The organism is Pantoea folii (assembly GCF_056678875.1).
The window spans coordinates 685,884-729,834 of sequence record NZ_JBWXON010000001.1 but is presented as its reverse complement, the minus strand read 5'-3'; the positions used below and the strand labels follow the sequence as shown (position 1 = coordinate 729,834).

Here is a 43,951-nt window from a genome sequence, read left to right as displayed (position 1 = left end):
GCAGGCAGCGTGGGTATGCCTGTTTCGGTAACAGATAAAACATGTCCGGGGCTGATAAAAGCATCGTTGCAAATACCGGATATCAGCGTCTGCCGGGCAAGAAAACGTTCATGATCGAGACGGGCATAAAAGTTTGCGGTCTCGGTCTCCGGAGCAAACTTATCGCCGCTGTAAGGATGGCGGGGACGATAGTGATAAACCTCCCCGTAAGAGATATTCTCACCATCACCCCGTGTCATATCGGCCTTCACCGACCGCAGCACGCGCTGTGCCTCACGGTGGTTGTAATCCTTTGCTGTCACACCCGCTTCAACCACATTATGGGTCAGATTCAGGTTCCAGACGGATTCATGAGCATTGTCTTCAAGACCCGAGGGACTGTTCAGCGGCAGCGACTTCTGATCGGAATAAGCGCTCTGCGCGTCACCAAAACGGATGACCTCAGTCTGAGTGTCTGGCTGAAGTGCGAAGTAATAGAAAATGCCGATTTCGGACAACAGACGCTGTACAAACTTCAGGTCACTTTCCTGATACTGGTTAATCTGCTCCCTTTTGGGGTAGCCATGCTTCAGGCTGAATTCATATTCCCACCCCTGAAAACCATGCTCATCCAGGATCTGACTGACAACTTCCGGCACCGATTTATTCACAAAGAAGCGATGTGAGCGGTATTGCTTATCCAGAAGCGCAAAGCGGGGTTCAATAATAATGAGATAACTAACCTGGTCTGCGGAACCCGTCAGACGGCGGAAGTCAGTGATATAACCGTGAACAATTTTCTGCGAATCGGGTTCCAGCAGAGAGCCGGTTCTCATGGTCAGCGTTACCGCTTTGCGCAGCATCTTCTCTGGCGAGATGTCTTTATCGGGGCTGGTGAAAAGCACGTCATATTGGTAATTCGCGCTCAGCGTTTCCGTACCGTTCAGACTCTCAACATCAATAACAGCATTGCAGGCGGGAATGTGAAGAGAGTAGCGATTCTGGGTAGACGATAAAACCGATGCTGCGCTAAGTAACATTTCACTTGAGGTCATTGTCATTCGCTCCGTGATGACGGATGGTTCAATCCCTTTCAGGAATGCGGGTTAGATAAGAATTCAGTGTATTGAGTTGAAACGGTCAGGCATTTAATAAAATTAAACGCTAATATCCGCAGCCTATGTAATAGGTGATTTCGTTTCGCTGAAGGGGAACGCTGATAACGCCCGTGTTGTAAACTTTAAAAGCCACGGAAAAGTTCCTGATCGGTTTACGCTTGGTCTGAGTTGTCAGACCAAACTGAGCAACATAAACAATTTCTGAACTGTTGATAATGTCCTCCGTCAGGCAGAGAAGCAGACTGTTATCGGTTCTATATTCTGCTATTCCTGGCTGCTTAACAGAGTTCCGATTTTCTCTTTCAAAGAGGTAAAAATATGAAAATGAATAATTATCAGGTTTTAATACAGTGAAGCATATGCGGCCATCAACTTTGCTGACCAACGTTTTCTGAGAAGGTGTAAATTTATCGCCAATACAACCTGACAATACAAACACCATGAGTAAAGAGCACTTTTTTAATATCAAGGTCGCACCTGAAAAAATCACTTTTTTATTTATGCGTTAAATTTATTTGACAGGAAGAAGTATTTAAAATCAATCAAATTCTTCGACCAAGATAATGCACAACCTCATCCTGTTGCAATGGAATATTCACAAAATCTCCATCTTTAAATTCCATCGCAGTGGAGAAAAGCCTTAGATTCTGTCGATTTCCACTCTGATTCAAAACAAACCTGACAATATACTTCCCCTTAGTTAAATCCATGGAAGTAAAATCGTTTAAGCATACATACTCATTATTGACCACCTCCACAGCATCCCTCCCCACAAACTCTCTATTTTCGCTTTGCCCCCGTTTAAAAATGGTTACATTTCCCACTGTAACATCATCGACGCGCCTGACTTTAAAACACACTTTATTTCCTTTACTTTCAACCTTAGCCACTTCAGAAAACGTGACCTTTTCTCCAATACAACCAGTTATGATAAATGCAACAATCATAGGCAACCAATTTACTCTTGGGATAAAATCATCCTTCAATATGGAAAACCTCAGAGAACACATCTATACCTTTCATCGAGAACAGGCTGGGTACGTTCGTTTGCTAACGATATTTAAAAGTCCGTTTTTCCGTCAACATAATCTCACTCAGAGATGAAGCTTGGTAAATAATCTTCTCTTTTTAATGGAAAATTATAGACCCGACTATTCTTCAACCTTATGGCTGCTACTTTTCTAAAGGATGGAAGTGTTTCCAGCCTGGACAATAGACCATAATGAATAATATATTCTTTTTTTTCTGATGCAGGCAACCAGGATAATGGCATGCAACGTTTATCACTTACTGCTATTAACTCGCTGCCATCGATTTTTTTCCTAAGCCCTGAGCCATCTTTATTTTTTATTGAAATCACACTGAAATAATACGCTTTGTTCTGGGGTATATTTATACATAGCATATCATCAATAACGCTCATATCGGCATCGCGTTCAAACTCGACAGGATCTTCTCACAGAGTACACCCGACTATAGCGAAGCATGTGAATATGACAATGAAATATAATTTCATAGATTTCACCATGGAAAACCTCTTAATGCTTTCATATAAGCTAAACAGGCTTCAGGCTCACTCAACGCTCTAACAGATTTGACATGGTCATACAACCTTAACTCATTCCATCGGCCAAATACCCACTCAGTAAGAATATAGTTATCAGCAATTATTTGAGCCTGTTGCTCCATTGAGTATTCACTCAATAGTCGGCCGTCAAGATCATAAGCATAAGTAGCCATAAAACTGAGCATACCGCGATAGATAACGCTCATAGGCTGATTACACATAAGACGAAGAAACGTCCTCTGTATGAAATTAGTGCGGGTCAGTCCGTTGATAAACGGAACCGCTAATATCCCCGCCCCATGTAATAACTGATTTCGTTTTGCAGCAGCGGAACACTGATAAATCCCGTTTTTTCAGCTTTAAAAGCCACAGAAAACTTCCGAATCGGTTTACGTTTGGTCTGTGTCGTCAGACCAAACTGCGCAACATAAACAATTTCTGAATCGCTTACTGTGTCCTCAGCCAAGCAAAGAAGCAGGCTGTTATCGGTTTTGTATTCTGCTATTTCTGGGTGCTTAACAGAGTTCCGATTTCCTCTTTCAAAGAGGTCAAAATATGAAAGTGAATAATCATCAGGTTTTAATACAGTGAAGCAGATGCGGTCAGCATCTATGCTGAGAGGAGCATTATCTGAAAGCGTGAACCTGTCTCCTGGACATCCTGACAGGAGAAATACGATTACTGACAAAGCCAACCTGCAACTTATTATCCTCTGAGATACATTCACCAAGGGAATCCTCTCAACGCATGTTTATATTTCTGCGAAATAATAGACTCATCCAGGTTGCCGTCCAGCGTGACATAACTACGACGCCGGTACTCCATAAATGTATTATACCCCTCACTCGCCAGTAGAAAATTATCTGCAATAATTTGTGCCTGTTGCTCCATCGGATACTCACTCAGTAGCCGTCCATCCAGTTCATAGCGATAGCTCGCCAGCCAGCTTATGAGCCCCCTGCATATCACGCACATTCCCTTTTGGCGCTGCCATACATGGCTGAGCTCGTGTATAAAAGTATGTCTGTCGGCAAGGTCACTCTGAGCCAGGTCAGCAAAATCGCTCCGGTAAAGTGGCGGACGGTAAAATATTTCTCCCTTAGGCGTCATAGCAACAGCTTCATTTTGCAAACCAAACGGGAGATAGCTGTCTTTATGGATCCATACCTTGTGATAATCAATTTTGTCCCGGAAAACCGTACTGGCAAGCACGATTTCTCCTTTACTCATCAGCCGCAGGCTACCTTCTTTGGCTGCCGCATCTCTTTCAGTTTTGTTCATGAATGAGATTCTCAAATGTCATCAGCACACCGTCCTCTTCGTTCCAGTCCAGGCTGAGAGTGCCAGGCAACTGCCCGCCGGCCTGATATTGCAAAAGCTGCTGACTAAGCACCGGTAGAATCTGCTGGTTGAGCAGGCTATCGACGTTGCGCGCGCCAGTGTCTGGCAGCAGGCAGGCGGCGGTCAGGGCGTCGTACAGCGCCGCTGAAATTTCTGTTGCCAGGCCGTAGTGACGCTGTAGTCGTTGGCTGACCTGGCCAAGCTTCATTTCGACGATGGTGCGCATCGCCTCAGCAGCCAGTGGGCGGTAAATCACCGTCTGGAAGCGCGCCAGGAGTGCGGGCTGGAAATGATCGCGGATAACCGGGCGCAGCAGTTCCTGCAGGTCAGCGTCACTGGCGTCCGGCTGTTCGTCCAGTTTCTGCATCAACGCGTCGCTGCCGAGGTTAGAGGTCATCAGGATAACGGTGTTGCGGAAGTCAATCTCCCGCCCCTCGCCGTCGCGCATAAAGCCCCGATCGAACACCTGATAGAACAGGTTAATCACGTCGCGGTGCGCCTTCTCCACCTCGTCAAGCAGTACCACGCTGTACGGGCGTTTACGCACAGCTTCGGTCAGCACACCACCCTGCCCGTAGCCCACGTAACCCGGCGGCGAGCCTTTCAGCTGGCTTACGGTGTGCGCCTCCTGATACTCGGAGAGGTTGATAGTAATCAGCGATTTCTCGCCGCCGTACAGAGTGTCGGCCAGCGCCAGCGCGGTTTCCGTTTTACCCGTACCGCTGGTGCCCACCAGCAGGAACACACCTTGTGGCCCGTTCTCGGCAGTCAGGCCGGTTTTCGACGCGCGCAGGCGCTGTGCAATGGCGTTCAACGCCATCGGCTGGCCGACCACGCGCGCTTCCAGCGCCTTTTCCAGCTTCAGCAGCTCCGTCTGCTCGTCCTTCATTAAGGAAGAGAGCGGCACGCCGGTCCAGTCGGCAATCACCCCCGCCACCGTGCGTGCGTCCACGTCCAGCGTCATCAGCGGCTCCTCCTGCTGCAGCGCATGAAGAGCGGACTGAAGTTCAAAGCGGCGCACCTGCTGAGAAGCATCCTGCCGGCTGAGAAGCAGCGTCTCCGTCAGCTCACGCTCGGCCACCCAGCTCAGCTCCAGCTGTTCGAGACGTTCATCCGCGGTGGCCAGTTCTATCAGAATGTCATGCATGCGCGCCTCCTGAACGCTGCCGCCCAGTGCTTGATCATCCAGGATAGCGCGCTTCTCAATATTCAGGGCATCCGTGCGGGCACGCAGTTGCGTGATAGCTTCCGGCACCGTGTCCTGGCTCATGCGAACGCGCGCGCTCGCGGTGTCGAGCAGGTCCACCGCCTTGTCCGGCAGCTGGCGTCCGGTCAGGTAGCGACGGGACAGCGTGACGGCGGCGCGCACGGCTTCGTCGGTGATGTGCACACCGTGGTGCTGCGCGTAACGAGACTTCAGGCCACGCAGCATCAGGCAGGCGGTCTCGTCGTCCGGCTCATCAACTTTTACCATCTGGAAACGGCGCTCAAGTGCGGCATCCTTCTCGAAGTACTGCTTGTACTCGCTCCAGGTCGTGGCGGCGATGGTGCGCAGTTCACCGCGCGCCAGTGCGGGCTTCAGCAGGTTAGCTGCATCCGCGCCGCCTGCCTGATTGCCCGCGCCGATGATGGTGTGCGCCTCGTCGATGAACAGCAGCACCGGCTGCTCAGCCTGCTGCACCTCACTAATGATGTTCTTCAGGCGCTGCTCAAACTCACCCTTCACGCCCGCGCCCGCCTGCAACATGCCAAGATCCAGGGTGCGCACGCTGACCGTGCTCAGGCTGGCCGGCACGTTACCTTCCGCAATGCGCAGCGCCAGCCCCTCGACCAGCGCAGTTTTGCCCACGCCTGGTTCGCCCACCAGAATCGGGTTGTTCTTGCGGCGACGCGAGAGGATGTCCACCATCTGGCGGATTTCATTATCGCGCCCATACACCGGGTCAATCTTCCCGTCCCGCGCGTCAGCGGTAACGTCGCGGGTGAAGCGGGACAGCGCTTCTGAGCCGGCAGTAGGCGCAGCGACCGACAACACAGGTGACACACCCTCCTCTGCGTTTAGGCTCCGCAGAGGTTCGTTCGGCTGCAGCGCGTCGGGTCGTTCGTCCGACTGCGCGTCCAGCAGCGGGCGCAGCGCCGTCATCTGGCGCGGGCTCAGCGTGAGGATTGGCCAGAGTGCGTCACAGCGAGTCAGCGAGTGGTTGCCAATGATGGCTGTCAGCAGGTGTACACTTCGGATGCGCTCCTCACCGTCCACCGAGGCCGCCAGCCAGGCCTCCTTCAGCAGGTGGTGCAGGCGAGCCGAAAGATCCGGGCGGCTGCGCACCAGGCGAGGCTGACCGTCGAGAAAGTCCAGCAGCCCCTGCCAGACGCCGTCCATGTCCCACTCATAGCGCCTGGCCATCACCGTGATGTCGCCCTCACCCTGCTCCAGCAGCTTCAGCAGCCAGTGCTCGGGGAATATTTCCGCGTGCGCGCGGGTCTGGCACAGTGAGGCGGCGGCCTCCAGCGCGCGGGCGCAGAAGGGGTTAAGGCGGCGCAGCAACGCTGCAGACTGGTGTTCCATAGGTGTTCTCTCCGTTTCAGGCACGCTACCGCCCCTGGCCGTTAACCGAGGCCCATAAGGTCTGAGGTATCTGTACATCAGTGTGTTTTTCAGGGCTGCACCCGCGCGCAGGCGCACGCCTGAAAAAGCGGACGGCGAACCGTCCGCACGGGCTTACGCGGTGGCGCGTTCGTTCCAGGAATCGGAATGAATGATGTTGCCGTCCTTGTAGGTCCAGGTGATTTTTTCGTAGCGCAGCTCAATCATCTCCAGATGGTTGTGCTTCTCTTTGGAAGGATCTTTAATGTCGTGCATGACAGGATTCACCTTCACCACCTTCACGTTCTCAAGCCTGGTGTTGAAGTACTCGACTTCCTGTCCTGCGTCGCTGATGCGATACCACTTGAACTCCGCCGACTTCAGGGTCTGACCGGTAGTTACGGCCTTGTAGAGGTACGGGCTCGACGAGTCGATTTCCTTGGTGAACAGGAACGGCGTGTGAATGCGGGTGCCGGTCAGCTTGCCGGTGTTGTTGTCGGTCGGGATGTACAGGTTATGCTCCTGTGCCACCACCTCAATGCTGCCCTCGCGGTCCTGCACGTCTACTGAACCCTTGATGTCCGCGCCGCCGTCGTCCTTCAGCCACAGATAAACTGGAATTGCCATGTTGTTACTCCTTTTCAGACTGAGAATGGCCATCATCCTGTGATGACCGGGTGTGTGCGTCCGGCACGCGGCAGGCGTCCGCCTGTGGCACCAGACTGATTTCGACCCGGCGGTTGAGCGCACGCCCCTCCGCCGACTCGTTTGTTGCAACCGGACGATCCTGACCGTAGCCCTGTACCGCGAAGCAGCTCTCCGGCACATCGCCGGTGTCACGCATCCAGTCGCGCACCGCTCCGGCGCGCTGTAGTGAAAGCGCCTGGTTGAGCCGGGGATTGCCGGTGCTGTCGGTATGGCCAGCGACGACAATCAGCCAGCCGGGTCGTGCCTTGATGCCCACCAGTGCATTGATGAGTACTTTGTCGGACCCCGCCCTCAGCGCCGCTTTGCCCGATTCAAACAGCGACAGGCTGTCAAGCCGCACCGTCTGCGGTCCCTCCACTACCTGCTGAATCACGGGTGCTGGCGCGGGGGGCGGTGCCCAGCGATGGATGGCTGCGTTTGCCGGCGCAATGAGCCGCAGGCCCTGATAAAGTCCCACGCCATATCGCAGTGGTTCACCGCTGCGCTGCCAGGCATCCAGCTGCGTGCGGTCATGGATAAGCACATCGCGCGCAAGTGTTTTCGCTGCAACAGCCCCCTCCGGCAGGCTGTGCCACAGCGCAAGGTGATCGGCCACGCTGCGCACGAGGCGCTGGTTATGAATAAAGGAAGCAAGCATGGCCAGCGCCAGAAACAGGCCGAGCATCATTCCGACCCTGCGCGCCGTTCGCAGCGAGCGGCTGATACCCTGCCGCTGTCGCATACCGGACAGCAGCACATCCGGCAGCGGCAGTGAAGGCGGAGACGCATAGTTTTCAGGCGACAGTGTGGTCAGCCCGACGGTATGCTGCTGCCACAGGTTGCCCGACAGCGACTGTACTGGTGTCAGGCAAACGCCGATCTGGCACGAGCTTGCGGTGTGCGAAGCCGCGAACTGCCCCGCATACCATTGCATCAGGCTTTGCAGTCTGAGTGCGTGATGAAAATGCAGGGGATCCCGGGTGATCCACTCCGCCAGCGAAAGGCGGGCGTCATTTTCAGGATGAAACTGTAATTGTTCTGGCGTATAGCTGAACCAGTGCGTGCGCTCATCCACTGACGAGCCCCATATCACGGCACACAATGGCGGCAACCCTTTAAGCACAACCCGGCACTCTGAAACGGCCCTCTGCCATCCACCCTGCTGCTGAACCAATACGTCAGCGGAGGTGTGCTGCCCGGGGATGATTGCCAGCATCACTGAAAGCTGAGGTAGCAGCGCCGGATACTGCTGTGCCAGCCGCTCCACCAGCGCGGGCAGTTCAGCAGGCTGGCGCACGTTCAGATACCACCCCAGCCGGGTCTCTCGGTGGGTCAGTTCACCAAACAACGGTGCCGTATCCCCGATAAGCAGAATCACTGGCCCGCAATAGGTTTCCGGCGGCAGACTGGCATCAATGTCCGGTTGGTGATCAGTAGCATTACGCTGCAAATGCCACAGAAGAAAACCGGCCACCAGCAGCACCAGCACACAGAGCGCCACCGTGTTCAGCGGGTTCAGTCCCGAAAAGCCCACCACCAGCAGGATCGCGAGCACGGCTGCCAGCAGCGTCAGGCCCTGACGTGAATCGGGTCGGACCATTACTGTGCACCTGCCATGCGCGACACCATCTCTGCCAGCGTTGACTCCAGCAGGAACCAGAGCCCGCCAAGCAGCACCACTGCTGCCACCCAGCTCAGCCAGTAAAAGCGGCGTCCGCTGCGCAGACCTGCGGGGCGTACCACCAGCGGCGCATCTTCCGGCAGCGCAAAAGGCGGCACGCGGGCAGCCAGCGCACTCACCACGTCTTCACGACGTTCGTCATCCTGCGCACGGTAATGCCCGACGAACCCCAGCTGCAGGGTGCGGTAAAAGCAGGTCAGCACCGTAATGTCCGCTGCGGGTTCGTTCAGCACGGTGCGGATACGATCCCAGAGCGCTTCACCGCCGTTCAGTGAACCAAAGAAGCGCACCTGCAACGGATCACGGGTCCAGCGCAGCCAGCCATCGTCCTGACTCCCTCTGTTTAGCACTGCCTCATCCAGCAGCACGCAGAAGGCATAAAGCATGTGGTCACGGCTGGCCTCGCTGAACCCGGCCTCTGTCAACGCCTCGCGGGCTGTCTTCACCCAGCCCGCCGCACGTCGGTATAGCGCGTCGCCGTTTTCAATTTGCTGTCCGCAACGCAGCTGGCTGACCATCAGCCAGCCCTGAAAAAACAGACGCTCTGTCAGTGTGTTGGGATTATTCATGAGCGCAGCACCGCGTAGAGTTCCAGTTTCAGCTCACCGAGCGATTCCGGCGTGTAGAAGGTACAGCCGCCGGAGGCCAGCATTGCCCGGGCCGCATCCGTTGAGAGATCCAGCGCGAAATACTGATTTTCCAGGCGTAACGGGATGGCCGCCGGGACGTGAGGCAGTGGGCGGATGACCATACCGCTCAGCGCAATATTCACCACCTCAGAAACATCGTCCTGGCTGCCGGCTTTACACAACAGCGGGAAGCGTGCCTGAAGCTCGTGATTCGGCAGGGAAGAGCGAACGGACAGATAAAAGTCCGCACCTTCGCGCAGACGCGCATCGTGCAGCCTGCCCTTCCACAGCACGCCCTGTTTTTCCAGGTCGATGGCGATAACGCGAGAAGGCAGGCTTGCCTCCAGCAGCGTATCCAGCAGCGTGAACAGCGGCGGGAAAACCTGCTCTGGCGCGTTGTGCCGGTAGGCCGGGATATCGTCCGGCACGTTCTCGAGGGAAAACGTCAGCAGACTCCCCGCAAGGCGCACCAGTTCACGGTAAAGCAGTTCAGGATGGCGCGACGGTGACTGGTACAACTCTGTCAGCACCGGCTCCGCGCTGTTCAGCGCATTGAGTAGCCAGAACAGGGAAACGTCGGACACGGCAAAATCCGCCATGCGTTCGTTGCTCTCGCGACGCAGTTGCATCAGACGCTGACGGCGTGCCTGCAGGCGATGTAGCAGGTCACCCAGCGCCGCGACCAGCGCCGGGCTCGCAGCCAGTGACAGCAGGGGGGGAATAAACGCGGCGTCGCGCATCCACTGCCCCTGTGCGTTGCGCACCAGGCGGGCAACCGGACAGGTCAGGTATGCCGCGTTTTCCTGATGCGCCAGCCGCAGGCGCAGCGCATAACGCTGTACCGCAATCTCGGTACGCTCGTGACCGGCCAGCTCCTGCACGCGCTCCCGGGTGGCGACCCAGCGGCGCGGACGTTCGCTGTCCGCCCCGTTCTCCAGATTACCGCCGTTGGCGTTGATCAGCGGCAGCGCCAGTACCACCTCTACGCTGTCCCGATCCGTCACATCAGTCAGCTCAAAGACCGGTGGCAGTGTGTCAGCCAGATGAGTATCGACCAGTGAGCCATCCGCAAAGCGGACGGCAATGTGCGTTGCATTCAGTTTTGACAGCGCCAGCGCGCTATCATCGAACTCCGCACATAGCACGCCCCAGGGGTGTGCCAGCGTCATGCCAGCGACAGTACCTGCCACATGCGCGTCCCACATAGCCTGCTGCTGGAACTGTTGCGGCGTCAGAAACGCGCCGTCTTCCCATAACGGACGGTAAATTTTCATTCCGGATAGCCGCCTTACGCTTTCGCTTTTGGCATCTGAGATACCAGCGACAGATTGACGTCCATGCCTTCCACCTGGAAATGCGGCACTGCGAAGAGTTTCACGCGGAAGAAGCCCGGGTTATCTTCGATATCTTCAACAATCACTTTGGCATCGCGCAGCGGATGTGAAGCCTGCAACTCATCACCCGGATCGGTCATTTCAGTCACCAATCCACGCACCCAGGTATTCAGCTCCAGTTCCAGCAAGCGGCGATCTTTGGTGGTGCCGATGTTTTCGCGCTGAATCAGCTTCAGATAATGCGCGATGCGTGATAGCAGGAAGATGTAAGGCAGGCGCGCATTGATGCGACTGTTGGCGGTAGCATCTGCGGTGTCATACAGCGCCGGTTTTTGCGCGGAGTTTGCGGAGAAGAAGCAGGCGTAATCACGGTTCTTGTAGTACGAAAGCGGGATAAAACCGAGGTTCGCAAATTCAAACTCGCGGGTTTCAGGGATCATCACTTCAGAAGGGATTTTTACCTGATTACCGGTGCCGAGGTCATAGAGGTGAATCGGCAGATCCTGCACCGCACCACCCGCCTGTGGTCCACGAATCTGCACGCACCAGCCGTTGTTGATAAAGCTTTTCACCATGTTGGCGGCGAAAGCGAAAGATGAATTGGTCCAGAGATACTTATCGTGGTCCGGCCCTTTCACCTCTTCAACATAGTTAAAACTGCGCACCGGCACGGTATCTGGTCCGTACGGCAAACGGCCCAGCACACGCGGCATGGTCAGGCCGATATAGCGAGAATCATCGGTGTCGCGGAAGGATTTCCACTTGATGTATTCCGCACGATCGAAGTAGTTGCCGATGTCCTTGATGGCAGCCACTTCTTCCATGGTTTCTTTGAGGAAGAATGCCGGCCCTGCAGAACCGATAAACGGCATATGGGCCGATGCAGCAACTTTCGAGATATTACGCAGCAGCGCCATATCCTGCGCAGAGGCATCGAATTCATAGGCAGAGATCACCGCGCCAATCGGTTCGCCGCCCGGCGTGTCGTACTCGGCAACGTAAGTCTGCAGGTACAGGCCGCTCTGGATAATTTCCGGTGCGTCTTCGAAGTCCTGACGCAGATCCTCTTTCGACACATCAAGCACTTCCAACTTCACGTTCTGACGGAAATCGGTCTTATCCACCAGCGATTTCAATCCACGCCACACCGATTCCACCTTCTGGAATTCGTCATGGTGCATCACCGCATCCAACTGGCGGCTGATCTGATAATCCAGCTCGGCAATGTGGTGATCCAGCAGGTTTTTATCCAGTTTTTCGACTTTCTCACCGCTGATTTTTAAGCGATGAAGAAACACCTGCATCGCCGCCGTGACGCGCTCGTCAGCGGTGGCATCTGACATCGCCTGATTGTCTTGCCAGACATTCAGGTCACTCAGTGAGCTAACCGGATGGAGATTAATTTTGTCGAACAGCGAGGCGTACACACCTTCCGCTGCAGAGTTTTCAAGCACGGTGGTGCCACCGGAAGACAGGGTTTCATTCTGAACTGACATCAGCATCGTCTCTCATTTAGTCCGTTAAAAGGGGTTCAGCCGTTATCGCTGGCAAGCGCAGAAAGTTCCGCACGCAGTTCGTCACTCAGTGCCGGGTCTTTCAGGATGATCTCCAGCTCTTTGCGGAAAGTGACGTTATCAAGCAGATTGGATTTGAGATCGCGCAGCAGATTACGCATCGCGAGCATCGCTTTGAGTTGCGGGATCTGACGAGCGACCTGTTCAGGTTCGAAGTCTTTGATGTTGCTGAAGGTCAGATTGATGGCCTGTTCACTGCCATCCGCTGACAAGGTATCCGGTACGGTGAGCCGGACTGATGGCGAGAAGTCAGCGAGCACGCTGTCGAAGTTGTTTTTATTGACGTTGACCTTTTCGCGTTCGCTCAGCACGCGATCTTCCTGACCATTACTGAAATCACCGGTCACCAGCAGTTTGAGCGGCAGCTCCATTTTGCGTGCAGCGCCGCCTGTATGAACGTCGAGTTTGATGTTAACGCGCGCTTTGGGTATTTCATTTTGATAAGAATTACTCATATTTACTCCTGTAAGTGAAGCGCGGAAAGCACGCTTTAAGCACACTTTCCTTGTGTGATTCTGCGCGAATATATCTTAGGCTCAATGCGGATAGCAACAGGGTAAGATGATCTTTGTGATCTGATTTATATAGGAAATTTCTTGCTTTTTATTGTAAGTCGTTGAAGTTGAGCGTGGTTAAGGCCCAGGAAGGGTCTGAAAATTTATGGTGTATACACTGTTTTATTAACTGAAATCGTTAAGATAAATCGCAAGAAATATCCTAAAAATTAATGTATTTCAGAGTGTGATTGTTAACCAAAAAAATTACTTATTGGCGGGTTTGGATATGAAAAAACCCGCCGAAGCGGGTTTGAAAGGAGGTTAACTATTACGCTGCAAGTGACTACTGACAAAAGCCCGGCAGCGATCAGAGAGCGGATCGCTAAACACTTGCTGTGGCGGCCCCGACTCTTCGATTTTGCCCTGATGCAGAAACACCGCTTTGTTGGAGACATCACGCGCGAAGCCCATTTCGTGGGTGACGATGATCATCGTGCGTCCCTCTTCAGCCAGGCTGCGGATCACCCGTAACACTTCGCCCACCAGTTCAGGGTCGAGAGCGGAGGTGGGCTCATCGAAAAGAAGCGCTTTGGGCTGCTGTGCCAACGCACGCGCTATCGCCACACGCTGCTGCTGCCCACCTGACAGCTGCGATGGCCACGCGTTGCGCTTTTCATACAGCCCGACTTTATGCAACAGAGCTTCGGCTTCTTCAATCACCTCTTTTTGACTGCGTTTCTGCACATGTACCGGCGCTTCAATAATGTTCTGCAGCACCGTTTTGTGCGGCCACAGATTGAAACTCTGGAAGACAAAACCCAATTGCATGCGCATCAGTTTGATACGACGCTGCTGCTCACGGCTGAGTTTCTCGTGGGGATTGTCAATGGTGACCACCTCATCCCCGACCGCGATTTCCCCGCCTTGCGGCACTTCAAGAAACGGAATACAGCGTAATAGCGTACTTTTTCCGGAACCACTGGCGCCAATCAGTGATATCACGTCGCCATCCTGCGCCGTCAGGCTGATGTCATGAAGCACCTCATGCCCGCTATAACTTTTTCTGAGATGACTCAGGGCGATAGTGGGTTTACTCATTGACGTGCTCCAACATGATAAGGTGACAAACGGCGCTCCAGCAGCGCCACCGCTTTACTGACCAGCACAGTCAGCAGCAGATAAATGATCGCCGCACTGATAAACACCTCCAGCGCGCGGAATGTCTCTGACACAATCGAGTCCGCGATACCGGTCATTTCCATCAGGCTGATAGTGCTGACCAGTGAAGTGGATTTGATCATCGAGATAATTTCATTGCTGTAAGCAGGCAACGCCTGACGCACGGCGAGCGGCAAGGTGATGCGGCGCAACGTCGTGAAGCGCGACATACCGCTGACTTTGGCTGCCTCAAGCGACTGCACGCTAACGGCATTAAGACCACCACGAAGAATCTCCGAGGTGTAAGCCGCATCGTTGAGCACCAGCGCAATCAACCCGCACCAGTAGGGATCGCGCAACAGCGGCCACAGCACGCTCTCGCGCACTGCCGGTAAACTCCCCAATCCGTAATAGATCATAAAAATCTGGATTAACAAGGGTGTGCCGCGGAACAGCCAAATGTAAAAGCGGGCAAAGACGCTACCATAGCGATTCTGGCGCAACAGGTTGAGCAATAACGCTAAAATCCCCCCACCCAGCAGTGATAAAACGGCCAGATTAAGGGTCAGTGGTAAACCGCGTAGCAACGCGGCAAGCGTATGCTGTAAGAACGTGAAATCCATCGTGGCTCCTTACAACCGCGCGCGTTGTTGCCCGCGCATGGCCACTTTTTCCACATAGCGGAAAACAAAATCGGAACAGGTGGTGATGATCAGGTAGATCACCGCGCCGACGCTGTAAAAGAAAAATGGCATTTGCGTGGAGTTGGATGCGGTGGAAATCTGGTTCATGGTTTCCACCAAGCCCGTCACGGAAACCAAAGCCGATTCTTTAATCACCGACTGCCACTGATTGCCCATTCCCGGAAGAGCCGTGCGCAACGCCTGCGGCACAATCATGCGGCGAAACAACATCAGTCGTCCCATACCTGTCACCGTAGCCGCTTCCAGCGTGCCTTTCGGGATGGCGTAAAATGCGCCACGAAACACACCACTCTGGTAAGCACCAGAGATCAATCCGATGGCGATAGCCCCGGCGACAAAACCGTTAACATCAAACGGCCCCTGCATGCCTAATGTTTTCCCGACGAAGGAGACCACCTGACGTCCGCCGAAGTAAAACAAATAGATCACCAGCAGCTCAGGGACGCCGCGAAACAGCGTGATATAGCCATTAGCGAGGCGCTGTTGCCAGCGCGCACCACCAATTTGCATCCAACAGAGTAGGCTGCCGAGCACTGCGCCCAGCAGCCATGCACACAAAGAAACGGTGACGGTCACCGTGGCGGCGTCAAGCAACACGCCGCCCCAGCCTTCGTCACCAAAACCTAACAATTGCCAGTCAATAGTCATAAGCGCTTAGCATTACTCCGCAGGCGCGACGTTCTCGCCGAACCATTTTTCTGATAGCTGTTTCAGCGTGCCATCTTTGATCATTGAAACTAAAGCCGTATCCAGCGCCGCTTTGAGCTCCGGGTTGTTCTTCTGAATGGCAATCGCTGAACCCTGCCCTAACACGCCGCCGGAGAAGCCGTAACCGGTGCTGTTCACGGTATCGGTGTGTTTTTTCACATAGGCATTCAGGTTGGTGCGTGACGCCATTACCGCATCAACGCGACCGTTAAGCAGGTCAGCAAAAGTTTCCGGGCCAGCCTGATAGGTGCGGATGGTGGCAACGTCAGCCAGATATTTGTTGAGGAAATCAGCCTGAATAGTCGCGACCTGCACCGCGATGGTTTTACCTTTGAATTTCGCTTTCAGCGCATCGATGGCTTTCGTCATGCCCGCCTCATCACCCGCCTGAACGACTTCACCGTTACCCGGCAAAGTATCTAAAGCGCTACCTTTCAGGGTCACAAAACCAGACACGCTCACGGTGTACTGATGGGTGAAATCCACCACTTCTTCACGTTTAGGCGTGACGGTTACAGCGTCAATAACCGCGTCATATTTGCCATCGACCAGGCCCGGGATCATGCCAGACCATTTCTGCGCCACGATTTCATATTTGAAGCCTGCACGTTTCGCCAGTTCCGCCACCATATCGGGCTCATAGCCAACAATCTTGCCGCTCGGCGTAGACTGGTTGAACGGAGGATAAGCCGCTTCGGTTGCGAATTTCAGTGTGCCAAAATCTTTTGCCTGCACCAGTGCAGAAGTTGCCAGCAGCAACAGGCCAGCGGAAGCGGTAAACAGCCCTTTACGCATCATCATAAAACCTCAGAGTTCATTATTTTAGGAGAGTAAATCGATGGCTAAACGGGCTAATGCCTGAGTGCCTGCATGAATGCTGCGTTCGTCGGGTTGATAATCCGAATTATGCAGATGATCGTCGCGTCCCGGCGCACCGGATCCAATATGAATCTGGCAACCTGGCGCCCGCTCGGTAAACAGGGAGAAGTCCTCCGCGCCAAAACTGGCACTTGGTTTCGCCACAATCGGCTTACCAAACTGGTGCGACAAAATGGGTTCGAGCACATCGATCAGCGCATCATCATTCATTAACGGGGGCACGCCGCGCTGATAGTTGACATCAATGCGTGTATTCAGCGAAAGCGCCACACCGGCACAGATACGCTTAAAAGCGTGCTCAATGTGCGCGCGTGACTCAGGTGATTTCGCCCGCACAGTGCCCTGAATCAGGCAGCTATCGGAAATGATGTTGTGCGTCGAGCCACCATGAATATGGCCAATGGTTAACACCGCAGAATGCGCCGGATCGAGTTCACGTGAAATGATGGTTTGCAGTTGGCTGATGAGGTTCGCCGCCGCAATAATCGGGTCGGTTCCCATATGTGGGCGCGCAGCATGAGTGGATTTGCCGTGGACGACGACATCAAATTCGTCGCTGGAAGCCGTACTGGCACCGCGCGTCAGCGCAATTTCACCTGCCGCCAGCTCGGGCTTATTATGCAGAGTGATCGCCAGATCCACACCCTCAGCCACGCCATCAGCAATCATCGCCTCGGCGCCACTCTCAGGCGTCTCTTCGGCTGGCTGGAAAATCAGCCGCGCCGTGCCTTTTAACTGGCTGCGGTATTGCGCAACAATCGCCGCCACACCCAGCAGCGTCGCCGTGTGGATATCGTGGCCGCAGGCATGCATTTTACCGGGGTAGGTGCTGCTAAACGGTAAACCGGTCTGTTCCTGAATCGGCAGCGCGTCCATATCGGCGCGGATGAGGATGGTTTTGCCGGGCTGTTCGCCCACAATATCCACCACCACGCCGGTTTTTCCGACGCCTGTTTGTGGCGAAAGCCCCAGGCGCAGCAGTTCATGCTCGACGATATGCGCAGTACGAATCGTGTCGAACCCCAGTTCGGGATGCGCGTGAATATCACGGCGGATGGCAATCAGGTGCGCTTCCATGCTTTCGCTTTTGGCGCTGATGTCCCTGGCTAAAACATCTTTAAGGTCGGTCATAATTGCATTGATCTTTTCAGGCTGATGCCTGGCCTTTATGGCATTTTTATGATGATTGACCTTGTATTTATTCACAGCCATAGCAGGATTGCAACGCGCATTGCTAATGGTTACTTGCTGAAATATCGTGATATTTTGCTAATCCACTGCGTTTGCAGGATAAAAGCCCGGATTTGCATCTTCAGTCAGTTATAACATTCATAATCCACATGAGATCATCAGAATTACTGATTTTGTGATTGAACAAAACGGAGCAATTTTTCGGCCACATACAGCTATTTTATTTGCTCAAGCAACCACGCACGCACGGCCTGTACGCTCGTGTGTTCACGTGGACGATGGGGAGAGACCAGATACCAGCCCGCGTCAACGTTCATTTGCTGAGGAAACGCGGGCACCAGACGACCGCGAGCAAGATCGTTTTCGACAAAGTGCGGACTGGTAAGGGCAATGCCCTGCCCGCTGACCGCCGCCTCTAAGGCCAGTGCAGTCTGGTTAAAACGCAAATGATGCTGATGGTGTAGCCTGTTGTGCGGGAAAAGATAAGAGAGAAACACTGGCCAAAGATGGTGCCCGTCATGCAGCAAAGCATAGCGCTCAAAGCTATCCCGAACCTGCGGATCGCCCAACCCAGCCAATAAATCCGGACTCACCACTGCCAATACGCTTTGACTGAACAGCAGCGTGGCATCCAGCCCTGCCCCAAACGGAGGACGTCCATAACGCACCGCCAGATCAACCCCTTCGTGATGAAACTGCACCAATCTTTCTGAGGCCAGTACACGAAGGTCAATATCCGGCCACGCGGTGGTAAAGGCCGGTAAGCGAGGCAGCATCCAGCGGCTGGCAAAAGTCGGCGTGACACTCAAGGTCAGATGATCCGGTTCGGGTCGCAAAGCACGTGTGGCCTCATCGATCAACTCAAACGCCTGGCGGACACTCACCGCATAACCTGCACCCGCTGCGGTTAACGCCAAAGTCCGTGGCAGCCGTTCGAACAGTTTCAGCCCCAGGCTGCTCTCCAGCCCACGAATTTGCTGTGCCACCGCGCCCTGAGTGACGCCAAGCTCTTCAGCAGCGAGGCGAAAATTGAGATGACGTGTCACCGCTTCGAATACTTTCAACGCATTAAGCGGCGGTAGCGTGGGAAACCCCTGACCCATCCTGTAGTTTTCCTATCGTCAATTGCGAATCAGACTGACTCTCTGCAACCGAATTTAGCCCCTATACTGCAATAAATCGACTTCTAATCTTAAAAAGGATACGAATTATGACAGTAGAAAAAGTCGCAGTGATTGTGGCAGGCGGTAGTGGCATGGGTGCCGCAGCAGCAGAAAAACTGGCAGCGGATGGCTATAAGGTTGCGATCCTTTCCTCCTCTGGCAAAGGGGAAGCGCTGGCTGACCGTTTAGGCGGATTAGGTATCACCGGATCCAACCAGTCAGTAGATGACTTACAAAAACTGGTTGAGGCGACGATGGCGCGGTGGGGTCGCATTGATGTGCTGGTCAATAGCGCCGGACATGGGCCACGTGCGCCGATACTGGAACTGAGTGATGATGACTGGCAGCGCGGCATGGAGACTTATTTCCTGAACGTTGTGCGCGCATCACGTCTGGTGACGCCTATCATGCAAAAACAGGGCGGTGGCAGCATTATCAACATCTCATCCGCCTGGACGTTTGAACCCACCGATATGTTCCCGACCTCAGCCGTGTTCCGCGCCGGACTCGCCTCATTCACCAAAATTTTCGCGGATACTTACGCAGTTGATAACATTCGTATCAACAATGTGTTGCCGGGCTGGATCGACAGCTTGCCAAAAAACGATGCTCGTCAGGATAGCGTACCGCTCAAGCGATACGGCACCGCAGAAGAAGTTGCCGCCACCATCGCGTTCCTCGCCTCACCCGGCGCGGCCTACATCACCGCTCAGAACATTCGTGTTGATGGAGGCGTCACCCACAGCGTGTAAAACTGTTGTCTCCAGCCGCGTGAAGTTCCAATCTTCGCGGCTGGAGGCCCCTCTCACACTTTCGTCCCTCGCACAAACAAGACTGGTCTCGTCGATCGTTGTGTAAGAAATAGTCAGAATATTCCTATCCGCTGCCAGACCTTTCTGAACGCAGCCACTCCATATCCGATTAAACATTCTGACCTGAGGTTTCTATGCAAACGATTTTACGTGCACGCATCAATCCGCTTATCAATCCTGAACGCCATCAGATCTGGCAATGGATGCTGACAGGCTGTGCCCTGTTTTGGATTGTGGCGGTGATTGCCGTGATGGGCATACGTTAAGTTAATGTGCCTGTAGTCGCCCGGTTAATTGCTCAGGCGGCAGCAGTTCAAATGCCCTTTTCATCACCCTCGCTTCTTCTGCCGGGCTGCGACCAAACAGGCGTTTAAACTCGCGATTAAACTGGGAATCACTTTCATATCCCACTCGCGCTGCGGCACCGGCGGCGGTCAAATTATCGCGAATCATCATCAAACGAGCCTGATGCAAACGCAGCGATTTAAGATATTGAATCGGGGACGTTTGCGTCACCGTTTTAAAATGCAGATGGAAACGCGGCACGCTCATCCCCGCTTCGTTCGCCAGGTGCGGTACATCCAGTGGCTGCTGCCAGTCAGCATGGATACGCTGCAGTGCACGAGCTATACGGCCAAAATGGCCTTGATAGGTTAACGCCGCGCGCACCGCCCCGCCTTGTTCGCCCATCAATATACGAAAGCATATCTCCTCTACGCGCGCGGGTCCCAGCACTTTAGCCTCCAGTGGATCGCTGAGCGCCTCCAGTAATCGCAACGTGCTTTCTGCCAGCACCTCATTAATCGGCGTAGAGATAATCCCTGCTGGTGGTACCGTGACCGCTGTCTCAGCTTCGGCAAGTTGTGCCACTAACCGCGCGACCATCGTAGCATCCAGACGGATTGCTATACCCAGCAGTGGCTCTTCAGAAGTTGCCTCAGTTTCGGCGGAAAAGGGCAACGGCACTGACAGCACCAGATAATGCTGTGCGTCATAGCGATACATTTTATCGGCGAGAAAGGCGCGTTTCGATCCCTGGCAAATAATGATGATGCTGGGCTCATACAGCACCGGCGTGCGCGCCCACTGTTGGTCCGCACGCATAAAGCGCACGCTCTCCAGCAAGGATTCGGTATAGCCTTCCTGGCGGGCCAGCTGACGTAACAGGTGGCAGGTTTGCTGTTTTACCGTGTTCGACATAGATAGCGTTCCAGAGAGAGGTTCAGGCAAAGCATAGCCATTTCATTCAGTGATGCACAATGCCGGCGAGAGAATCAGGCAAACATTCGCCACAATCCGGTCTGTTACGCCCGGCTGACTTTTTCAACAATAGCCTCGTCAATTACACGAGGAACTCGTCATGAACTTCAGCGAAAAAGTTATTCTGTTAACCGGTGCCAGTAGCGGAATTGGTGAAGGCATTGCCCGTCATCTGGCCCATCAGGGGCACAAACTGGTGCTGGGCGCACGCCGTACCGATCGCCTGGCAAGCTTGTGCGATGAATTACACCGTGAAGGTGCCAGCGTGGATTATCTCGCAACAGATGTCACACAGCGCAGTGATACGCAAAAGCTGGCGGATTTCGCGCTGGAGAAATACGGACGCATTGATGTGATGATCAACAACGCTGGCGTTATGCCACTCTCGCCGATGAGTTCAATGAAAGTTGAGGAGTGGGATTTGATGCTGGACGTCAATGTTCGCGGCGTGTTGTACGGGATCGCTGCGGTGCTGCCCACCATGCAGGCACAGCGCATGGGGCATATTATTAATATCGCTTCTGTAGGAGCGTTAACGGTTTCCCCCACCGCCGCCGTTTACTGCGCCACCAAATATGCGGTTCGCGCCATTTCCGATGGTTTGCGCCAGGAATCGCGTGAGCTGCGCGTCACGGTAATCAATCCCGGCGTGGTGGAATCTGAACTGGCAGACAGCATCAGCGATAGCATGGCGCGCGAGGCGATGAAAAGCTATCGACAGATTGCACTCAAGCCCGAGGCTATCGCCAGGGCGGTAAGCTGGGCCATCGATCAGCCTGGCGAAGTCGACGTTAACGAAATCACCGTGCGCCCTACTGCCAGTGGGCATTGATGTAAAATATCCCTGGCGATTTCAGGCTGAAATTCGCAGAAATCGCTGTGGTGTTTCACCCATCAAACGGCGGAACATCGAGATAAAGGCGCTGGGGCTTTGGTAGCCAAGTTGGTTGGCGGTGCGCAAAACCGTCTGCCCTTGCGCCAATTGCACCAGTGCCTCTGAGAGTCGTAATTGCTGGCGCCATTGGGTAAAGGTGATACCGGTTTGCTCGCGGAACAGGCGGGCCAGCGTGCGCGAACTGGCACCCACGCGCTGGCCCCACTCCTCCAGCGTATCGCCGCTGGCCGGGGTCGCCAGTAGCTGCTGGCAAATGTTGAGTAAACGGCGGTCGCTGGGCAACGGCAGATTGCACACCGGACCGTCCGAAGCACGGCGGATCTCATCCAGTAACAGCGGTGAAATCAGATCTACACGCGCGAGGTCGGGCTGCGGTTGCAACTCGATCTCCACCAGCGTTTGCATCAACACCTGTAATAGCGGCGAGATCAACATGCTACGCGCCTGCGGCCAAAACGCCCGCGCTAGTTTGGGATCGAGATACAAACTGGCACTGCGGATATCGCTCAGCGCGGTCAACGCATGCGGTACACTGCCCGGCAGCCAAAGCGCACGACCGGGTGTCAATGTCCAGGAAGCGGTTTGCGTCTGCACGCGCATCACACCCTGCAAACAGAGCACCAGTTGCGCCACTTCATGCGCGTGCCAGCGCTCTTCACGACCAGCCTGATAATGCATTTCGCGCGTGGCGAGTAATGGCAGTGCTGGCGTCATTTCCGCCGCAAGTGGTTTCTGCAACACCCTTTCACCCAATCCCGTTAAATTGCCGATTGATGTCTGCTCTGCGTTATTTGCAATTGAGAAGGTGCAAACCCGCCAGCAGGACGCTATCAAATAAGATAGTAATGATTATCATTTGTATCACTATTTGGGGCCTTTGGAACATATCGGGGAAAATAAATGCCGGGTCATTGCACCTTTAAGCGCAAGCCACTGAGCGTATTGCTGCTGATGCTAATCAGCAGCACATCAGGTTGGGCTGCTGATAATAATAACAATTCGAACGCCACACTCACCGTGACAGCGAACAGTGTCGATAGCGATAGCGCAGATGCCGACAGCTGGAACCAGGTGGCGAAGAAAGCAGATTCTGTCACAAAAAGCACGCGGCCGATTATCGAAACGCCACAAAGCATCTCGGTGATCACCCAGGCGCAAATGGCTTCGCAGGCGGCATTGAATGTGCCACAAGCACTGCGTTACAACGCAGGAATTGGTGCCGAAGGCGGCGGTGCAGATTATCGGTTTGACGACATCTATATCCGTGGTTTTGCCGCCGATGAATACCTGGATGGCTTACGCCTGCCAACGGTGACTTACTGGTCGCGTCCGAATTACGACACTTTCCTGCTGGATCGCGTTGAGGTGGTCAAAGGCCCGAGTTCAGTGACATTCGGCCAGGCGAGTCCCGGCGGCGTGATTAATCTGATGAGTAAGCGCCCGACCGCGGAGCCCATTCACCAGATTTTTGTCAGCACCGGCAGTCATAATCTGTTCGAAACGGGACTCGATCTCTCTGGCGCACTGGATAACGATGAACACTGGCTGGGCCGCATCACCGGGACCTGGTCGCGTAATGACACGCAAGTCGATTACACCAAATACAAGCATTACGATATCGCGCCCGCGTTGACCTGGCAGCCGAATGACGACACGCGCCTGACGTTACTTGGCCAATTCCGCAAAGATCCTTACACCGGTTTTTACAATCAGTTGCCACTGGAAGGCAGCCTTGTAAAACTTGCGCAGGGCAATTTCTCTGACAAATTCTACGGCGGTCAGCCCGGCTTCGACTATTACCGTCGTGAGCAGGCCAGCATCGGCTACGACTTTATGCACAAGTTTGATGACGTCTGGAGCGTGCATCAAAACCTGCGCTATCTGCATACCAGCAGCGATTATCAGATGGTCTATCCCACCGCGACCATCACCGATGGATCAGCCACGGTGAGTCGCGACAGCATGCGGGTGATCGAGTCATTTAACGCCTTTGATGTGGACACCAACCTGCAAGGCAATCTCGATACCGGCGCCATCAATCACGCGCTGACGTTGGGTGTCGATTTTGTGCATGACGATTTGCGGCAGAACAGCGGTTATGGCAGCGCTTCGGATATCAGCTATCTCAATCCGGATTACAGCACGCCAGTAGAATCGCCATCGATCGATTATCACAGCCGCTCTTTCATGACCCAGCAAGGTATCTATCTGCAGGACAGCATGAAGTGGAACAACTGGGTGCTGAACCTGGGTGGCCGCTATGACAAAGCGCAAACGCGCAGCCAGAATTGGGTTAGCGGCACGCGCACTGAGCTGAATGATTACGCCACCACCGGCCGCGCAGGTTTGCTGTATCACTTTGATAACGGTATTGCGCCTTATATCAGCTACGGCACCTCATTCCAGCCACAGGCAGGCACCTCGTTTGGCGGCGATCCGTTTAAACCGACCAAAGGCAAACAGTCGGAAGTCGGGATTAAGTATCAGCCAAACGGCTTTAATGCGCTGTTCAGTGCGGCCCTGTATGACCTGCGCCAAACCAACGTGTTGACCGCCGATCCGGATCACGCCAACTACTCAGTACAGACCGGCGAAATCCGTTCACAGGGATTAGAACTGGAAGCGAAAGCCAATATCACATCTCGCTGGCTGGTAAATGCCTCTTATGCACTGACTAACCCGAAAGTGTTGTCAGCCAATGATGATACGCAAGGTAAGCAACCAGTATCGATTGCCCGCCAGACTGCTGCGCTCTGGACCGAATATGCGCTACCGGGTGTATTGGATGGCCTGACGATTGGCGGCGGCGGTCGATACGTGGGCACCAGCTATGCCACCAGCGACAACAGCCTGAAAGTGCCGGCTGCGATGATCTACGACGCGATGATGCGCTATCGCTGGCAGGATTGGCAGCTTGGTCTGAATCTGCAAAACCTGACCGATAAGCAGTACCTCAGCAACTGTAACGATCTTGGTTGTCACTTTGGCTTACGCCGTCAATTGATCGCCACGGTGAGTTATCAGTGGTAATCCGACGTCGAACACTGATTAAGGGCGCGCTGGCAGGCGCGGCCCTTTTTTCGTTTCCGCTGCAGGCAAAAACGACGCCGCGCTGGGTGATCCTCGATTGGGGGATCACCGAAATGGCTCTGCTGTTGGGCATCACGCCGGTTGGCGTTGCCGCCCCCGACTGGTATCGCCGCCTGTTTAGCCAGCCTCCGCTTCCCGAGCAGGTCGCCGACGTGGGTTTGCTGTTCCAACCCAATTACGAAACCCTGTTTGAACTGCGGCCTGACGCGTTACTGGTCACGCCAGCACACCGTATGGCTGAAGCACAACTATCCCGCATTGCTCCGTTATCTTACTTTTCGACAAGTGGCCCCCATCCGTGGCAACAGGCGCAGCAGAATCTGCATGCGCTGGCACAGCTGGCCGATCTCCGCACACGCGCTGACCAAGTCATGGCAGGTTTGCTGCAACGCCTGGAAAAAGCGCGACAGCAAGCCGTTCACTTCAAAGACAAACCCATCTATTTACTGCATCCACTGGATACCCTGCATGTGCTGGCTTTGGGCGCAGGAAGTCTGTTTTCTGACGTGCTGGGTTTACTTGACCTGCCGCACCACACGCCGTTTGCGGTGGGCGCTCAGGGCTTTGCCACGCTGGAACTGGAGCAACTCACGCAGTTGCCGCCCGGCTGGCTGGCGCTGCTTCCTTCCTGGCCGGAAATTGATCTCAACCCCGTATTGCAATCTCCGTTGTGGCATACCCTCACGCGATCGGATGGGCATCGACTGCTGGTGTTACCGGATGGACTTTCAACGGAAGGAGGCGTGCTCACCGCCGTGCGTTTCGCCGAAGCGCTGGTCAAGGCGTTAAACGAGGCAAATCCATGACTCGCCATCCCGCCTCACTGACGCTTTTACTGTTTGCAGTTGCGCTGATGCTATGTCTTGATCAGCTGGAACACCAATTGCCGTGGCACGATGCTTGGCAAGCGCTGCACCACACCGCAATGCCCACGCTGGCACAACAGGTCTTCACGCTGATGTGGTTACCTCGTCAAGGTATGGCGATTTTATGCGGCCTGGCGTTGGGCTTTACCGGCGTGGTGATGCAGCAGGCGCTGCGCAATCCGTTAGCCGAACCGATGACGTTAGGCATTGCCTCCGGCGCAACCTTAGCGCTTTCCCTCGTCACCTTGATGGCACCGGCATGGCTACTGGTGGGCCGTGAATGGATTGCGCTTAGCGGCGCCATCATCGCCTTTGCGCTGGTCTTTCTGCTCAGTGTACGTCAGGGGTTTACCCCGCTGGCGCTGACGCTGGCGGGCATGCTGGTGAACCTGTATTGCGGCGCGGCCAATCTGCTGCTGTCGATCATTTACGACCGTTCGCTGTCCGCCGTGTTTATCTGGGGTGGCGGCTCGCTGGCGCAGGAGAATGCGCATGCATTATGGTGGTTATTACCGCGGTTGCTACTCGCTGCAGTTCCCGTGCTGCTGATTTTGCGCCCTTTACGCCTGCTGGCGCTGGATGAGCGGGTTACCCACTCAATCGGTTTGCCTGCAGGATGGGTGCGTGGGATTGCGATTATGTCTGCGTTGCTGATGAGCAGCCTGGTGATCAGTGTGGTGGGCGTCATCGGTTTTATCGCGCTTGCTGCGCCACACCTGGCGGTACTGGCAGGCGCAAAAAGCCTGCGCCAGAAGCTTCTCTGGTCACCGCTGCTGGCCGCCGGTTTACTGTGGCTCACCGATCAGTGGGTCAGTCGCCTCAATGGTATTGATGGCTTGCTGCTCCCAACCGGCATGATGACCGCGCTGGCAGGTGCGCCGCTGTTACTGTGGTTTTTGCCGCGCCTGCGCCATCTTTTCCAGCCCGATGTGAACGGGCCTCAACCTGCTCCCTTCCCGGCGCGGAGCTTTACACGCTTGCCGGTGCTGGCCCTGTTTATCGTGATGCTGATTGTCGCGCTTGCCTTTGCTCATGGGGTAAATGGCTGGCGCTGGAATTCCCTCGCTGAGATCCAGGTGATGTTGCCGTTTCGCCTGCCGCGCTTGCTGGCCGCCATCGCCGCCGGCGTGCTGCTGGCAGCTGCAGGGGTGATTTTGCAACGTATCAGCCGTAATCCGATGGCCAGCCCGGAACTGCTCGGCATCGGTGCCGGCGCTTCTCTGGGTATTACTGTGCAACTGTTACTTTGGCCGATGGCAGCGATGCCGGTGATGATTGCCAGTAGTGCGGCAGGTGCGCTGATCACACTGGGGATAACGTTGTGGCAGGCGCGCCACTATGCCCTCAATCCACAACGCATGTTGCTGAGCGGGCTGGCCATTACTGCGCTGTTCCAGTCCGTTGCCGCCATTGTTATCAGCAACAACGGTATGGCCGCTGCGATGCTGCGCCAGCTGATGACCGGATCCACCTATTACGTCAGCACACCCATCGCCGTGATAGCTTTCACCCTGGCCCTGTTGCTGCTGGCACTCACTCCCCTGCTGCGGCGAGCGATGCTGCTTTTGTCACTGCAGGGAATTCCCTCCTCGCTTGGGCTGAACGTTACTCAATCCCGGCTTTTGCTGATGCTGCTGGCTGCGGCGATGACCGGCGTTGCCACCTTAATTGTTGGGCCATTGTCGTTTATTGGCTTACTTGGCCCGCAACTGGCCCGCCAGCTGGGCGCGCGTAAACCCATGGAACAGATGCTGTTTGCCGCGGTGATCGCCGCCATTTTAATGATGCTGGCTGATTGGGCCGGCAGCAACCTGCTGTATCCACGGCAAATTCCTGCTGGCCTGATGGCAACCCTGATGGGTGGGCCATGGCTGGCATTGCTGCTGTGGCGGCCGTTGGGTAGCACAAACTCATAGGAGATGAGGTGTCGATTTATTTGATGTTACTGCGCACCACCGGTGTGCTGTTTTTTGTCGCGCTGGCCTGCAGCGTGATCGGTGGGTTGAGCAACGCGGCGCTCCTGGCACTCATCAATCAGGGATTGAGCGCCACGGAGGCGCAGCGCTGGCAACTGGCGTGGCAGTTCGCCCTGCTGGCGCTGCTGATGCTGGGCACGCGCACTTTGAGTCAGTCCCTGTTTATGGCAATGGGTCAGCGCTGCAAAGCCGAGTTGCGCCGCAAGCTGGTCCAGCAGGTAGCGGATGCCGGTTATGCCGATCTTGAACAGCACGGCATGCCGCGTGCCCTCAGCGTTTTGACGCAGGACCTCGACCAGGTGGTGGTGTTCTTTATTGCCTTGCCCGGTTTTGTCATGTCGCTGGCGGTGATCATCGGCTGCATGGGCTATCTCGGTTATCTGTCGCTGACCGTGATGATGATTGCGCTTATCACAGTGTTGATAGGCTCACTCGGCTACAGTGGAGTGCATCGGCGCGCCTTAAAACTGATGCGCCAGTCACGTCAGCGTGAAGAGACGCTGACTGGTGAAGTGAGCGCGCTGTTCAGCGGTGCGAAAGAACTGCGCTTACACGCCCCGCGCAAACAGGCGTTTCTGCATAACAAACTTTTCAATACCATCGAGCAGGTGCGTGTGGAACGTACGCGCGGTTACGTGCTGTATGCTCTGGCCAACATTTGGGCCAGCGTCTTCTTTTTCGCCTTTATTGGCGTGGTGATGTTTTTACTCGCCAACATGCTGGATCTGCACGGCGCGGTGATGTCTGGTTTCGCGATGGTGTTTCTTTATATGATCGTGCCGATTGAGACAGCGCTCGCCGCCCTGCCCGGCCTGACACTCACGCAGGTTGCGCTCAAACGCATTCAAGCCATGCAGCAGCAGCTGCCACCTGAGCAAACAACCTTTGATGCACCGCAGCTCAGTTTCCATCAGCTGGAACTGCGCGACATCACCTATCAGCATGAGGCATTTCAGCTCGGCCCCCTCTCATTGCAGTTTCGTCCCGGTGAGTTGGTGTATCTGACGGGCGGCAACGGCAGCGGTAAAACCACGCTGGCACGACTGCTTACCGGCTTATATCAGGCGGATAGCGGCCAACTGCTGCTGGACGGTGAAGTGATCAATGAGAGCAACCGCGCCGGTTATCGTCAGCTGTTTTCTGCCGTGTTTAATGATTTTCATCTGTTTGAGGATTTGCAAGGCATCGACAGCACACGCTGGAATGACGAAGCGCAAGCCCTGCTGGATGCCCTGCAATTAACCCGAAAAGTGACGCTGGTGGAGGGCACTTTCTCGACGCTGGCGCTCTCCACCGGACAGCGTAAGCGCCTGGCGCTGCTGGTGGCCTGGCTGGAAGACCGCCCGTTCTATCTGTTTGATGAATGGGCAGCCGATCAGGATTCGGCGTTTCGCGAGGTGTTTTACCACCAACTGCTCCCCGCGCTGAAAGCACGGGGAAAAACCGTTCTGGTGATCACCCATGACGAACGCTATTTCCACCTCGCCGATCGCTGTTTGAAGCTGGAGCTGGGCCAGTTAGTTAGCGCTTAAGCCTGGCGGCGGCAGCTTCTGTGGCCTCGCGGCGGCGAGCAATAAAGTCATGCATCTGGTTTTGCGCCTGCGCCAGTCGTTCCGGCGAGGCGCTGCGTGGTGAACCTGCATGAAACGGTGGCGCGGGATCGTACTCCATCTGCAGTTGAATGTTTTCCGCCACGTCGCGGCCAAACAGTTCTTCTGCCACAGTGAGTGCAAAGTCGATACCTGACGTGACACCCGCGCCGGTCATCCGATTACCATCGCGTACCACACGTTCGGCTACCGGCGTGGCGCCCAGCAGGCTGAGCTGATCCAATGACCCCCAATGCGAAGTGGCACGATATCCCTGCAACAAACCGGCGGCCCCCAGCACCAGTGAACCGGTACATACCGATGTCACCCATTGGGCTTGTTCGGCCTTTTGCCGCACAAAATCCAGCGTCTCTTCATCCTCCATCAGCGCAATTTGTCCCGGACCGCCAGGAATGCAGATTAGGTCGAGGGGCGGACACTCAGAAAACGTTGTCGTCGGCACGATGGCTAAACCACGATCGGACATCACCGGTTGCCGATCCTTCCAGATGAGATAATTGTTCACGCCGGGCATGCGAGCAAAGACTTCCCACGGGCCAGTGAGATCGAGTTGAGTGAGATGAGGGAACAGTAGCAGACCAATATTGAACGGCGAAGAGGCGGCCATGATAGGCTCCGATAAGGGGTCAGAGCGTTATCATGGCCTTGATACGAAAAGGATTGCAACGGGTTAATTCATCAGCGGTTTTGCCACCGGTGCTTTCACGCCATCAGCCAGCGCGAACAAAGCTTCGACACGGGCTTTCTCTTTGTCGTCAACCGGGATCAGCAAACCACACACCACAAACACCGCCACGTTACCCGCCAGGCCAACGATGCCGCTGGTCAGCGAGCCAAGCGCCGGGATGTCATCCGGGAAGAACACGGTGAGCACGATAGCGATAATAATCCCGGTCATCATGCCCAGTAGCGCACCCTGTTTGTTACCAAAGCGGCTAAAGATACCAAAGAACAACGGCACCGCCAGCTGAATAATCCCCTGATAGGAGATCTGCGCCAGCAGCTGCAAACGGGAATAGTTGAAGGTGAAGTACGCCAACAGCGCGGCAGCAACAATAAATACCACCATGCCCGACTTCGCCAGCACCGTCAGTTGACGATCGCTACGCGGTTTATTCCAGGTCGCCAGATCGTTGGCAAACTGCGTACCACATACCTGCACGCATCCATCAACGTGACCAATACTGGCAGCAAGAACAATCACCAGCGCCAGTGCCAGTAACCACGGACCGCCCTGATCAAACAGCGCCGTGAAGAAGCCATTTTGTGGATTGGCCTGCACGTTAGGATCCTGACTGACCGCCGTGGCGAACAGCATCAGGATGGCGTAAAAACCGCCCACCAGCAGAATCGTCAGCAAAGTGCCTTTCTTGACGGCACGGATGCCGCTGGCGGTATAAATGCGCTGGAAGCTCATCGGCCAGCACATTGACCCAATCACACCGGTGAAAATCAGGCTGAACATATACCAGGGACCATAGTGCGAACCTTCCGCGCCCGGAATCTGCAGCATTGCAGGTGGTAACGTCGCCAGTTGGCTAAAGCCATGATCGCCACCAAACAACAGCACCACGCACACCAGCGCACCCAACCCATAGGCGATGATGCCTTGATACATATCCGTCATGATCAACCCGCGCATGCCCATGCTGACGGTCCAGTACTGACGCACCAGAATCAACAACACGCCAGCGATCAGGCAGGTGGTGACGCCCCAGCGACCAAAACTGGCAAATTCCACCAACAACGCCAGTGCCTGTATCCCCATCACCACCCACGGGAAGACGCAGATGATGCCGATAATCGACGCAACTCGCTTCACCGCTGGGCTGTTGAAACGCATGCCGAGCAGATCGGGTTGTGTCGTCAGATTGAAGTGCTGGCCCCATTTCCACGCGCGGCGCGCCATCAGATACATGGCTGTCACGCCGAGCGTTGAGTAGACCGCGCCATAGAAGCCGATCACTCCGCTCACCGACAGTGAGAAGAAAGCGGTGAAAGTCGCTCCCGGCCACCACGAGTTGGTATAGCTCATGGCGATATACCACGGCCCATACGATCGGCCGCCGACGGCGTAATCAGAAAAGGAGGTGCTTTTACGGTTGGTGGCATACAGCACGGCAATCATGATCGCCAGAAACAGGCCAATCATGCCAAAGGTAATTAAATAATGGGGTTCTGCTGCAGTGATTTTCATGCGACTTCCTCATCATCCGGAATTTCGCCAAACGCGCATTCCGCCAGATACATAACCCATAATCCCACACCCAGGAATACCGCAATCGCGAGCCAATAAACGATCGGCAGAGGTATCCCCAGTAATAACGCACTACTTCCGCTGACGCTTAAATAAAGCGGTGGGCAAAGTGCCAGCAGTAATAATGCCAACAGGTATAGGGCGAAGATTTTATTTTTAATACTTATGCGGGCGCGTAATTGCTGCGCCATGACCATCGAACTCATAATAACCTCCTCAATATTAATTGACGGTGTGCGCACTCCTTTACCTGCTGAATATCAGCATTTCCCCTTTGGTGTAACCTCAACATCAGACAGCAAAGAGCGCTGTCCGAAAATACGACGGACGGATAATGTTACAGACGATCTTACAAGGACTTAATCCTGGCGCGTTCCGCTTACACCGCGCGTAGCCAGTTTTCCCAGTCGGGATGATTTAACACGCTGCGCGCCCGTAAATGCTTCCAGGCACCATATTTTGAAAAATCAAAATCAATATCGGCCACATGATGTTGAATAATGGCCCAGGTTGACCACTTCATATCCGCCAGATACTTATGAATTTGCACGCGAGCGAATAATGCTGCATCCACTTTACCGAAATAGTCCTCCAGCAATTCCTGTTCTATTTTCGGTGTGAAAAACATTTCGCCAAACCACAGCGCCAGTTCATAACAGCGATCGTTATTTGATGCATATTCAAAATCGACCAGGCGAATATCGTTCTGCGCATTGAGCATGAAGTTACCCGCCAGCGTGTCATTCATGCACGGCACCAAATCTAATCCCGCCGCTTCTAACGCCTGCTGCGCGCGCTGTGCCTGTTTGTGCAACCAGGCAGCATCAGCAGAGAGCGCGACATTGAGTGCACTGACCTGCTCAATATGCTCATTAAGCATGTCGAATACGGTTTTGTTCTGCCTGAGCAACGGCTGATCGTTGAAACTTTTCAAGCCCTGCAACGCACGATGACGAATCGCGGATTGCTGGAAATCGAGGTTTGACGAGGCGCGCCAGCCATCGATGAACTCAAACACTTCCACGCCAAGATCGCGCAGATAGGCCACCACCGGCACGCCATAGCCGGTTTGCGCGGCTTTCAGGCTCGCTTCATGTGCGGTGTCACGATTAATAAAGCGCTCGGTGCCTTCGCCGGGAATTTTGACGAAATAAGCACAAGGCGCGCCCTCGACTGCCACGTGCCAGTTGGCGTTGGAAATACCGCCGCTTACCGGACGATACTGCACCGCCCTGCCCTGCCATTCCGACATCGCCGTAATAGCTTGTTCCACCCGCTGTTCCTGCCAGCTTTGCGCTTCACCCAGAGATTTGCTCATTTTGCCTGCTCCGCAGTCAGGTTTAACCAACGTTCAAAACGGGGATCGCTCAGGCTCTGACGGCAGCGCAACAGCATCCACTGGCCGAGCTTGGCAAATTCCAGGCCGCGCATGCTGGTGACACCGTTCAGCATGCCCCATAGCGTCCAGTGATAATCATCCACCAGCGCATATAAGCGACAACGCGCCACATCAGCCTCGCTGCAGTCACCGCGCCACGCACGAATCGCATCACGCCAGCGATCGTCAGTAGGCAGTTGTTCGTGGATGAGCGTCGCGATATCGTGCCAGGCATCCCCGCGCGCGGCATAGTCAAAGTCCAGCAAGCGCCATTCACCCTGAGGGTTGACCATCCAGTTGCTGGCGATGTTATCGCCGTGGATCAAAACGGGTGTATAGGACACGGCGTTGAGTGCTTCCCACGCCAAATCGACACATTCCCCCATCCATTGCAGCTCTTCTGGCTGTTGCACACCCTGTGTTTCCAGCTGAAAACGTAGCCGCAACATATCCTGCTGGCGGCTGTGTAAGGGCAACGGCAATCCTGAGTGATGTAATTTATCCAGCGTGCGCGTCAGGCTGGCAAAGTGATGCGGATCGCGTAACGTATCCAGTCGCGCCCAGCGGAAGCTGTCATCCAGCGCCGCAAAGATCAGAACGCCATTGCGCGGATCGGCGTGGCATAGCGACGGGGCGATGCCCAACTCGCCCGCCTGGCGGCTAATTTCGGCGCTGCGCTGGAAATCAATCAACGCTTTCTGATCATCGAACAGCACCTTGGCATAATAGCCTTGCCCCGCCGACTGCAGGCGAAATCCGGCCCATTCCGTCGCCAAACGATGCGGTGACGCCACACCTGCCGTGCCTGGCTGAATATCAAAGGATTGCGCGGGTTGCCAATTCGCCAGCGCTTGCTGTAAACGCATCAACATAGGGCGTCCTTCCCTTTAAGGCAGAGCTCAGTGAGCATCGCCATCAACATGTCGAGACCGCGATGCAAGTCGGCGGTGGCGGTGTATTCACGTTCATTGTGCGAAAGGCCGTCTACGCTGGGCACAAACAACAATGCACTCGGGCAGTGATAGCTCATGCTTATCGCATCGTGACCTGCTACTGAACGCATCGGCATCGCTTTCAGCCCCAATTTTTCCGCCTGCGCTAAAGCCATATCACTCAATGCCGAATGTAACTGCTGTCGTGGACGATACTGTGCACGGTCGAGACTGACATCGGTGGCCGTGTTCTGCGCAATCGATTGCATCTGCTGGCTAAAGCTGTCGCGCAACTGGCGCAAAAGCGCTTCATCAGCAGAACGAAACTCTATAAATAACGTGGCTTCAGAAGTCACTACGTTCGGCGAATTAGGCACGGTTTCCAGACGGCCCACCGAGGTATGCAGCGCTTCGCCATAGCGTTCAGCCTCTGCACGCACCGCCACAATGGTGTGCGCGGCTGCCAGCAGCGCATCCCGCCGGCGATCCATCAATGCCGGGCCGGTATGGTTTTGCTCTCCGCGAAACGTCACCTGCCATTTCAGTGCCGCCCAGGTTTCCGTCACTACACCTATCTGTTTCTGCTGCAATTCAAGATGTGGACCTTGCTCAACGTGCAGTTCGCAGTAGGCCGCCACCGTCAGATCGGGTAACGCCGTTCCGCGATAACCAATATTTTGCAAAGCTGTTTGCAACGAGATACCTTCGCCATCACAACACGCCAGAGCCTGCTCCAGCGAGAGTGCGCCTGTGAACACTGAACTGCCGGTCAGGCTGGGTTGAAAGCGCGCACCCTCTTCATTGGTCCAGTTCACTACCGCCAGATTACGTTGCGCGGTTTGCGAATGGTCGCGCAGCTGGCGAGCCAATGTTGCCATGGTCACTGCAGCGCCGGTGACACCGTAGGCACCGTCGAAACGCCCACCCAGCGGTTGGCTGTCCAGATGCGAACCGCACAGCACCCACGGCGCGCCTTCGCAAAGCGTCATCAAGCCAAAGATGTTGCCAATTTCATCCACGTGAACGTGAAAACCCTGTTGCGTCAGCCAGGTACAAAAGGCATCGCGCATTTGCTTATCCGCAGCGGATGCCGTCAGGCGATGTAAGCCGCCTGCGGGTGTCGCACCAATGCTGCTGCTGAGGGCGAACAGCGCATCAAACGCCTGATAATCTTGCGGTGTCATCCGCGGCATTGCCGGGATGGAGGATGTTGACATGGGCACTCTCCAGACTCGCTACAAAAGCTGCCGCGGGTCGCGCATTGGTCACTAAGGTGTCAACCGCGCTAAACGGCAGCGTGTTCACAAAGGTTCGCAGTCCAAATTTGCCTTCATCTGCCAGAATCACACTCTGGCGACAGTGCGTGCTCAGCACGCGCCTTAATAACGCCTCAGGCTCTTCGTAATCCATAAAACCGTTGTCCCGATCCACTGCACCAATGCCCATAAAGGCAATGTCGTAGTGGAATTGACGCGCGAACTCCAGCGTATGGGGGCCAATGAGTGCGTTATCATTTCGCCGAACGCGCCCTGGTGTTAGCGTGACAGCGTTGTCGCTTTGCTGCGTGAGCAGCGCGGCGATATCCATTGAGTTCGTGATAACCTTCAAACGCGAGAAGCGGGTCAACTGCTGCGCCAGTGCCAGCGTTGAAGTGCCGGTATCCAGAAACAGCGCCATCCCCTCTTCCACTAATTCGCTTGCCAGCTGACCAATACGCGCTTTAGCACGCGGCTTGATACGGCTGCGTATCTGTAACGGCTGCTCTTCGCTGGGCACCGGTAAAATGGCACCGCCGTGCACGCGTCGTAATACGCTCTGCTCTTCCAGATATTTAAGATCGCGGCGAATCGTCTCTTCTGACACCACGAATTTCTGCGCCAGTTCCGTGACGCGCACCCGTTTGTCGTGGTGTAAAATCCGTTTTATCTCATCCAGACGTGGCTGATTAATCATACTTACCTTCTGTTTTTAGAGGCCAAAACCGCAGTATACCTTTCGGGCGGTCTCAAGGCCGCGCCTTACAGAGAAGGTTGATGTTGATCCCACGGCATCAGGGCTTCGAGCGCCGCGCAGAACTGCAATACGTCGCCTTCCGCATAACGTCGGCCGATCACCTGCAAACCCACCGGTAAACCTTGCGCGGTAAAACCACAGGGAATCGTCGCCGCCGGATTACCACTCAAATTGAATGGCCAGGTGAAAGGTGTCCAGCGCGCCCACTCTACTCCGCTGTCGCCCGGCGACTGATTTTCCGGCACATGGCGATCGGCCGAGAACGGCAGCACTGGCAGCGTAGGCGTGATCAGTAAATCCACGCTGTCAAACAAGGCGTGCACTTGTCCGGCAAACGCTGCGCGTTGTTTTTGCGCCGCCAGGTAGTCGGCCAGATTCAGGCGCTGCGCGCGTTCAATCAGCGCGGCAAAGCCCGGATCGAGCTGGTCGAGCTGCTGCTGCAGTGCGGCACCATACGCCACACCGCGCCCGCCGCTCCATAAAGTGTCAAATGTCTCAAACGGTGATGACCAATCCAGCGGGCGTGCCGTGAGCGTCACCGGTAACGTATGGGCAATCTGCTCCACCGCCTGTTCGACGCAACGCGCAATCTGCTCGTCGACCGGTGTGTTAAACAGCGTGGGACTGTAATGCACACGCAGCGCGGGCAATGGCTGGTCGCAGCGTGCCAGCCAGGATTCATTTTTCGCTGGTAGCGCCTGATGGTCGCGCGCATCCGGTCCAGAAAGCAGATCAAACAGCAGTGCGCTATCACGAACCGTGCGCGTCATCGGCCCGGCATGACTGAGCATTTCAGTGGCAGACCACGGCCAGGTCGGGATGCGTCCCAGCGAGGCTTTAAGGGCGAAAATGCCACAAAAAGCACCGGGGATACGCACCGATCCGCCACCGTCGGAGCCCAGCGCGGCGGGCACCATGCGCGCCGCCACGCTGATTGCCGATCCCGAACTGGAACCGCCGCTGGTTAACGCCGGATCCCACGGATTGCGCCCATGACCAAATACCCGTGAATAGCTTGATCCGGTCCAGCCAAACTCGGTGGTCGTGGTTTTACCGACAATGATCGCTCCCGCCGCCTTCAGCCGTTCAATAATCGGCGCGTCACTTTCTGGTACGTTATCCAATGAGGTGAGCGAACCTTTGGTGGTGCGCAACCCAGCCGTAGAGAACAGATCTTTGACGCCGAACGGCACACCGTGCAATGGACCCCGACTCTTGCCCGACTGACGTTCGCGATCGCAGCTTTTAGCGTCTTCCATTGCCTGCTCATCGTAAACATCACCAAAGGCATTCAATGTGGGATTGTGGGATTTTATTTGCTGAAGGCAATTCCCCACCAGCTTTTCACTGCTGATATCACCGCGACGAATCTGCTGCGCCGCGCCAATAACATCAGGCATCGAGTTAAATAAATTCTGGTCCACCGCCATGGTTACACCCTGCATTTCTGGCATCATTATGCAGCGATAGTGGCAACAGTTGGCGAATGAAGCAAGACCGGGTTATGTGGTTAATGTGGGATATGTTGTATTTAATCTGGCGTTGTTATAGGAAAAGATGATGATGAAAAAAACAGCGAAATGACAAAACCGTGGCAATTGGATGAAGGTTTTGCGCGACAAGCCGCTCAATCACTCACTTGCAGTTAAATCGTTCAGGGAAATGTGTGGATGAAGATCTCAGTTCACTGCGCCGCTATCACCAGCGCAGTGATAATAAAGTCATCTGATAAAAAGATTACAGCCAGCCTGCTTTTTTCAGACGTGACCACATCACACCACAGATCGCCAGCGTCACCACCAGTACCGCGGGATAGCCAAAGTGGGTTTTCAGTTCGGGCATATCAGAGAAGTTCATGCCATACATACTGAAGACAATGGTCGGGACGATCAGCACCGCACCCCAGCCCGCCAACTTTTTATTCACTTCGCTCTGCTGAACCGACACCAGTGCCAGATTGACCTGCATTGCGCTGGTGAGCATTTCACGCATATCCTCGGCATCTATCATCACGTGATGAGCATGATCCTGAACGTCACGCAGGTAGGCACGCAGGTTCTTCGGAATAATGTCTTCGTGAAAACGCGCCAGTTGGGCACAAATCTCAGTCACCGGCATCGCGGCATTGCGCAGCGCCAGCAGTTCGCGCCGGAGATGATAGACATCCTCCAGCGTTTTACTGTCAAAGCGGGTGGTAAACATGCCCCCTTCCAGCGTACCGATACGCTCGCTGAGTGATTCGGTGATTTTGCTGTAGTGGTCAACGATAAAGTCGAGAATGCAGTAAAACGCGTAGCCCGGTCCCTGACACAACATGGTGTGGTTTTTTTCTGCCCTGGCGCGTATCGCCGCATAGCCTTCCGATGAACCATGGCGGACGGTGATCAGGAAGTTTTTACCGAGGAAAAAGTGGGTTTCACCGAAGCTGATGCGCTGCTGATCGTCGAGATGTGCCGTTTTCACCACGATAAATACCGACTCACCATATTGCTCAATCTTCGGGCGCTGATGGGCCACCAGCGCATCCTCAATTGCTAACTCATGCAGGCCAAACTCTTCCTGCAACGTCTGCATAAAAGCCGGTTCAGGCTGATTCAAACCCAGCCAGATAAACGCACTTTCGTCTTTGAGTACTTCGCTGATGTCGGCGACATCGACATGCTCTTCACGTTTGCCGTGGCGATAAGCCACACAGTTAATCACCATTTTGGCGCTGTCCATGTTGTTTTCACTTACTCAATCATAGTGTCAGTATCATTTCGACGCAGGGGAGATCGGCTTTGGCCAGAGCGGAAGGATACAAGGCTTCACGCACGGTGCTAAAGCCATGGCGCAGATAGAAACCGCTGGCATTGGGTGTTGCGGCCAGGGTCAACTGCCGAAAACCGCGCTGGCGGGCTTCCGCGATAATCGCGTTCATAATGGCGCTGGCATAGCCTTTGCCATTACACGCTGGCAGGGTAAATATCGCTTCCACACTGCCGCTTTTGACATCGAGAAAGCCCGTAGCGGCAGCGCCCAACTCAGGATCGTCGAGCACGTAGAAAGGATTGCCCTTAATCGCCTCAAAGTAACCTGACGGCAACGCGTCAGGCGTCCATGCGGCAATCACTTCAGGCGGATAAACTGACTGGCAGCCATCGCGAATCGCGAGATTGCGAATACGCCACAAGTCGGCGGCTTCATGTGGAAGCGCTAAGCGCGGTGTCATGGATTCTTCTCTGTGCGATGAATACGGAAGTCCCACAGTAGCAAAACCCTTGCCGCAAGTTTGTTCTTTTTGGCTTAAGGCACCCCAAAATAACGCAGCAATGCCGTCATCACGGCCGCGCCAACAATCACTAAAATCAACGGCGTACGGCGCCAGGCGAGAAACACAGCAAACAACACGCCTGCTATCCGCGCGACACCTGCGAAGTGGCTGCCTTCAAATAGTGCAGTGGTGACGGCAACCGCCAGTAACAGCACCGTAGCAGCATCCGAGAGCATATTGCGCACCGATTCCGACATCGGCATACGGCTTCCCAGTCGGTAACCCGCGAAGCGCATCACATAAGTGCCGACGGCCAGCAGCGCGATCCCGGCAATCACGAAGTTATTGTGCATTTTTGCGCTCCCGCCAGCTTAATAAGCCCAACAATGAAAACAATACCGGCATTCCCGCCGGAACAAACGGCGTGGCGAGTACTGACAATGCCGTACCGAGTGTGGCCGGAATCCGCGTGCGACGTTGACGCAAAGCGGGAAAGATCAGCGCGATCAGGATGGCAGGAAAAACCGCATCGAGACCAATCGCCGAAACATCAGGAATGAAGCGCCCGATAAATGCGCCGCACACCACGCTGAGTGGCCAGATAGCAAAAATCCCTAAACCACACACCCAGTATGCGGCGCGTCGTTGGGAAAGCGTCTTTTGCGAAATGCCAAATACCACGCTTTCGTCATTCATGATATGGCAACCCAGCAAACTGCGTCCGCCCTGCCCGACCAGATCTTTCACTGCAATACCAAAGGGCAAGTGGCGCGCGTTGACCAGTAAACCCGCCGCCGCAGCTGTTAATGGGCTGCCACCACCGGCCACAATGCCGATGAACAGAAACTCGGATGCGCCTGCCAGCACCATCGTCGAGAGCGCGATGGGCACCCACAGCGGAAAACCATCCGCCGCCGCCAGCGAACCGTAAGAGAGCCCGACAATACCGTCGGCCAGACAAACCAGGAAAATCGCTTTTAATACGCCGCGATCAAGCGGAACTGCACCCAGACGCATCACAATTTGATCTCATATCGAACAGGAAAGCCGTTATAATGAACGCGCCCGAATTGTTTTACAAGATGAACAAATCGTTCGATATAAAGAACAGGAGTAATTGTGACACCACCGATCGATCTTATCTCTGCTGGATTAGTGCGCGAACGCCAGCGTGCCGGGCTCTCGTTAACCGAAGTCGCCCGCCGTGCCGGCATTGCGAAATCCACGCTTTCCCAACTGGAAGCGGGCAACGGCAATCCCAGCATTGAGACGTTATGGTCACTGTGCGTGGCGCTCAATATTCCGTTTGCCCGCCTGATGGAACCGGAAGTGAAGCGTTTGCAGGTGATCCGTCGTGGTGAGGGCATGATGGTGTCAGCTGAACTCGCGGATTATCAGGCCGCGCTACTGGCCAGCTGTCCGCCGGGCGGTCGTCGTGATTTATATCTAATCACCAGCCAGCCGGGCGCACCGCGCGCCTCTCATCCGCATCCGCCCGGTTCCGTAGAACACATCATTATTGCGCAGGGTCGCGCACTTGTTGGGCCTACCGATGCCCCGGTCGAACTTCATCCAGGTGACTACATCTGCTACCCCGCCGACGAACCGCACATCTTCGAAGCGCTGGAAGCGAATACCATGGCGGTGCAGCTGTCGGAGCAAAATTAGTCATAATAATTTCCTATGTTCAAACCCGATGATTGGCGCATGACACAGTGGCATCCTGTGTTTTTCGCTAGCCGATTATCAGGAACATATGGATATTATTCCCGCCCGACCTCATCACGCCGCTGCCATTCAGAAAATCTATGCGTGGCACGTTCTCCACGGCACCGCCACCTTCGAAACCGAACCACCCAGCGAAAGCGAAATGCTCAACCGCGTCAAAGATGTGCAGCAGCGCGGTGGCTTCTGGCTGGTGGCGCAAGAGGATGAACAGGTATTGGGTTATTGTTATCTGGCACCTTATCGACCGCGCTATGCCTATCGCTTCACGCTGGAAGATTCGATTTATCTCGACCGTGAACAAACCGGACGTGGCGTCGGGCGGGCGTTATTGCAAAAAGCGATTGCGCTGGCAGAAGCAGCAGGCTTTCGCCAGATCATCGCCATCGTGGGAGATAGCGCCAATCAGGGATCGCTGGGATTACACCGGGCGCTCGGCTTCGAGCACACCGGTGTGATGAAATCGGTGGGATTCAAACATGGCCGCTGGCTCGACACCGTCGTGATGCAGCGCTCACTGGGTGTCGGTGATAGCCAGCCGCCAGAACGTTAAGCCGCCTGCATCGCAATCACGCGATCTGTCCCCTTCTCCAGAAGTTCGCGATCGTGGCTCACCAGCAGCACGCCGCACTGCAGCTGACGCACCATCTGCGTTATCAGCTGCAGAGTTTGCTGCTGTACCAGAGGGTCGAGCCGCGATGTCGGCTCATCGGCGAACAGGAAAACCGGCTCAAGCAGCATGACGCGTAACAGAGAGAAGCGCTGTAACTCGCCGCCCGAGAGGGAATCCGGGCAGCGCGTGAGTAATGAAGACTCTAACGCCAATTGCTCCATTAACGTGTCGCGTTTAGACCGTTCTATGCGATGACGGCGCAGCACCTCCTCCAGGCTTTGTGACAGTGTGCGCGTGGGGGGAAACAATGCCGAGGGATCCTGATAGATCTTCTGATACCTCAGCGCGCTCGCCGCGACATGACGTGTGATGCTGCCCTGCTGTGGCGTGAGTAATCCCAGCAATACATCGCCAAAGCTGCTTTTTCCACTGCCGCTGGCACCATGTAAGCCGACAATTTCCCCAGCATGCAGAGTGAAATTTTCTGGCACGCCCAACGCATTTCCGCCGCGCTGCAGCTTTATCCCCTGCGCGCTCACTACGGGTTTGCTGCGGATTACCGTGCTTTGCCGTTGCGGCCAGGCAGCGGGATCGGCAGCCAGCAACTCGCGGGTATAGCGCTGCTGCGGGGTGTGTAACACCTGCTGTGCTGAGCCTTGTTCGATCACTTTGCCTTTATGCATGACGATAACGTCTCCGCCCAACTGACGTGCCAGCGCGATATCGTGCGTGATGGTCAACAACGTCCCACCTTCCGCCACTTCACTACGCAGCAATGCAGCAACGTCATCGCGTCGGGACACATCCAGACCTTTAGTCGGTTCATCTGCTATCAGGATCTCCGCCCCTCCCGCGCGCGCCGCTGCAAATGCCGCACGTTGTGCCATGCCACCGGACAACTGCCACGGGAATTTTTGTGCCGCAACCTGTAATCCCAACTGCGTGAGGTCATCCTGCGCAGCCGCCATGCTTCGCGGCGCGGAGTGCCCTCGGATATATTGATAGCCTTCCGCAACCTGCTGCTGAATCGCCATGGTGGGATCGAGCGCCAGCCAGGGTTCTTGTGGCAGCGAGGCCATAGTCCTTCCCCACAAGCTGCGTAACGCATCACGATCCTGCGGTAACTGATAGCGTTGACCGTTGATGATCAGGGTTCCGCTGGCCTGAAGTGTCTCCGGCAAAATTCCCATTACTGCCTGCGCCAACAGGCTTTTTCCGGAACCAGTCTCACCCAATAAGGTGAGCGGTTGGCCAGGTTGCAGGTGGAAATCAACCGGCTCCACCAGCGTGGCTTCTGCTGTTGCGATGGTTATGCCGATGGCCTGTAATCCTTTCATACACGCTCCTTTTTCATCATCAGGTTAAGGCTAATCAGCAATAAAAACAGTGCGACCACAGGCTGCAGCAGCAACCAGGGGGCTTCCCAGGCAAAGGGCAGCAGTTCGGTCATCATCAAGCCCAATTCCGGTGTCGGTGGACGGACACCGACGCTGATAAATCCCAGTGCCGACACGGCCATGATGGCGCTGCTAAACGAGAACAGTGCAACGGTAAGCAAAACAGGTGCGAGTGCCGGCCAAAGGTGACGGTGAAAGCGGTAAATCGCGTTAAAACCCAGCAGTTTCGACGCCTGCATGCCCGGCGAATGCACAATCGGACGTAAGGTGGCGCGTGTCACACGGAAGAATTCCACCCACAGCACCAACGAAATGCCTAACCACAGCATCTCCGGCGAGTCCGGGGCAATCGCCGCCAGTAACAGCACCAGCAGCAAGCCGGGCAGCGCGAGGCACATATCCCCCAGCATGCTGACCACACGGTCGAGCACACCGCCATAAAGCGCGCTGAGAACACCAGCCAGCACACCGACCAGCATGGCACTGATCACGCACAGCGCAGCCAGACCCAGTGACAGGCGCAGCGCCGCACTCAGGCGCGGCAGCATGTCACGTCCCAGGTGATCAAAACCTAACAGATTGGCCTGGCTGGGCGGCTGCAACATGTTGAGCAGTTCTTGTTGCAGAGGATCACCATGATGAAACAGAGGCAGTAAAAAGGCGTAACTCAGTAGCAGCGCCAGCAGCAGTAAACCGACATGACGTGAAGTTAATTTCATGGGCGCGTCCCTCGCGGATCCAGCAGATGACAACCTGCATCTACCAGCATATTAAGCAGGACAAACAGCAGGCCGAGCGCCATGGCACTGGCCTGAATCACCGTTACATCGCGGGCGAAGATAGCGTGAACCAACGCATGACCAATGCCGGGCCAGGCAAACAAGGTTTCTACCACCACCACGCCTTCCACCAGCCAGACAAACTGCATGCCGAACCAGGTGAGCACCGGCGTTCCCAGATTGCGTAAACCATGACGATGCAGCAAAGTGGCGGGCGCCAGACCTTTTTGTGCCCCCCATTGGTAATAACCCGCGTTCACCACCTGCCAGGTGGCTTCGCGCACCACGCGCACGCCCACCG

Annotated in this window: 46 protein-coding genes (1 of these 46 running past the window's edge); 9 read left to right on the top strand and 37 right to left on the bottom strand. The window is 55.2% G+C overall.

Going from position 1 to position 43,951, the window contains the following annotated elements; translation table 11 throughout:
* From AC1MDE_RS03510 to AC1MDE_RS03415, 20 genes are all read right to left on the bottom strand, one after another.
* On the bottom strand, positions 1–1,034 hold a 1,034-nt coding region (locus AC1MDE_RS03510; protein ID WP_480344273.1), incomplete at its 3' end, for a type VI secretion system Vgr family protein.
* A 109-nt stretch (positions 1,035–1,143) separates the two neighbouring features.
* Positions 1,144–1,539: a putative T6SS immunity periplasmic lipoprotein gene (locus AC1MDE_RS03505; RefSeq protein ID WP_479415041.1), complete on the bottom strand. Its 396-nt coding sequence runs from the start codon at positions 1,537–1,539 to the stop codon at positions 1,144–1,146.
* A 100-nt stretch (positions 1,540–1,639) separates the two neighbouring features.
* The gene (locus AC1MDE_RS03500) at positions 1,640–2,083 is read right to left on the bottom strand and encodes a putative T6SS immunity periplasmic lipoprotein (RefSeq protein WP_479415040.1); all 444 of its coding nucleotides are present in this window, start codon (positions 2,081–2,083) and stop codon (positions 1,640–1,642) included.
* Between the two features lie 104 nt (positions 2,084–2,187).
* A complete protein-coding gene (locus AC1MDE_RS03495; RefSeq protein ID WP_479415039.1) occupies positions 2,188–2,520 on the bottom strand; it encodes a hypothetical protein in 333 nt (110 codons plus the stop codon).
* Positions 2,521–2,618: 98 nt separating this feature from the next.
* Positions 2,619–2,870 carry a hypothetical protein gene (locus AC1MDE_RS03490; RefSeq protein WP_479415038.1) on the bottom strand — a complete coding sequence of 84 codons (252 nt, stop codon included), beginning with the start codon at positions 2,868–2,870 and terminating at the stop codon, positions 2,619–2,621.
* 77 nt (positions 2,871–2,947) lie between these two features.
* Entirely contained in the window at positions 2,948–3,352 is a 405-nt protein-coding gene (locus AC1MDE_RS03485) for a putative T6SS immunity periplasmic lipoprotein (protein WP_153012371.1), read from the bottom strand.
* Positions 3,353–3,387: 35 nt separating this feature from the next.
* Positions 3,388–3,945 carry a type IV secretion protein Rhs gene (locus tag AC1MDE_RS03480; RefSeq protein ID WP_479415037.1) on the bottom strand — a complete coding sequence of 186 codons (558 nt, stop codon included), beginning with the start codon at positions 3,943–3,945 and terminating at the stop codon, positions 3,388–3,390.
* Positions 3,932–6,571 (bottom strand): type VI secretion system ATPase TssH, encoded by a 2,640-nt coding sequence (tssH, locus tag AC1MDE_RS03475; protein ID WP_480344270.1) that lies wholly within the window; start codon positions 6,569–6,571, stop codon positions 3,932–3,934. The genes AC1MDE_RS03480 and tssH overlap by 14 nt, the downstream gene beginning before the upstream one ends.
* A gap of 153 nt (positions 6,572–6,724) precedes the next feature.
* The gene (gene hcp / locus AC1MDE_RS03470; RefSeq protein ID WP_058960474.1) at positions 6,725–7,216 is read right to left on the bottom strand and encodes a type VI secretion system effector Hcp; all 492 of its coding nucleotides are present in this window, start codon (positions 7,214–7,216) and stop codon (positions 6,725–6,727) included.
* A 4-nt stretch (positions 7,217–7,220) separates the two neighbouring features.
* Positions 7,221–8,876, bottom strand: coding sequence for an OmpA family protein (locus tag AC1MDE_RS03465; protein ID WP_480344269.1), 1,656 nt, complete (start codon positions 8,874–8,876; stop codon positions 7,221–7,223).
* Positions 8,876–9,526 (bottom strand): type VI secretion system protein TssL, short form, encoded by a 651-nt coding sequence (gene tssL, locus AC1MDE_RS03460; protein ID WP_480344268.1) that lies wholly within the window; start codon positions 9,524–9,526, stop codon positions 8,876–8,878. Before tssL ends, AC1MDE_RS03465 begins: the two co-directional genes overlap by 1 nt.
* Positions 9,523–10,860, bottom strand: coding sequence for a type VI secretion system baseplate subunit TssK (gene tssK / locus AC1MDE_RS03455; protein WP_058960472.1), 1,338 nt, complete (start codon positions 10,858–10,860; stop codon positions 9,523–9,525). Before tssK ends, tssL begins: the two co-directional genes overlap by 4 nt.
* Positions 10,861–10,874: 14 nt before the next feature.
* Complete coding sequence (tssC, locus tag AC1MDE_RS03450; protein WP_058960471.1) at positions 10,875–12,422, bottom strand: type VI secretion system contractile sheath large subunit; 1,548 nt, start codon at positions 12,420–12,422, stop codon at positions 10,875–10,877.
* Positions 12,423–12,451: 29 nt separating this feature from the next.
* Positions 12,452–12,949: a type VI secretion system contractile sheath small subunit gene (tssB, locus tag AC1MDE_RS03445; RefSeq protein WP_045831911.1), complete on the bottom strand. Its 498-nt coding sequence runs from the start codon at positions 12,947–12,949 to the stop codon at positions 12,452–12,454.
* A 363-nt stretch (positions 12,950–13,312) separates the two neighbouring features.
* Positions 13,313–14,089, bottom strand: a complete 777-nt coding sequence (locus AC1MDE_RS03440) for an ABC transporter ATP-binding protein (RefSeq protein ID WP_034822286.1) — start codon at positions 14,087–14,089, stop codon at positions 13,313–13,315.
* A complete protein-coding gene (locus tag AC1MDE_RS03435; protein ID WP_480344267.1) occupies positions 14,086–14,772 on the bottom strand; it encodes an ABC transporter permease in 687 nt (228 codons plus the stop codon). Before AC1MDE_RS03435 ends, AC1MDE_RS03440 begins: the two co-directional genes overlap by 4 nt.
* 9 nt (positions 14,773–14,781) lie before the next feature.
* Positions 14,782–15,501 carry an ABC transporter permease gene (locus AC1MDE_RS03430; protein ID WP_097117609.1) on the bottom strand — a complete coding sequence of 240 codons (720 nt, stop codon included), beginning with the start codon at positions 15,499–15,501 and terminating at the stop codon, positions 14,782–14,784.
* A gap of 12 nt (positions 15,502–15,513) precedes the next feature.
* Complete coding sequence (locus AC1MDE_RS03425; RefSeq protein WP_409566165.1) at positions 15,514–16,362, bottom strand: transporter substrate-binding domain-containing protein; 849 nt, start codon at positions 16,360–16,362, stop codon at positions 15,514–15,516.
* 21 nt (positions 16,363–16,383) lie between these two features.
* On the bottom strand, positions 16,384–17,571 hold the full coding sequence (locus AC1MDE_RS03420) for a M20 metallopeptidase family protein (RefSeq protein ID WP_080748138.1): 1,188 nt from the start codon (positions 17,569–17,571) through the stop codon (positions 16,384–16,386).
* Between the two features lie 275 nt (positions 17,572–17,846).
* On the bottom strand, positions 17,847–18,734 hold the full coding sequence (locus tag AC1MDE_RS03415) for a LysR substrate-binding domain-containing protein (protein WP_058960470.1): 888 nt from the start codon (positions 18,732–18,734) through the stop codon (positions 17,847–17,849).
* Between the two features lie 107 nt (positions 18,735–18,841).
* Between AC1MDE_RS03415 and AC1MDE_RS03410 the strand changes: the two genes are divergently transcribed.
* Together AC1MDE_RS03410 and AC1MDE_RS03405 are read left to right on the top strand one after the other, a co-directional pair.
* Positions 18,842–19,546, top strand: a complete 705-nt coding sequence (locus AC1MDE_RS03410) for an SDR family oxidoreductase (RefSeq protein ID WP_480344265.1) — start codon at positions 18,842–18,844, stop codon at positions 19,544–19,546.
* Positions 19,547–19,740: 194 nt separating this feature from the next.
* Positions 19,741–19,872, top strand: a complete 132-nt coding sequence (locus tag AC1MDE_RS03405; RefSeq protein WP_480344263.1) for a hypothetical protein — start codon at positions 19,741–19,743, stop codon at positions 19,870–19,872.
* 1 nt (position 19,873) lies between these two features.
* Here the strand turns inward: AC1MDE_RS03405 and AC1MDE_RS03400 are convergent, their stop codons facing one another.
* Complete coding sequence (locus AC1MDE_RS03400) at positions 19,874–20,806, bottom strand: AraC family transcriptional regulator (RefSeq protein WP_480344262.1); 933 nt, start codon at positions 20,804–20,806, stop codon at positions 19,874–19,876.
* Between the two features lie 160 nt (positions 20,807–20,966).
* Between AC1MDE_RS03400 and AC1MDE_RS03395 the strand changes: the two genes are divergently transcribed.
* Complete coding sequence (locus AC1MDE_RS03395; protein WP_480344261.1) at positions 20,967–21,698, top strand: SDR family oxidoreductase; 732 nt, start codon at positions 20,967–20,969, stop codon at positions 21,696–21,698.
* A gap of 21 nt (positions 21,699–21,719) precedes the next feature.
* Here AC1MDE_RS03395 and AC1MDE_RS03390 read toward each other — a convergent pair whose 3' ends face one another.
* Positions 21,720–22,502: an AraC family transcriptional regulator gene (locus AC1MDE_RS03390; protein ID WP_230599014.1), complete on the bottom strand. Its 783-nt coding sequence runs from the start codon at positions 22,500–22,502 to the stop codon at positions 21,720–21,722.
* A 159-nt stretch (positions 22,503–22,661) separates the two neighbouring features.
* On the opposite strand from AC1MDE_RS03390, the gene AC1MDE_RS03385 reads away from it, so the two are divergent.
* From AC1MDE_RS03385 to AC1MDE_RS03370, 4 genes are read left to right on the top strand one after another with little or no spacing between them, the layout of a single operon-like run.
* The gene (locus AC1MDE_RS03385) at positions 22,662–24,791 is read left to right on the top strand and encodes a TonB-dependent siderophore receptor (protein ID WP_479401799.1); all 2,130 of its coding nucleotides are present in this window, start codon (positions 22,662–22,664) and stop codon (positions 24,789–24,791) included.
* Positions 24,785–25,657 (top strand): ABC transporter substrate-binding protein, encoded by an 873-nt coding sequence (locus AC1MDE_RS03380; RefSeq protein WP_479401798.1) that lies wholly within the window; start codon positions 24,785–24,787, stop codon positions 25,655–25,657. Before AC1MDE_RS03385 ends, AC1MDE_RS03380 begins: the two co-directional genes overlap by 7 nt.
* Positions 25,654–27,633 carry a Fe(3+)-hydroxamate ABC transporter permease FhuB gene (gene fhuB, locus AC1MDE_RS03375; protein ID WP_479401797.1) on the top strand — a complete coding sequence of 660 codons (1,980 nt, stop codon included), beginning with the start codon at positions 25,654–25,656 and terminating at the stop codon, positions 27,631–27,633. The genes AC1MDE_RS03380 and fhuB overlap by 4 nt, the downstream gene beginning before the upstream one ends.
* 8 nt (positions 27,634–27,641) lie before the next feature.
* Positions 27,642–29,225, top strand: coding sequence for a cyclic peptide export ABC transporter (locus AC1MDE_RS03370; protein ID WP_480344258.1), 1,584 nt, complete (start codon positions 27,642–27,644; stop codon positions 29,223–29,225).
* Here the strand turns inward: AC1MDE_RS03370 and AC1MDE_RS03365 are convergent.
* From AC1MDE_RS03365 to AC1MDE_RS03310, 12 genes are all read right to left on the bottom strand, one after another.
* Complete coding sequence (locus tag AC1MDE_RS03365) at positions 29,215–29,910, bottom strand: DJ-1/PfpI family protein (protein ID WP_268152700.1); 696 nt, start codon at positions 29,908–29,910, stop codon at positions 29,215–29,217. The genes AC1MDE_RS03370 and AC1MDE_RS03365 overlap by 11 nt on opposite strands.
* Before the next feature lie 63 nt (positions 29,911–29,973).
* On the bottom strand, positions 29,974–31,500 hold the full coding sequence (locus AC1MDE_RS03360; protein ID WP_166932404.1) for a sodium:solute symporter family protein: 1,527 nt from the start codon (positions 31,498–31,500) through the stop codon (positions 29,974–29,976).
* Complete coding sequence (locus tag AC1MDE_RS03355) at positions 31,497–31,766, bottom strand: hypothetical protein (protein WP_034822302.1); 270 nt, start codon at positions 31,764–31,766, stop codon at positions 31,497–31,499. The genes AC1MDE_RS03360 and AC1MDE_RS03355 overlap by 4 nt, the downstream gene beginning before the upstream one ends.
* 173 nt (positions 31,767–31,939) lie before the next feature.
* Complete coding sequence (locus AC1MDE_RS03350) at positions 31,940–32,878, bottom strand: phosphotransferase (protein ID WP_479401793.1); 939 nt, start codon at positions 32,876–32,878, stop codon at positions 31,940–31,942.
* A complete protein-coding gene (locus tag AC1MDE_RS03345) occupies positions 32,875–33,810 on the bottom strand; it encodes a phosphotransferase (protein ID WP_480344256.1) in 936 nt (311 codons plus the stop codon). Before AC1MDE_RS03345 ends, AC1MDE_RS03350 begins: the two co-directional genes overlap by 4 nt.
* Complete coding sequence (locus AC1MDE_RS03340) at positions 33,804–35,087, bottom strand: Zn-dependent hydrolase (protein ID WP_268152710.1); 1,284 nt, start codon at positions 35,085–35,087, stop codon at positions 33,804–33,806. The genes AC1MDE_RS03345 and AC1MDE_RS03340 overlap by 7 nt, the downstream gene beginning before the upstream one ends.
* On the bottom strand, positions 35,026–35,823 hold the full coding sequence (locus tag AC1MDE_RS03335) for a DeoR/GlpR family DNA-binding transcription regulator (protein WP_034822308.1): 798 nt from the start codon (positions 35,821–35,823) through the stop codon (positions 35,026–35,028). Before AC1MDE_RS03335 ends, AC1MDE_RS03340 begins: the two co-directional genes overlap by 62 nt.
* 65 nt (positions 35,824–35,888) lie before the next feature.
* On the bottom strand, positions 35,889–37,328 hold the full coding sequence (locus tag AC1MDE_RS03330) for an amidase (RefSeq protein WP_480344254.1): 1,440 nt from the start codon (positions 37,326–37,328) through the stop codon (positions 35,889–35,891).
* A 292-nt stretch (positions 37,329–37,620) separates the two neighbouring features.
* A complete protein-coding gene (gene corA, locus AC1MDE_RS03325; RefSeq protein WP_034822760.1) occupies positions 37,621–38,589 on the bottom strand; it encodes a magnesium/cobalt transporter CorA in 969 nt (322 codons plus the stop codon).
* 34 nt (positions 38,590–38,623) lie between these two features.
* Positions 38,624–39,094 (bottom strand): GNAT family N-acetyltransferase, encoded by a 471-nt coding sequence (locus tag AC1MDE_RS03320; RefSeq protein ID WP_480344253.1) that lies wholly within the window; start codon positions 39,092–39,094, stop codon positions 38,624–38,626.
* Between the two features lie 74 nt (positions 39,095–39,168).
* On the bottom strand, positions 39,169–39,489 hold the full coding sequence (locus AC1MDE_RS03315) for an AzlD domain-containing protein (protein WP_058960465.1): 321 nt from the start codon (positions 39,487–39,489) through the stop codon (positions 39,169–39,171).
* Positions 39,479–40,153, bottom strand: a complete 675-nt coding sequence (locus AC1MDE_RS03310; protein WP_097117625.1) for an AzlC family ABC transporter permease — start codon at positions 40,151–40,153, stop codon at positions 39,479–39,481. Before AC1MDE_RS03310 ends, AC1MDE_RS03315 begins: the two co-directional genes overlap by 11 nt.
* A gap of 102 nt (positions 40,154–40,255) precedes the next feature.
* Here AC1MDE_RS03310 and AC1MDE_RS03305 point away from each other — a divergent pair, with 102 nt between their 5' ends.
* Positions 40,256–40,804 carry a helix-turn-helix domain-containing protein gene (locus AC1MDE_RS03305; protein ID WP_045831923.1) on the top strand — a complete coding sequence of 183 codons (549 nt, stop codon included), beginning with the start codon at positions 40,256–40,258 and terminating at the stop codon, positions 40,802–40,804.
* 88 nt (positions 40,805–40,892) lie between these two features.
* Positions 40,893–41,414, top strand: a complete 522-nt coding sequence (locus tag AC1MDE_RS03300) for a GNAT family N-acetyltransferase (RefSeq protein WP_058960463.1) — start codon at positions 40,893–40,895, stop codon at positions 41,412–41,414.
* Here AC1MDE_RS03300 and AC1MDE_RS03295 read toward each other — a convergent pair.
* The 3 genes in view from AC1MDE_RS03295 to AC1MDE_RS03285 are tightly spaced (each overlapping or abutting the next) and all read right to left on the bottom strand, a layout consistent with a single transcriptional unit that may run on beyond the window.
* On the bottom strand, positions 41,411–42,811 hold the full coding sequence (locus AC1MDE_RS03295; RefSeq protein ID WP_479399925.1) for an ABC transporter ATP-binding protein: 1,401 nt from the start codon (positions 42,809–42,811) through the stop codon (positions 41,411–41,413). The genes AC1MDE_RS03300 and AC1MDE_RS03295 overlap by 4 nt on opposite strands.
* Positions 42,808–43,590, bottom strand: coding sequence for an ABC transporter permease (locus AC1MDE_RS03290; RefSeq protein ID WP_058960461.1), 783 nt, complete (start codon positions 43,588–43,590; stop codon positions 42,808–42,810). The genes AC1MDE_RS03295 and AC1MDE_RS03290 overlap by 4 nt, the downstream gene beginning before the upstream one ends.
* Positions 43,587–43,951, bottom strand: partial view of an ABC transporter permease gene (locus AC1MDE_RS03285; RefSeq protein ID WP_480344249.1) — the 3' end only. It continues 571 nt past the right edge of the window; only the last 365 of its 936 coding nucleotides appear in the window; the start codon falls outside the window, past its right edge; the stop codon is at positions 43,587–43,589. Before AC1MDE_RS03285 ends, AC1MDE_RS03290 begins: the two co-directional genes overlap by 4 nt.

What these genes read in the sequence shown, in the direction of transcription:
- AC1MDE_RS03505 (WP_479415041.1), bottom strand. Translation starts at nt 1,539, where the DNA reads ATGGTGTTTGTATTGTCAGGTTGTATTGGCGATAAATTTACACCTTCT.
- AC1MDE_RS03495 (WP_479415039.1), bottom strand. Translation starts at nt 2,520, where the DNA reads ATGAGCGTTATTGATGATATGCTATGTATAAATATACCCCAGAACAAA.
- AC1MDE_RS03490 (WP_479415038.1), bottom strand. Translation starts at nt 2,870, where the DNA reads ATGAGCGTTATCTATCGCGGTATGCTCAGTTTTATGGCTACTTATGCT.
- AC1MDE_RS03480 (WP_479415037.1), bottom strand. Translation starts at nt 3,945, where the DNA reads ATGAACAAAACTGAAAGAGATGCGGCAGCCAAAGAAGGTAGCCTGCGG.
- tssH (WP_480344270.1), bottom strand. Translation starts at nt 6,571, where the DNA reads ATGGAACACCAGTCTGCAGCGTTGCTGCGCCGCCTTAACCCCTTCTGC.
- hcp (WP_058960474.1), bottom strand. Translation starts at nt 7,216, where the DNA reads ATGGCAATTCCAGTTTATCTGTGGCTGAAGGACGACGGCGGCGCGGAC.
- AC1MDE_RS03465 (WP_480344269.1), bottom strand. Translation starts at nt 8,876, where the DNA reads ATGGTCCGACCCGATTCACGTCAGGGCCTGACGCTGCTGGCAGCCGTG.
- tssL (WP_480344268.1), bottom strand. Translation starts at nt 9,526, where the DNA reads ATGAATAATCCCAACACACTGACAGAGCGTCTGTTTTTTCAGGGCTGG.
- tssK (WP_058960472.1), bottom strand. Translation starts at nt 10,860, where the DNA reads ATGAAAATTTACCGTCCGTTATGGGAAGACGGCGCGTTTCTGACGCCG.
- tssC (WP_058960471.1), bottom strand. Translation starts at nt 12,422, where the DNA reads ATGCTGATGTCAGTTCAGAATGAAACCCTGTCTTCCGGTGGCACCACC.
- tssB (WP_045831911.1), bottom strand. Translation starts at nt 12,949, where the DNA reads ATGAGTAATTCTTATCAAAATGAAATACCCAAAGCGCGCGTTAACATC.
- AC1MDE_RS03440 (WP_034822286.1), bottom strand. Translation starts at nt 14,089, where the DNA reads ATGAGTAAACCCACTATCGCCCTGAGTCATCTCAGAAAAAGTTATAGC.
- AC1MDE_RS03435 (WP_480344267.1), bottom strand. Translation starts at nt 14,772, where the DNA reads ATGGATTTCACGTTCTTACAGCATACGCTTGCCGCGTTGCTACGCGGT.
- AC1MDE_RS03430 (WP_097117609.1), bottom strand. Translation starts at nt 15,501, where the DNA reads ATGACTATTGACTGGCAATTGTTAGGTTTTGGTGACGAAGGCTGGGGC.
- AC1MDE_RS03425 (WP_409566165.1), bottom strand. Translation starts at nt 16,362, where the DNA reads ATGATGATGCGTAAAGGGCTGTTTACCGCTTCCGCTGGCCTGTTGCTG.
- AC1MDE_RS03420 (WP_080748138.1), bottom strand. Translation starts at nt 17,571, where the DNA reads ATGACCGACCTTAAAGATGTTTTAGCCAGGGACATCAGCGCCAAAAGC.
- AC1MDE_RS03415 (WP_058960470.1), bottom strand. Translation starts at nt 18,734, where the DNA reads ATGGGTCAGGGGTTTCCCACGCTACCGCCGCTTAATGCGTTGAAAGTA.
- AC1MDE_RS03410 (WP_480344265.1), top strand. Translation starts at nt 18,842, where the DNA reads ATGACAGTAGAAAAAGTCGCAGTGATTGTGGCAGGCGGTAGTGGCATG.
- AC1MDE_RS03405 (WP_480344263.1), top strand. Translation starts at nt 19,741, where the DNA reads ATGCAAACGATTTTACGTGCACGCATCAATCCGCTTATCAATCCTGAA.
- AC1MDE_RS03400 (WP_480344262.1), bottom strand. Translation starts at nt 20,806, where the DNA reads ATGTCGAACACGGTAAAACAGCAAACCTGCCACCTGTTACGTCAGCTG.
- AC1MDE_RS03395 (WP_480344261.1), top strand. Translation starts at nt 20,967, where the DNA reads ATGAACTTCAGCGAAAAAGTTATTCTGTTAACCGGTGCCAGTAGCGGA.
- AC1MDE_RS03385 (WP_479401799.1), top strand. Translation starts at nt 22,662, where the DNA reads ATGCCGGGTCATTGCACCTTTAAGCGCAAGCCACTGAGCGTATTGCTG.
- fhuB (WP_479401797.1), top strand. Translation starts at nt 25,654, where the DNA reads ATGACTCGCCATCCCGCCTCACTGACGCTTTTACTGTTTGCAGTTGCG.
- AC1MDE_RS03365 (WP_268152700.1), bottom strand. Translation starts at nt 29,910, where the DNA reads ATGGCCGCCTCTTCGCCGTTCAATATTGGTCTGCTACTGTTCCCTCAT.
- AC1MDE_RS03360 (WP_166932404.1), bottom strand. Translation starts at nt 31,500, where the DNA reads ATGAAAATCACTGCAGCAGAACCCCATTATTTAATTACCTTTGGCATG.
- AC1MDE_RS03355 (WP_034822302.1), bottom strand. Translation starts at nt 31,766, where the DNA reads ATGAGTTCGATGGTCATGGCGCAGCAATTACGCGCCCGCATAAGTATT.
- AC1MDE_RS03350 (WP_479401793.1), bottom strand. Translation starts at nt 32,878, where the DNA reads ATGAGCAAATCTCTGGGTGAAGCGCAAAGCTGGCAGGAACAGCGGGTG.
- AC1MDE_RS03345 (WP_480344256.1), bottom strand. Translation starts at nt 33,810, where the DNA reads ATGTTGATGCGTTTACAGCAAGCGCTGGCGAATTGGCAACCCGCGCAA.
- AC1MDE_RS03340 (WP_268152710.1), bottom strand. Translation starts at nt 35,087, where the DNA reads ATGTCAACATCCTCCATCCCGGCAATGCCGCGGATGACACCGCAAGAT.
- AC1MDE_RS03335 (WP_034822308.1), bottom strand. Translation starts at nt 35,823, where the DNA reads ATGATTAATCAGCCACGTCTGGATGAGATAAAACGGATTTTACACCAC.
- AC1MDE_RS03330 (WP_480344254.1), bottom strand. Translation starts at nt 37,328, where the DNA reads ATGCAGGGTGTAACCATGGCGGTGGACCAGAATTTATTTAACTCGATG.
- corA (WP_034822760.1), bottom strand. Translation starts at nt 38,589, where the DNA reads ATGGTGATTAACTGTGTGGCTTATCGCCACGGCAAACGTGAAGAGCAT.
- AC1MDE_RS03320 (WP_480344253.1), bottom strand. Translation starts at nt 39,094, where the DNA reads ATGACACCGCGCTTAGCGCTTCCACATGAAGCCGCCGACTTGTGGCGT.
- AC1MDE_RS03315 (WP_058960465.1), bottom strand. Translation starts at nt 39,489, where the DNA reads ATGCACAATAACTTCGTGATTGCCGGGATCGCGCTGCTGGCCGTCGGC.
- AC1MDE_RS03310 (WP_097117625.1), bottom strand. Translation starts at nt 40,153, where the DNA reads ATGCGTCTGGGTGCAGTTCCGCTTGATCGCGGCGTATTAAAAGCGATT.
- AC1MDE_RS03300 (WP_058960463.1), top strand. Translation starts at nt 40,893, where the DNA reads ATGGATATTATTCCCGCCCGACCTCATCACGCCGCTGCCATTCAGAAA.
- AC1MDE_RS03295 (WP_479399925.1), bottom strand. Translation starts at nt 42,811, where the DNA reads ATGAAAGGATTACAGGCCATCGGCATAACCATCGCAACAGCAGAAGCC.
- AC1MDE_RS03290 (WP_058960461.1), bottom strand. Translation starts at nt 43,590, where the DNA reads ATGAAATTAACTTCACGTCATGTCGGTTTACTGCTGCTGGCGCTGCTA.